We start from the raw sequence: 55,680 nt of genomic DNA, 5'->3' as shown, positions 1-55,680 counted from the left end.
CGAGGACGCCGCGGAGCGCGGCGTTGATCTCCTCGCGGGAGGTCAGGGTCCGCTCCAGGTCCATGCCGCCGATGATGTTGCGCAGGGTGGTGACGGTGAGCTGCTCGATCGCCTGGATGTAACTGGCGACCTCGTAGGTCGCGGCCCTCGCGTCGGTCACCTGGTAGTAGATGACCGTGTCGATGTTGACGACGAGGTTGTCCTGGGTGATCACCGGCTGCGGCGGGAACGGGACGACCTGTTCGCGGAGGTCGATCCGGTTGCGGATCGAGTCGATGAACGGGACGACGATGTTCAGCCCGGCGTTGAGCGTGCGGGTGTAGCGGCCGAAGCGCTCCACGATCGCCGCGCTCGCCTGCGGAATGACCTGGATCGTCTTGATCAGGGCGATGAAGACGAGCACCACCAGAATGATCAGGACGATGATGACTGCTGACATCGTGTTCCCCGTGCCCTTCGCTGCCGGTTGACTGCCGGGTGGCTTTCGATGATCGAGTCTCGCAGATGACGGAATGTCATGGGCGACGTTCGGTCACATGACGACGGCGGTGGCTCCGTCGATGTCCACGACGTCGACCTGCTCACCCGGTTCGAAGGTCTGATCGGAGTCGAGCGTCCGGGCGGACCAGATCTCGCCCGCGAGTTTGATGCGGCCTCCGCCGCCGGCGTCGACCCGTTCCAGGACCACCGCCTGACGCCCCCTCAGGGCGTCGATGCCGGAGGCGTGTTGGGGCCTGCCGTCGCGATGGCGGGCGGCGATCGGGCGTACCACCGCGATCAGCGCGACCGAGACGACGACGAAGACGAGCACCTGGGGAACGATCCCGAAGCCGAGGGCCGCGGTCACCGCCCCCGCCACCGCTCCGACGGAGAACATGCCGAATTCGGGCATCGCGGTCAGGACCAGCGGAATGCCGAGCCCCACCGCGCCGATCAGCCACCAGACCCATGCGTCGATGTCCACGTGGTCATGGTAGGGCGGGTGGGGTCCTCCGGGACAGGGCGCGGGCGGCTGTGCGGAACGCCGGCGCTTCGTCCGCTACTTCAGGGGCAGACCGTGGGCGGTCCAGCGGTCGCCGACGCGCTCGACGACGAGCGGCAGGCCGAAGCAGTGCGAGAGGTTGCGGGAGGTCAGTTCCATCTCCACGGGACCGGCCGCGAGCACCTTGCCCTGACGGATCATCAGGACGTGGGTGAAGCCGGGCGCGATCTCCTCGACGTGGTGGGTGACCATGATCATGGAGGGGGCGTACGGGTCGCGGGCGAGGCGTCCGAGACGGCGGACGAGGTCCTCGCGGCCGCCGAGGTCGAGGCCGGCGGCGGGCTCGTCGAGGAGAAGGAGCTCGGGGTCGGTCATCATCGCGCGGGCGATCAGGGTGCGCTTGCGCTCGCCCTCGGAGAGGGTGCCGAACTTCCGGTCCAGGTACTCGTTCATGCCGAGGCGGTCGAGGAAGGCCTTGGCGCGCTGCTCGTCGACCGGGTCGTAGTCCTCGTGCCAGGTGGCGGTCATGCCGTACGCCGCGGTGAGGACGGTTTCCAGAACGGTCTGGCGCTTGGGGAGCTTCTCCGCCATGGCGATGCCGGCCATGCCGATGCGGGGACGGAGCTCGAACACGTCGGTGCCGACGCCGCCGAGCTGCTCGCCCAGGATGTGGGCGGTGCCCTTGGTGGGGAAGAGGTAGCTGGAGGCGATGTTCAGAAGGGTGGTCTTGCCGGCGCCGTTGGGTCCGAGGATCACCCAGCGCTCGCCCTCCTTGACCGACCAGGAGACCTCGTCCACCAGAGCCCGTCCGTCGCGGACCACGGATACGTCCACCAGCTCCAGTACATCGCTCATGAGCGCGTTGTCTCCCCTTGCGGTCGAGTCGTGTCGTCGCCTTGCGCCGGTGGGCGCGGCGTCCAGGGGAAAACCTACGTTATCGAGGGAGCGGGCCGGTCCCTAGGGCTTCCTTTGCGTCCCCCGGTGCGCCCAGGACTCCCCCTAGTCTTGGGGGATGCTTTCGGAACCACGCTCAGGACGCCTGGCCGCTTGGGGCAATGCCCTGCTGGCCGGGGCGGTGTCGCCGGACGAGGCGGCGCTGGCCATTGTCGGGGAGGACGCGGTGCACCGCGTGGAGGGGCTGCCGGGTGAGGCGCGGCCGGTGGGGCTCACGCTGGCGCTCGGCCGGCTGCGGCGGCTCGGGGTGACCGGGTGGCGGGTGGCGCTGCCGGCGCCGGGGCATCCGCTGGGGCTGAGCGGGCCGCCGGACTTCAACGCGCGCGCGTTGGAGGCGGAGGAGGCGGTGGTGGGCCACGGCGCACCGTACGGCCTCGTGCCGGAGGTCTCGGAGGCGGGGCCGGTGGGTGACGTCCATGTGGAGGTGGTCTGGCGCTGCCTCGCGGTGCGGGAGGCACCGCCGGCGGACGTGCCGTCGCTCGGCGAGGCCGAGCGGGAACTGGCGGAGGCCCTGCGGGACGCGACGGCGGTGCTGACCCGGCTGGACGTGGCGGCCTCGGGCCCGGCGGCGGACGCGGCGCGCGAGGCGTACCGGGCGCGGGCCGAGGTGGGCCGTGAGGTCCTCGCCCCGGGCTACCCGCCGCGGGCGGTGCGGGTCCTGGAGCTGGCGCAGCGGGTGGGCCTGCTGGTGGACCTGGCGTACGACCACGGGCACGGGGGTGCGGTGAGCGCCTCGGAGATGGCGGCGCGGGGGGACGCGCTGCGGCCGGTGGAGCGGGTGGCCCGACGGGCACAGGTCGCCGCCTACAACGCCTACGTGGAAGAGCGGGAACGGGACCAGGGCTTCTGACCCCGGGCCCGCCACCCCGGCCGGCGGACGGAGTCCGCCCCGGCGGACCGAAGCCCGCGAGGCATCCCCCGCGCCGAGCGGCGCGAGGAGCGCAGAGAAGGAGGGGAACCCGGAACCGGCCCTCGGGGGGATCGTCCCGGGGGCCGGTCGGTCTGTGCGGGCGTCAGCCGTTGAGGGCGTGGTTGCCGAAGGCCGGGTTGAGCAGGCCGATCACGTTGACCGTGTTGCCGGAGACGTTCACGGGGACGTGGACCGGGACCTGCACCAGGTTGCCGGAGGCGACGCCCGGCGAGTTGAGGGCCTGGCCCGTGGCCTCGGCGCCGTGGGCGGAGGCGACACCGGCACCGGCGGCGACGATGCCACCGGCGACCATGGTGAGGGCGGCGGCCTTCTTGAGGTTCTTCACTTGGTACATCCTCCTGGTCATCGCTGCGGCCGGTCAGCCGCAGCACGCCATGGAGAACGCGGCGCCCCCCGCCAGGTTGCGCCGAACGGGGGACATACACACGACGGTATGAAGGACAGAACGGTCGTGCGCCCGGCGCGCGCGGGGGGCGCGTCAGTTGGTGAGGCCGTGGCGGACCGCCCAGAGCGCCGCCTGGGTGCGGTCCGCGAGGTCGAGCTTCATGAGGATGTTCGAGACGTGCGTCTTGACCGTCTTCTCGGAGAGGACGAGCGCGCGGGCGATCTCGCGGTTGGACCGGCCGTCCGCGATCAGGCCGAGGACCTCGCGCTCCCGCTCCGTGAGGGTCGAGCCGCGTCCCGTACCCCCTGGGGAGTCGTCCTGGCTGAGGAGCGCGCCCGCGACCTCGGGCTGGAGCAGGATGTGCCCAGCGTGGACGGAGCGGATCGCGCCGGCCAGCGCGTCGGGGTCGATGTCCTTGTAGACGTATCCGGAGGCACCGGCGCGGAGCGCGGGGACCACCGTCCGCTGTTCGGTGAAGCTGGTGACGACGAGGACCTTCGCGGGGTTGTCGAGCTCGCGGAGCCGCTTCAGCGCCTCGATGCCGTCCGTCCCCGGCATCTTCACGTCCATGAGGACCACGTCGGGGCGGAGCTCCTCGGCCCTGGCGACGCCCTCGTCGCCGTCGGAGGCCTCCCCCACCACCTCTATGTCGTCCTGCACCTCCAGAAAGGTGCGCAGGCCTCTGCGGACGACCTGGTGGTCGTCGACCAGCAGGACACGGATCTGCTTGTCAGCCACCGGGAACCTCCATCTCGATCGTGGTGCCCTCGCCCGGGGCCGAGGTCACGGTGAGTGATCCGCCGACGCCGCCCGCCCGGTCCCGCATGGAGACCAGGCCGAGGTGGCGGCCCGCGCTGCGGACCGTACGCGGGTCGAAGCCCCTGCCGTCGTCGGTGACGGTGAGCCGCGCGCCCTGGCCCGCGCGGGTGAGGGAGACGGTGACGAGTCCCGCGTCCGAGTGCCGCAGAGCGTTGTGCAGGGCCTCCTGGGCGACCCGGAGCACCGCTTCCTCCTGTGCGGCGGGCAGCGCGCGCGTCCCGGGGCTCTCGAAGGTGACCCGGGCGGTGTGGGCGCGGTCCAGGACCTGGATGTGGGTACGGAGGGTGTGGACGAGGCCGTCCTCGTCGAGGGCCGCGGGGCGGAGCTCGACGACGGCGGCGCGCAGCTCGTCGGCGGCCTCGGCGGCGAGCACGGCCACCTGCTGGAGCTCTCCCTTGGCGCGGGCGGGGTCGCGGTCGACGAGCGCGGCGGCGGCCTGGGCGGTGAGCCGGAGCGAGAAGAGCTTCTGGCTGACGGCGTCGTGCAGCTCGTGGGCGAGGCGGGAGCGCTCCTCGGCGATGGTGAGCTCGCGGCTGCGCTCGTACAGACGGGCGTTGGTGAGGGCGATGGCCGCGTGCTGGGCCAGGATCGACAGGAGTTCCTCGTCCTCGGCGGTGAAGCCGCAGCCGCCGTTCTCCTTGGGGCAGCGCTTGTTGGCGAGGAAGAGGGCGCCGAGGATCTCGTCGCCGTCCCTGACGGGGAGGCCGAGGAAGTCGGACATCTCGGGGTGGGCGGCGGGCCAGCCCTCGAAGCGGGGGTCCTCGCGGACGTCGGCGAGCCGCTCGGGCTCGGCCTTGTGGAGCATCGCGGCGAGGATGCCGTGCTGCCGGGGCAGCGGACCGATCGCCTTCCACTGTTCGTCGCTGACGCCGTCGACCACGAACTGGGCGAAGCCCCCGTGGTCGTCGGGGACGCCCAGGGCCGCGTATTCGGCGTCGAGCAGCTCGCGGGCGGAGGCGACGATCGTCTTGAGGACGTCGCGGACCTCCAGATGGCGGCTCATGGCCAGGAGGGCGGTGCTCACGGCGGCCAGGCCGGAGCTCGGTCGGTGGCTCATGTGTTCACCGTACCGGCGGGCCGTGACGGTCCGTATCCGTCCGCAGACCGCGCAGGAGGGGGACCCGGGACCTAGGTCGTAGTGCCCGGATGCCGCTGTCCCCCTTCAGGAGGAGGGGACTTACCGTGCGCATTGCTCGGGCAACGGCTGGTGAGTTCGTTACGTGCCCGATGTGAGCCCGCGCATAGGACCCAGGTCACTTACGAAGTCCCCTAGTGGACCCTCGGAGGGCGGGTCAGGGTGGGGTGAGCCCGACATAAGGGCGCTTCTGTGGCGGGTGCACGAGCCCCTGATCCACTACCCGGGATCGTACGTCACACCTTTGCCAGGGCATTTTGCGGCCGCTAAGAATTGCCCCCGTCGCCGCCGAGCTGGCGAGACACCGCCCCGGTGGAGCGACCCCCAGCGATTCGAAGAGGTAGTCCGTTATGTCTGCGAACACCCCTGGCCACACCCGTGGTCTGAAGAAGACCCACAAGGCCACGATCGCCGGCGTCGCCGCCCTGGGCGCCGCGGCGCTCACCCTCTCCCTCGTCCCCGGCAACGGCTCCACCGAGACCGAGCCCCAGGCTCTCTCCGGTACGCAGCAGGTGGCCTGGTCGTACAACGCGAACAGCCCGCAGGCGAAGGCCCTGGCCGCCAGCGTGACCGAGCAGCACGCCACCGTCGGCCTCAAGGCCAAGCAGGAGGCCGCGGCGAAGGCCAAGGCCGACGCCACGGCGAAGGCCGCCGCCGCCGCGAAGGCGAAGGCGGACGCGCAGGCCAAGGCAGCGGCGAAGGCGAAGGCGGACGCCAAGGCGAAGGCCGCGGCGAAGGCGAAGGCCGACGCGAAGAAGCGTGCCGCGGCGAAGGCGGCCGCGAGCCGTTCCGTCGCCCGCACCCCGGTCTTCGCGAACAACCTCGACGGCTGGATCCGCGAGGCCCTGTTCATCATGGACAAGCACAACATTCCGGGCACGTACAACGGCCTGCACAAGAACATCATGCGTGAGTCCAGCGGCAACCCGCGGGCCATCAACAACTGGGACATCAACGCCATCAACGGCGTCCCGTCGAAGGGCCTGCTGCAGGTCATCTACCCGACCTTCAAGGCGTACCACATCCCGGGCACCAAGTTCGACCAGTACGACCCGGTCGCCAACCTCGTCGCCGCCGCCAACTACGCGGCCGACCGCTACGGCTCCATCGACAACGTCAACAGCGCGTACTGATCGCACTCGGTCACCCGCTGTCGTACGCCGAAGGGCGGCACCCCCCGCACTGGGGGTGCCGCCCTTCGGCGTACCGGTCGTTCAGTCGATCACTTGCGCATGACCTCGGGCTCGTGGCGGCGCAGCAGACGCGCCACGGCGACGCAGCAGACGGCGGCCATGAACAGCTGGATGCCGAGGTCGAGGCTCCACTGGGCGACCGTGTGCTCCCACAGCGGGTCGGTGTTCGCGGGGTTCTTCTGGTCCCACGGCGGCATCAGGTGTGCCAGGTCCAGGGTGGCGCCGGCGCCGGCGATCCCCCAGCGGGACGGCATGAGCCAGGCGAACTGCTCCAGGCCGGGCGAGTCGTACACCTGGAAGAGGATGCCGGTGAACACGACCTGGATGATCGCGAACATGACGAGCAGCGGCATGGTCTTCTCGGCGGTCTTCACCAGCGCGGAGATGACCAGGCCGACCATCATCGAGGTGAGGCCGAGCCCGATGACCTGGATGCACAGCTCGACGGCCGGGGGCATCAGCAGGCCCTCCGCGGGCAGCGCGCGCGTCGAGAAGCCGATGGCGCAGATGATCACGCCCTGGAGGGCCGTGATCACGCCGAGGACGATGACCTTGGACATCAGGTACGCGGAGCGGGACAGGCCGACGGCACGCTCCCGCTCGTAGATGACCCGCTCCTTGATCAGCTCACGGACCGAGTTGGCCGCGCCGCTGAAGCACATGCCGACCGCCAGGATCAGCATGATCGTGCCGGCGTCGCCGTTGAACCGGGACGGGGGCGTGGGCCTGCCGAGGCCGAAGTCGGCGGGGATGACCACGGACACCGCGCCGAGGACGGCCGGCAGGATCACCATCAGAGCCATGAAGCCCACGTCGGAGGCGATCACGGAGACGTAGCGCCGGATCAGGGTCCACAGCTGGGAGCCCCAGCCCTGCGGCTTCGGCGGCCTCGACATCGCCTGCTGCGGCATCTGGACGGGCTGCGCGGCGACGGCGTCGATGTCCGCGGCGTACAGCTGGTAGTGCTGCGAGCCCTTCCAGCGGCCCGCCCAGTCGTAGTCGCGGTAGTTCTCGAAGGCGGAGAAGACATCGGCCCAGGTGGAGTAGCCGAAGAAGTTCAGCGCCTCGTCCGGCGGGCCGAAGTACGCCACCGAGCCGCCGGGGGCCATGACGAGCAGCTTGTCGCAGAGGCCCAGCTCGGCCACCGAGTGGGTGACGACGAGGACCGTGCGGCCGTCGTCGGCGAGGCCGCGGAGCAGCTGCATGACGTCGCGGTCCATGCCCGGGTCGAGGCCGGAGGTCGGCTCGTCCAGGAAGATCAGCGACGGCTTGGTGAGGAGCTCCAGGGCGACCGACACGCGCTTGCGCTGACCACCGGAGAGGGAGGTGACCTTCTTCTCCTTGTGGATGTCGAGCTTGAGCTCGCGCAGCACCTCGCCGATGCGGGCCTCGCGCTCGGACTCGGCGGTGTCGCCGGGGAAGCGGAGCTTGGCGGCGTAGCGCAGAGCCTTCTGGACGGTCAGCTCCTTGTGCAGGATGTCGTCCTGCGGGACCAGACCGATGCGCTGGCGCAGCTCGGCGAACTGCTTGTAGAGGCTTCGGTTGTCGTAGAGGACGTCGCCCTCGTTGGCCGGGCGGTAGCCGGTCAGCGCCTTGAGCAGCGTGGACTTTCCGGAGCCGGACGGGCCGATGACACCGATCAGCGACTTCTCCGGGACGCCGAAGGAGACGTCCTTGAGGATCTGCTTGCCGCCGTCGACCGTGACCGTGAGGTGGCGGGCCGAGAAGGAGACGGAACCGGTGTCGACGAACTCCTCGAGCTGGCCGCCGACGAGCCGGAACGTCGAGTGACCGACGCCGACGATGTCCTGGGGGCCGAGGAGGGCGGAGCCGCCCTTGGTGATCGGCTGACCGTTGACGTACGTGCCGTTGTGCGAGCCGAGGTCGCGGATCTCGAAGCGTCCGTCGGGCGTCGCGTGGAACTCGGCGTGGTGCCGCGAGACCTGGAGGTCGGAGACGACCAGTTCGTTCTCGAGGGCACGGCCGATGCGCATGACGTGGCCGAGGGCCAGCTGGTGGAACGTGGTGGGGCTGCGGTCGGCGTAGGCCGCCGACGCCCCGGCGCCGGGCCCGCCGTGTCCCTGCTGGTGCGGGACCTGCTGCCGAGCGGCCTGCGGGTGCACGGGCGGCGGGCCCTGCTGCTGCCAGTTCTGCTGCGGGACCTGCTGCTGCCCCTGCTGCGGCGGGGCCTGGTGCGTGATCCACTCGGCCTGGGCGGCCTGCTCCGCGGCCTGGTGGGCGGGGGCCTGATGGGCCGGTGTCTGTGCTGCGGCCGGCTGCTGCCGGGCCTGCGCGGCCTGCTGATGGGCCGGGGCGCCGGCGGCGGCCAGATTCAGCCGCGGTCCGTCGGTGGCGTTGCCGAGGTGGACGGCAGAGCCGGGGCCGATCTCCACCTGGTGGATCCGCTGCCCCTGCAGGAACGTGCCGTTGGTCGAGCCGTGGTCCTCGATGACCCAACTCCGGCCGCCCCAGCTGATGGTGGCGTGGCGCCACGAGACCCTGGCGTCGTCGATGACCAGGTCACCCTGCGGGTCGCGGCCCAGGGTGTACGACCTGGACGGATCGAGCGTCCAGGTCCTTCCGTTCAATTCCAGTACGAGTTCTGGCACTCCATGCCCCACTACTTGTCCCCCGATGTACCCCCGTCGCGGGGAGTCCAGGGATGCGAATCATCCTGGGGAACTATTTCAGGCCCGGTCCCCTCTCCGAAAGTCGGGCCGCGTGAAGACCCGGCGCAGGCTGTCCGAGGACGCTCCCGGGATCAAGGGCGCGCCCACTCGGGTGTCCGCTGGGCGGGACGGGGGGTCGGGTGGCACGCGGTGCCCGATACGGTGGAAGCACCATGAGCGCATCGCAGACCTCAGACGTTCCCACCCTTCTCGTCAAGATCTTCGGGAAGGACCGTCCCGGGATCACCGCGGGACTCTTCGACACCCTCGCCGCCTACTCCGTCGACGTCGTGGACATCGAGCAGGTCGTCTCCCGCGGCCGCCTCGTCCTGTGCGCGCTCGTCACCGAGCCGACCGTCGCCTCGCAGGGCGAGCTCCGCGCGACCGTGCACAGCTGGGCCGAGTCGCTGAAACTCCAGGCCGAGATCATCTCGGGTACGGGCGACAACCGTCCCCGGGGTGAGGGTCGCTCGCACGTCACCGTGCTGGGCAACCCGCTGACGGCGGAGCAGACGGCGGCCATAGCGGCCAGGATCGCGGAGGCCGGCGGCAATATCGACCGTATCTTCCGGCTGGCGAAGTACCCGGTCACGGCCGTCGAGTTCGCCGTCTCGGGCTGTGAGACCGAGCCGCTGCGGACCTCCCTCGCCACCCAGGCCCACACCATCGGGGTCGATGTGGCCGTGGTCTCCGCCGGGCTGCACCGGCGGGCCCAGCGGCTCGTCGTCATGGACGTCGACTCGACGCTGATCCAGGACGAGGTGATCGAGCTCTTCGCGGCGCACGCCGGGTGCGAGGACAAGGTCGCCGAGGTGACGGCGGCGGCGATGCGCGGAGAGCTGGACTTCGAGCAGTCGCTGCACGCGCGCGTGGAGCTGCTCGCCGGGCTCGACGCCTCGGTGGTCGACAAGGTCCGCGCCGAGGTGCGGATGACACCCGGTGCCCGGACCCTGATCCGTACGCTCAAGCGCCTCGGCTACCAGGTGGGTGTCGTCTCGGGCGGGTTCACCCAGGTCACGGACGATCTGAAGGAGCGGCTCGGGCTCGACTTCGCCTCGGCCAACACCCTGGAGATCGTGGACGGCAAACTGACCGGACGGGTGACCGGCGAGATCGTGGACCGGGCGGGCAAGGCGCGGCTGCTGCGCCGGTTCGCGGCGGAGGCGGGTGTGCCGCTGGCGCAGACCGTGGCGATCGGCGACGGGGCGAACGACCTGGACATGCTGAACGCGGCCGGTCTCGGCGTGGCGTTCAACGCGAAGCCGGTGGTGCGCGAGGCCGCGCACACGGCGGTGAACGTGCCGTTCCTGGACACCGTGCTGTACCTGCTGGGGATCACGCGCGAAGAGGTCGAGGCCGCGGACGGCGGCGAGGAAGACCTGCTGCACTGACCCGCAGGTGAACCCGAACGTGGGAGGGCCCGGCCGTAGAGTGACGGCCGGGCCCTTTCCCGTACGGCTTCGGCTTGGGCCGGGGCATGCGGCTGAGGCGTACGCATTCCGCTGAGGCGTACGGGTGGGGCGTGCCGGTCAGGCGTGCGGAGTCCAGAAGTCGACGAGGCGTCCGGCGCCGTGTTCCAGGGACTTCCACGAGCCGTTGAAGGTGAGAACGGCGAAGGCGGAGGTCGGGAAGCCGCTGCGGTTCATCCGGGGCAGTGCGTCGCCCTCGGACTCGCCCGCGAGGGCGTCGGCGAGGGCGTGCATCCCGGGGTTGTGGCCGATGACCAGGAGGTCGGACACATCCTCCGAGGTCTCGTTGAGCAGGGCGATGAGCTCGCCGAGCGAGGCCTCGTAGAGCCGGTCCTCGTACACGGTCTTCGGGCGCTCGGGGAGGGCATGCACGGCCAGCTTCCAGGTCTCGCGGGTCCTGGTGGCGGTGGAGCAGAGGGCGAGGTCGAAGGCGATGCCGGTCTCGGCGAGCCGGCGGCCTGCGACGGGGGCGTCCGCGCGGCCTCGCTCGGCGAGGGGGCGCTCGTGGTCGGACTCCTGGTTCCAGTCCGCCTTCGCGTGTCGGAGCAGCACGATCCTGCGGGGTGTGTCGACGCTCATGGTCCTCAGCTTCGCACGAATCGGCTCGCGCCGACTCAGAGAGAGAGCGTTTGCTGGATCCGCTCCAGGAACCCTCCGGCCCCCGGGCCGCCGACCGCCGCAGGGGCCTCACCGGGCCCGGTCATCAGCATCAGAAGGGCGACGAACGCGACCGCCGGGAGGGCGAGGGCCCACCAGGGCAGCCGGGTGTCGACACCGGTCGCCTCGGGCCGGACGCGGGTGGACGTGTGGGCCGACATGACCGCCTCCGTGGGTGCGAGCTCCGATTTCCCTGGTGTCTCCAACCTAGGGATCGCGGGCCCTTCGGCCCATCCGGTGATCCACCCACTTCACCCTGAGTCCCGCCCCCTAGGGGATGCGGGGGTTACCCCCACCACGGGGTGTGGTGGGCGGGCGTCACGGGGAGGCGAACGAGGCGATGAAGCCGATGACGACCGTGATGCCGATCATCGCGCCGAACACGAGGAGCAGCTTCTTCTGGCCGTTCGGGGGATTGGGTTCGAGAACTGGCATGGCGACAGTCTCGCATCTCAGGATTCGTCCTCGACCGTCCGGTCCCTGCCCGCCAGGGTTCCGACGATCATCTGCGGCACCATGAGCCCGCCCATCAGGGCGATCGGCAGTCCCCAGCCGCCGCTGTGCTGGTAGAGCACGCCGACGAGGAGGGGGCCGGGGATGGAGATGAGGTAGCCGACGCTCTGGGCGAAGGCGGAGAGCCGGACGACTCCGGCGCCGGTGCGCGAGCGCATGCCGATCATCGTGAGGGCGAGCGGGAAGGAGCAGTTGGAGACGCCGAGGAGCAGCGCCCAGATCCAGGCTCCGGCGGCGGGGGCGAGGAAGAGGCCGGTGTAGCCGGCGAGGCCGCAGAGGCCGAGGGCGACGACGATCGGGCCCTGGTTCTTCATCCGGGTGGCGAGCCGGGGGATCACGAAGGCGAGCGGGACGCCCATGACCATGGTGACGGCGAGGAGCACGCCCGCGGTGGAGGCGGGGACGCCGGCGTCGCGGAAGATCTGCGGCATCCAGCCCATGGTGATGTAGGCGCCGGTGGCCTGGAGTCCGAAGTAGCAGCCGAGGGCCCAGGCGGTGCGGCTGCGGGTGATGCGCGGGGCGACGGTCTCCGTCGCGGTGGCGGTGGTCCTGGTCTTCGGGGCTGCGCGGTCCCGGTCGCGGACGAGCGGGATCCAGGGCAGCACGGCGAGTGCGGCGATGGCCGCCCAGACGCCGATGCCGAGGCGCCAGTCGCCGCCGAGGGCGGCGGTCATGGGGACGGTCGCGGCCGCGGCGACGGAGGTGCCCAGGGCGAGGGCCATGGAGTAGAGGCCGGTCATGCTGCCGATGCGGTCGGGGAAGTACCGCTTGACGATGACCGGCATCAGGACGTTGCTGACGGCGATGCCCATGAGGGCGAGGGCGCTGGCGGCGAGGAAGCCGACGGTGCCGCCGGCGAAGGGGCGCAGGATCAGGCCGGTGAAGATGGCGGCCATGCCCGCGCAGACGACGGCGGCGGGGCCGAAGCGGCGGGCGAGGCGCGGGGCCGTGATGCCGAAGACGGCGAAGCAGAGTGGGGGGACGGAGGTGAGGACGCCGGCGACGGTGCCGCTCATGTGGAGGTCCGCGCTGACCTCTTCGAGGAGTGCGCCGAGGCTGGTGATGGCAGGGCGCAGGTTCAGCGCGGCCAGGACGAGTCCGACGGTGACGAGGCCGAGGGTCCAGCGCTGCGCGCGCACCTTTGCGGGAGAATCGCCGGCGACGGCGGCTCCGGGCGGGGCCGTGGCGGCCGCCGGAGCGGTGATCGTGGCCGGTCGTGCGGCGGGGTCGAGGGTCTTCGGCTCGTCAGGCATGAGGCCATCATAGAATCATGGGATGATTGGTTGTCCAATCTCGAACGACTTGGGCGACTCGAACGAATGGGAAGGTGCTCCATGGCCCTCGGCCACCCCCGGCGCGCAGGCCTCTCCGATCAGGTGATCGCCGAGCTGCGGAACCAGATCACCTCCGGCGAGTGGCCGGTGGGTTCACGCATCCCGACCGAACCCGAGCTGGTCGAGCAGCTGGGAGTGGCCCGCAACACCGTGCGCGAGGCGGTACGGGCGCTCGCGCACAACGGGCTCCTCGACATCCGCCAGGGCTCCGGGACGTACGTCATCGCCACCAGCGAGCTGGCGGGCGTCATGCACCGCCGCTTCGCCGGCTCCGACCCCCGGCACGTCGCCGAGCTGCGCTCGACCCTGGAGTCCGCCGCGGCGCGGCTCGCGGCCGCCCGGCGCGGCGAGCGGGACCTGAAGCAGCTCGACGCCCTGCTCGTACGACGGGAGGAGGCATGGCAGTCCGGTGACGCGGAGCGGTTCGTGACCGCCGACGCGACCTTCCACCACGCGGTCGTCGCCGCCTCGGGCAACGAGGTGCTCACCGAGCTCTACGCGGACCTGGGCGACCTGCTGCGGGAGTGGCTGCGCGACGACGTCGGGCAGGTGCTGCGGCCGGAGAACTGGATGGACCACGCGCGCCTGGTGGACGCGATCCGGGACGGCGACGCCGAGCGGGCCGGCGCGGAAGCCGCCGGATACCCCTACATGTGCCTCAGGAGCCCCGCACCGGAGTCGGATCGGGAGCCTGGTCGGCCGGCTGGTGAGTGATCCAGGCGGACCGGACCTCCTTCCAGCAGCGGCCGGTGATCGTGCCGTAATCGGCGGGCCCGACCTCCACGGGGGCACTGTCGGAGTCGACGTCCCACCAGCGCTCGCACTCGACATGGAGCCGGATCCGGTCGGTGCGGGGGTACGGGTTCTGGCAGTGGGCGGTGACGGTCGAGCCCTGGACGACGGTGCGGCAGGAGGCGCCGAAGTTCTCCGGTTCCTCCGCCGCCGGGGCGGTGACGGGGAGTTCCTCGGCCGGGGCGGGCGCGGCCCGTACCTCGGCGGCGACGGCGATCCCGGTGAGCAGTACGGCGACGGAGACGAACGCGCCGAGCCCGTGACGTATCGCGCGCATGCCCGCACCTCCTCCCCGTCAGCAGCAGAAGCATCACGCTCTGCCCCAGTCTGGGGTGATTCGCGCGACTTTTCGAGTCGGGCAGGAGTTGCGGAACGGCAAGGGCCGTGTGCCCGCCCCCTCCGGGGCGGGCACACGGCCCTGACGCTCTGACGAGCGGCGGTTATGCGCCGATGGCGTGCAGGCCGCCGTCCACGTGGATGATCTCGCCCGTGGTCTTCGGGAACCAGTCCGAGAGCAGCGCGACGATGCCGCGGCCGGCCGGCTCCGGGTCCGAGAGCTCCCACTCCAGCGGAGAACGGCTGTCCCACACGGACGCCAGCTCGCCGAAGCCCGGGATCGACTTCGCGGCCATCGAACCGAGCGGGCCCGCCGAGATCAGGTTGCAGCGGATGTTCTGCTTGCCCAGGTCACGCGCCATGTAGCGGCTGGTGGCCTCCAGGGCGGCCTTGGCCGGGCCCATCCAGTCGTACTGCGGCCAGGCGAACTTCGCGTCGAAGGTGAGGCCGACGACCGAACCGCCCTCGCTCATCAGCGGCAGCAGCGCCATCGTCAGCGACTTCAGGGAGAAGGCGGAGACGTGCATGGCGGTGGCCACGGACTCGAACGGGGTGTTGAGGAAGTTGCCGCCGAGCGCGTCCTGCGGCGCGAAGCCGATGGAGTGGACGATGCCGTCGAGACGGTCGCCCAGGTGCTCACGGACCTGGCCCTCCAGGCGGGCGAGGTGCTCGTCGTTCGAGACGTCGAGCTCCAGGACCTTGACCTTGTCGGGGTGGGGCAGCTTCTTGGCGATGCGCTCGGTCAGCGTCGGACGCGGCCAGGCGGTGAGGATGATCTCCGCACCCTGCTCCTGGGCCAGCTTCGCGGCGTGGAAGGCGATGGAGGACTCCATCAGCACACCGGTGATGAGGATGCGCTTGCCCTCGAGAATTCCGCTCATGGTCAGTGACCCATGCCCAATCCGCCGTCAACCGGGATGACGGCTCCAGTGATGTACGAGGCGTCGTCGGAGGCGAGGAACTTCACCGCGGCGGCGATCTCCTCCGGCTGGGCGTAGCGGCCCAGCGGCACCTGGGACACGATGCCCGCGCGCTGCTCGTCGGTGAGCACCGCGGTCATGTCGGTGTCGACGAAACCAGGGGCGACGACATTGAAGGTGATGTTGCGGGAGCCCAGCTCGCGCGCGAGAGAACGGGCGAAGCCCACCAGGCCGGCCTTGGAGGCGGCGTAGTTGGCCTGGCCCGCGGAGCCCAGCAGGCCGACGACCGAGGAGATCAGGACGACGCGGCCCTTCTTGGCGCGCAGCATTCCGCGGTTGGAGCGCTTGACGACCCGGAAGGTGCCGGTGAGGTTGGTGTCGACGACGGAGGTGAAGTCCTCCTCGGACATGCGCATGAGGAGCTGGTCCTTCGTCACGCCGGCGTTGGCCACGAGGACCTCCACCGGACCGTGCTTCTCCTCGATCTCCTTGTACGCCTGCTCCACCTGCTCGCCGTCGGTGATGTCGCACTTGACGGCCAGGCAGCCGAGTTCGGTGAGGGCCGCCGGCGGCTCGCCGGAGCGGTACGTGATCGCGACCTTGTCGCCGGACTCGGCGAACGCGCGGGCGATGGCGAGGCCGATGCCCCGGTTTCCTCCGGTGACGAGAACCGAGCGGCTCAACGGATCACCCTTTCGATAGCGGTCTGGTAGCCGAAAACCTATCGGTATCGCCCCCGACATGAGGAATCGACCTCCGACAGTGGCGCTCGGGTGTCACTGTCGGGTCCCTACAGCTCGGAAGCGTGCGGAGCCGGCCCGGAGCGGTACCGGACCGGGCCGCGGGCCCGTCCCCGACGGGGCTCTCCGTGGGGCTAGGAGGCCCGGAGATCCGCCTGGGAGAGTTCGACGCACAGCTCGTCGAGTGTCCGGTCGTACAGCACGGACCGGTGCGAGAGCACGTTCCGGGTGGTGACCAGGAGCCGCAGCAGACCGGCGTCGCGCGGCGGCAGCGCGAGCGCCCCGCTGACATGGGCGCGGAGCAGCTCACCCACCTGGAGCTCCAGGAACGCGCGTTCCGGATCCCCCGCCAGATAGGCGGGAGGACGGTCCGCGTAGTCGGCGACGAGGGTGGCCGCCGGGCGGTTGAGATGCCCGAGCGCCCGGACGGCGAGGCGTTGCCGGGCCTCCTCTATCCACGGCGCCAGGACCCGCTGCTGCGCCTGGGAGACGAGCGCGGTCAGCCGGGCCCGTACGTCACCGTCGGGCGACGGCACCGGTCCGTCCGCCGGGGCCGCCGGGTGCCAGACACCGACGTGGGCGCGGAGCCTGCCTTCCCAGGAGACGACGGCGCCGACCGCCCACGCCTGGCGGAGCTCGGCGCCCGGCCTCAGCAGGGCGCCGATCCGCCGCAGTGGCGGGCAGTCGGACGGGGCGGGGCCGGGCGTCGTCGCGAGACAACGGCCGAGAGCGGTGCCGAGGGTGTGCTGCGCGCCGTCCCACTCCAGGGCGAGCAGCCGCGCGAGCTCCAGGTCGGGGCCGCAGATCTCGACCACGGTCTCGGACCGCACCGCGCGGCGGATCCGCTCGGCGAGCGGATCGCGGTCGCGGCCGGAGGTGTCCGGGCCGTGGTCGAGGATCGGCGCGACGGCGGTGGCGGTGTCGAGCCTGCCGAGGGCGCCCCACCACCAGTGCACGGCGGTGTCGCCGAGGCCGCGGCGGAGCTCGTCCGGGAGCGGTTCCGGCAGGTCGCGGAGGCGGGCGACGACCAGGAGGCGAGGGCGCTCGCCCGGCGGGAGTCCGGCGTCCTTGACCGCGGCGGCGAGCAGGCGGAACAGCCGCTCGACGGCTCCGCCACGCGCGCGCGTGCCCGCTCCGGCTCCTCCCCCTGCGCCCTGCCCCGTACCGCTGTCGTGGTCGTCCGGTTCGGTCCAGCCCCGGACGCCGACGACCGGGCGGCGGTCTCGGCCCGGGGCGACCAGGGTCGCGACGGCCGAGTCGGCGTCGACGCCGAGTTCACCGGCGAGGCGGGCGAGGAGGCCGTACGGGTCGCGCCGGGGGCCCGCGGGTTCCGTGCGGGGTGCCGGTACGAGGGGCGGGCGGCCCTCCAGCGACCAGCCGAGGTCGAGGTCGAAGCCGTCGTCGGGCAGGTCGAGGTACGGCAGCTCGTCGCCGTCCGTCCACCGGTCGTCGCCCTTCTCCGCCTCGCGCTCCGGTTCCGGCTCGCGCGCGCGGGGGAACGCCGGGGCCGGTACGTCGACGCGTACCGGACTGCCGAACAGCGCACCCCGGTACAGCTCGTCCGCCAGCCCCGACTCCACCATGGCGTCGGTGACCAGCCAGAGGCAGTTGCGCCCGGCGGCGAGGTCGGAGGCGACCCCGCGCAGCTGGGCCCGTACGCCCGGCAGGTCGCCGGGAGGCACCGGCCGGACGCCCGTGCGCGGCTCCGTACGCGTCACCTCACTTCTCCCCTGCGGCCGCCCGGGACCGCACCGCGCGGTACGTGACCGGTTCGACCGCGAAGCCCTCGGGCGTCTCGTCGAGGACGCCGAGCCGGCCCAGGTGCTGCAGCCAGGCGTCGGTGTCCGCGTCGGAGAGCTCGACGGCCGCCCCGACGTCGTCGCGCGGCACGCCCTGGCCCTCCCCCACGTAGCCCGTCCAGGCCGCGAGGAGGTCCAGGTCGCGTGCGTCGAGTCCGGAGAGGCGCAGGTGCTCCTCGATGTTGCGGGGGCCGGCGATGAGGGCGCGGATCCGCTCGACGGCGTTGTCCAGGGTCGCGCCGTGCACGGAGACGTCCGTGACGGCGGCCTCCATCCAGCGGGGCCAGCCGCCGGTCGCGGCGACCAGCCGGTCGCGGTCCTCGCGGGAGACGAAGGGGCATTCCGACCAGGCGCGCAGGGCGTCCGCGGTCCACCGCTCGGGCCGCAGCCATCGCACGGACAGCTCCTCGTGCCCGTCGTCGGCGGCGAGTTCGGCGAGCGCGGCCGGGCCGGCGACGACCACGACGGAGCGGTTCTCGTTGCCGCCGCTGCGCCGCTCGGTCTGCCGGACGAGGCGGTCGGCGGCGGGTCCGGCGTGGACGAGGAGGGAGCGTACGGTCTCGCGGAGTTCGTCGACGGCGGCGCCGCGCAGGTCGGCGATGATCACATGGGCCTTGCGGCGACGGCTCTTGAGGAGGGCCGCGAGATCGTCCCCGTGGGCGTACGGGACGACGTCGACGCCGCGGTTCTCGGCGAACGCGGTGACCGCGCGCCGGACCAGTTCGGGCCGGTGGAGCGCCGTGGCGCCGATGAGGCTGACGCCGGACTGGGCGGTCTCGTGGAGCTGCTCCTCGGTCAGCGGGCTGTAGGTCTGGACGTGGCGGGCGTCGCGGCCGAGGATGCGCCGGGCGGCGTGCGGGTTGTAGTCGTACGGCAGGCCGAACTCGGTCTCGCGGAGTTCGAGTTCGAGCTCCTCGCGGGTGCCGAGCATGTTGACGACGTTGGGGCTGCGGACGGCGAAGCGGGAGCGGTCGCCGAGCTGGATGAGCAGGCCGAGGCCGACCATCTCGGTGAGGAAGATCTGCGCCTGCTTGGCGCTGAGCATCTCGAATCCCTCGGGCCAGGCCTCCCGGGCCTCCTGGAGCAGCTCGCTCGCGGAGTAGTCGCCGCGGTAGTTGTCCTTGAGGCTGCACAGGGCGATGACGAGGGCGAGGACCCGGTAGCGGTCCTCCAGGTTGATGGTGAAGCGGAGCCGTTCGGCGATCTGGCGGCGCACGGTCTCCGAGGCGGCGACCTTCTGGACGTCGTCCTCGGTGATCCGGACCGGGTTCCCCGACCAGGAGTAGGGGCGGTCGTGGAGGACGCGGACGAGTTCGCGGCAGAAGATCTGCACCAGGTTGGCCTGGTAGTTGGTGATGGCGAGGATCCGCCAGACCAGCTCGGGGCGTTCGAAGAAGTAGCCGAGCGCGGCCATGGGTTCGGTGACGAGCCGGACGGCCGCCTGGGTGCCGAGCGGGCCGACCAGGACGTCGGGACCACCGTGCACGGTGGAGACGTTGGAGAGGTGTCCGAAGCGCTGGACCTGGTGCAGACCCGCGAAGACGATCTTGAAGCGGCGTTCGGTCTGCTCCATCAGCCGCTGGAAGTGCATGACGTTGGGGAACGTCGACTCGCTGCCGACGCGGTAGGCGCGCCGCGAGTCGGTGTTGAGGAAGGCGTCGGCCTCGTCGGCGAGGACCAGGATCCGGCGGGTGTCGTCCTCGTCGAGCCAGGACTGGATGTTGCGGACGACGACGTCGGGATTGGCCTGCTCCGACATCTTGTTGCCGAAGACGCCCTTGCGCTTGAGGTCCTCGACCAGCCTGCTCCAGATCCGGTCGGGGGCCTCGGCGTGGCCGATCTCCGCCTTCAGGAGGTCGAGGTAGACGGCGACATGGGCGTCGGCGCGGCTCGGGAAGATCTCCGCGACCCGGCGCAGCAGCGCGGACTTGCCGAGCTGGCGGCCTCCGTAGAGGAACATGCCGCCCTCGCGGCCCATCACCTCGCGCATCTCCTCGTCACGGCCGTAGAACACCTCGGGCGGGACGAGGCCGGCGACGAAGGGCGTGTACGGGTTGTACGCGGCCCACGGCAGGGTCACGCGCTGGAGCGAGCGGAAGGAGCCGGGGGCGCGTGCCGCCATCCAGCCCATCACCGCGGAGTCGACGACCAGTGCCTGCTGGGCGAAGGAGCGGGCGGACTCGGCGAGTCCGCGCCGTCCCTCCATGCCGAGCGGATGCAGGTAGAGCACGATGTTGGCGCCGACGTCGGCGTCCTCCAGGTGGGCCAGCGGGCCGTCGGCCGGCTGCTCCTCCCAGATGAGCAGGACGGTGTACGAGGAGGCCCGGGAGCCGAGCGCGGCGACGTAGCCGGCGCGTTCGGCGACGCGGGCGCGCACCTTGAAGCGGCGCATGCCCTGGCCGAGGGCGACCCGCTCGGCGGTGACCTGGTGGGTGGAGAGTTCGAGGCCGAGCAGCCGCAGCACCCGGGGGATGTGCTGCTGCCATTCACCGCGCCTGCCCTGCGAGGTGCAGAGGGCCGCCCAGGACTCCAGGCCGTTGCCGGCCGCCGGGGTGAGCGAGGCGTCCGGGTCCCCGTAGTGCTTCGCCCACCAGTCGGCGTCGATGCCCTCGCCGCCGCCCTTCGGCGCGTCGGGCGCGGTGACACCGGTGAGGAAGGCGGCGAGCTCCGAGCCGTCGTCGGCGGGGCGCTCCGGCAGTGGTTTGTGACTCGTCGCGAGGGCCAGGAACTCCTGGGCCGTCACCGTGTCCCCCTCGTCGATGAGGCGGGCGATGCGGTCGTGGTCGGCGGCGGAGAGCGGCCGGTCGGGGCGGGAGCGCAGCTGGGCGAGGTTCTCGCGGAGCTGCCGGGTGTAGGTCTCGACGAGGGTGACGAGCTCCGCCTCCAGGGTGCGGAGCGCGTCGACGGCGAAGCGGTAGCGGCCCGCCTCCTCGCCGTCGGCGAACTCCTGGAGCCGGCCCACGAACTCCCGCTCCTCGTCGGCGGCGAGCTGGTTGAGGGTCCGCATCTGGGCGAGCAGTCCGGCCGCCGCGCGGTGGTGCTCGGCGACCGCGCGCCGCCAGTCCTCGTGGCCCTGGGCGAGCCGCCGGGCCGCCGTCTCACCCCACTCGGGGTCGGTGCACCCGTACTCCTCCGGCTCGTTCTCGACCGCGGCGATCAGCGCCTTGGCGAGGTGCAGATCACCGTCGTCGAGGTAGCGGGCGAGCGCGTACTCGGCGTCGGCGGGGGTCAGAAGGGCGGCGATCCGGCGGGCCGCCCTGGGGTCGGCGAGGTCCGGGTCGCCCAGCGCGTCCCTGGGCAGGTCGGGCAGGCGGAGGAGGGCGCCGGCGGGCGGGACGGGTCCGCCGTTCTCGCGGAGCCGGTCGGCGGCCGCGTCGGCGGAGCGCACCTGCTCGCCGGTCAGCCAGGCGCGCAGCAGCCCGAGGGCCGCGCCTCCGGTACCGGACGGGGCGGGTTCCTCGGCCAGGTGCCGCAGGACGGAGGCCAGCTCGGGGATGCCGCGCTCGCTCACCCCCTGGTGCGGCCGGGCGGCGGCGTGGGCGGCCTCGGCGCGCATGAGGAGCTCGCCGACGGACCGGCAGGCGGTGTGCAGCTGCCGGAGCGCCCCGGCGGTGATCGGTTCCTTGGCCTGCTTCGACGTACGGAACAGGGCGTCCGTGTCCTCGATGAGCCGGTCGATGTCCTCCGCCCGCCACAACTCCTCGCCCAGGGCGCGGAAGCCGGGCGTGCCGGTGTACTGCGCGGGGCTCTGGGCGGACCACTCGACGACCTCGTTCAGAGCCTGCCGCACCGGGCCCGAGGGGCCGACGAGGTACTGGAGCACCTGCGACGCCCGCTGGTACTTCATCTTGCGGCGCGGCAGGTCGTCGAGCAGCTGCCGGGCGGTCAGACCGATCTCCTCGCGGGTGGCGGCCTCCAGGCCTTCGGCGCTGCCCTGGAGCATGCCGGGCTCGAAGGCACGGCCGTCCCGGACGGCGGCGACGAGCACGGTGAGCAGCTGCTGCCAGGGGCCGGTGAGCCCGGACGGCATCACGAAACCGCTGATCAGGCCGTGCGGCCAGCGAGCGGTGAGCCCGGTGCGCAGGGCTGCCGCGAGGGCCACGAGATGCGCCTCACGGTCCTGCGCGGCGAGCGCGGGGTCGAGCTCGTGGGCCATCTGCACGGGGGTGGCCTCGCTGTCCGAGACGCAGCCGAACGCGGCGGCGGCGAAGGCGAGCGTCCGCGCCCGGACGTCGCTCTCCCGGGAGGCCACGGTCATCCAGTACGCCTCGGCGAGCCGCCCGTCCCGCAGCAGCCGTCCGACGGGCGGCTCGCTGCCGGTGTCCCAGGGCGCGTACGGGTCCCAGTCGGGCGCGGCCACCCCCGGGGGCCAGGGCTCGTCCTCGACGGGGGCCTGCGGCTGGGACGGTCGGGCCTGCGCGGGGGCCTGAGGCGAGGACGAGGCCGGTACGGGGGTGGGCTCGGCGACAGGAACGGGGGCGGGCTCGGCGGGCGTGGGAACGGCGACGGGCGTGGGAACCGTGTCCCGCTCGGTGGCGGGCGCGGGCTCCTGGATCGGGGCGGGCGCCGTCTGCTGGGCGGGCACGGCGGCCGGGGCGGGCGCCGTCTGCTCGGCGGGCACGGAGGCCTGCGCCGGGGAGGAGGCCCGCGCGGGCGCGGGCGGCTGGGTGGGCGGGGCGGCCTGGACCGGTGCCGTCGGGTGCGCGGTCGACGGGGCCGGGGTGAGCAGCGGAGTCGGCGGCGGGGGCTCGACCGCCCGGCGCACCGCCTCGATCGCGGAGGCGCCCGCCCGGACCCGGCCACCGCCGGTCATCGCGGTCGCGTCCCCGGTGCCGTGCTCGGTCCGTCCGACCGGGGCCTCCTCCACCGGGCCGGTGCCCTGGCCGCCGGGCGCGGCGGGCTCCTCGGGGCCGGCGGCGGGCTCCTCCCCCGCCGGGGCGCCGAGGTCGCGCAGCTGCGCCTCGATGCGTTCCAGGTGACGGCGGAGGTCGGCGGCCTCCTCCTCGTCGTCGGCCCACTCCAGGAGTTCGGTGTAGCGGACCGCCTTGCGGCGCAGAGCGTCGGCCTGTTCGGCGCGGGCCTCCCGCAGACGGGTCAACCCGGCCCCGGCGTCGGAGTATCCGAGGTCCGGCCCCCAGTCGACTCCCTCGGCGGCGAGCGCTTCGGCGAGCCGCTCGCGGTCCCCGGTCCAGGCGGCGATCGCGTCGCCGGGTGCGTCCGCGGGCAGCGGCCCTGCCTCGACGGCGTCCGCGGCGGCGCGCAGGACGGCGGCCAGCCGTTCGCCGTCCTGCCTCAGCCGGGCGAGCGACGCGGAAAGGTCGACCAGGGGTTCGGGGCCGGGAACGGGCACGGAAGCGGCATCCTCACGGTCGGGTGTCGTCGTCGGAAGGACGGAGTCGGACAGGGCGCCACTCCGGGGGAGGTCATCAGGGGCCCACGGGCCGTCCGGGGCCTCCGCGGGGGCCTCCGTGACCGCGGAACCGGCCTCGGGGTCCTCCGGTGCGGCCGCCGCCTCCAGGGCCTCGAAGCGCGCGCCGATCTCGTGCGCGCCGGGCGGCGGGCTGCTGTCCGCGGCGGCCTGTAACGCCGCCCCGTGCTCCCGGGCCAGAGGTCCCACCGGCAGCCGGCTCGTGCCGGGCAGGAGCATCCCGTAGAGGGCGCAGCGGGCGAGCGGCGGGTCGAGCACCCTGAGCATGGCGAGGAGTTCGTCGAGGGTGGGTTCCGCGAGGGCGCGGTGCGAGAACCCGTACTCCGTGTGGAGCGCCTTCACCGCCCAGACGAGCCCGCAGGAGGCGATGCTCGTCAGCTGGCCCTGCTGGGCCTTGGCGAGGCGCACCCGTACCGCGTGCAGTTCCCGCCGTGAGGGGGGTGCGGGCCGCGGCGGCCGGTCCGACGTGTGGGCGTGTCGGTCGCCCCGTAAGCACCGATGCCAGGTCAGCAGGGATCTGAGTGCCTCCTCGTCCAGCGACGACAGCCAGGACCGGACTCCGTTCACCCACCCGTGCATGGCGTCGATCATCTCATCCCATCAACACGGGAGCTATGCCAATGCCCTATTCCGATTCCCCAATACGGGGTGAACGACGGCCTGTTGGGGCAGGCGCGGCGACGGTCGCACCACAATGCGCCGACTCGGCGGGCCGTCCCGTGATTGACTTCCGTGGCAGATCAACGACAGCTCCACCACTGCTCCACCACAGCCTTCCGATCACCGAGAGCGAGGCCGCTCGTGGTCCACCAGATCGACCCTTCGTTCGTCGCGCTGCCCCTGCGGGCGCTCGCCGACGCGGCGCTCGCCCGAGCGCGCGCGCTCGGTGCCGAGCACGCGGACTTCCGCCTGGAGCGGGTGCGCAGCGCCTCGTGGCGGCTGCGCGACGCCAAACCGTCCGGTTCCTCGGACACCACGGACCTCGGCTACGCGGTGCGGGTGGTGCACGGCGGGGCCTGGGGCTTCGCGTCCGGGGTCGACCTGACCATGGACGGGGCCGCGAAGGTCGCCTCGCAGGCGGTCGCCATGGCGAAGCTGTCCGCCAAGGTGATCGCGGCGGCCGGCTCCGACGAGCGGGTCGAGCTCGCGGCGGAGCCGGTCCACGAGGAGCGCACCTGGGTCTCCTCGTACGAGATCGACCCGTTCTCCATCCCCGGCGAGGAGAAGAGCGCACTGCTCGCCGACTGGAGTTCCCGGCTGCTGGGGGCGGAGGGCGTGGCGCACGTGGACGCCTCGCTGCTCACCGTCCACGAGAACAAGTTCTACGCGGACACCGCCGGCACCGTGACCACCCAGCAGCGGGTCCGCCTGCACCCGCAGCTCACGGCGGTCGCCGTCGACGGGACGACCGGCGAGTTCGACTCGATGCGGACGATCGCGCCGCCGGTCGGACGGGGCTGGGAGTACCTGACGGGCACCGGCTGGGACTGGGACAAGGAGCTGGACGAGATTCCGGCCCTGCTCGCCGAGAAGATGCGGGCGCCGAGCGTCGAGGCGGGCCGGTACGACCTGGTCGTCGACCCGTCGAACCTCTGGCTGACGATCCACGAGTCGATCGGGCACGCCACCGAGCTGGACCGGGCGCTGGGCTACGAGGCGGCGTACGCGGGCACCTCGTTCGCGACCTTCGACCAGCTGGGCAAGCTGGCGTACGGCTCCTCGATCATGAACGTGACGGGAGACCGGACCGCCGAGCACGGTCTCGCGACCGTGGGCTTCGACGACGAGGGCGTCGAGGCGCAGAGCTGGGACCTGGTCAAGGACGGCACCCTCGTCGGCTACCAGCTGGACCGGCGGATCGCGAAGCTGACCGGCCTCGGCCGGTCGAACGGCTGCGCCTTCGCCGACTCCCCCGCGCACGTGCCGGTGCAGCGGATGGCGAACGTCTCGCTCCAGCCGGACCCGGGCGGTCTGTCGACCGAGGACCTGATCGGGGGTGTGGAGCGCGGCATCTACGTGGTCGGCGACCGGTCCTGGTCGATCGACATGCAGCGCTACAACTTCCAGTTCACCGGGCAGCGCTTCTTCCGCATCGAGAACGGGCGGCTCGCCGGTCAGCTGCGGGACGTGGCCTACCAGGCGACGACCACCGACTTCTGGGGCTCGATGGAGCAGGTCGGAGGCCCGCAGACGTACGTGCTCGGTGGCGCCTTCAACTGCGGCAAGGCCCAGCCGGGCCAGGTCGCCGCGGTCTCCCACGGCTGCCCCTCCGCCCTCTTCCGGGGCGTCAACATTCTGAACACGACGCAGGAGGCCGGGCGATGAGCCGCGTCAGCAAGCCGTACGAGATCGTCGAGCGGGCCCTGGAGCTGTCCCGTGCCGACGGATGTGTCGTCATCGCCGACGAGGAGTCCTCGGCCAATCTGCGCTGGGCAGGCAACGCGCTCACCACCAACGGTGTCACCCGCGGCCGAACGCTCACCGTGATCGCGACCGTGGACGGCGCGCAGGGCACCGCGTCCGGTGTCGTGTCCCGGTCCGCCGTGACCGTCGACGACCTGGAGCCCCTGGTGCGGGCCGCCGAGGCCGCCGCGCGTGCCGCCGGGCCCGCCGAGGACGCCCAGCCGCTGGTGACGGACGTCTCCGCGTCGCCCGACTTCACGGACGCGCCCGCGGAGACCTCCTCCGCCGTGTTCGCCGACTTCGCGCCGGCGCTCGGGGAGGCCTTCGCCCGCGCCCGGGCCGGCGGCCGCGAGCTCTACGGCTTCGCCAACCACGAGCTGACCTCCACCTATCTGGGGACGTCCACGGGCCTGCGGCTCCGCCACGACCAGCCCAACGGCACCCTGGAGCTGAACGCCAAGTCCCCCGACCGCTCACGCTCCGCCTGGGCCGGCCGCTCGACGCGGGACTTCAAGGACGTCGACCCGGCCGCGCTCGACGCCGAGCTCGCGACCCGCCTCGGCTGGGCGGAGCGCCGGATCGAGCTGCCCGCCGGGCGGTACGAGACGCTGCTGCCGCCGACGGCCGTGGCCGACCTGCTGATCTACCAGCTGTGGTCCTCCACTGCCCGGGACGCGGTCGAGGGCCGTACGGTCTTCTCCAAGCCCGGTGGCGGCACCCGGCTCGGCGAGACCCTGTCCCCGCTGCCGCTGACGCTGCGCAGCGACCCGAACGAACCGGGTCTGGAGTCCGCGCCGTTCGTCATCGCGCACTCCTCGGGCGACGACTCCTCCGTCTTCGACAACGGCCTGCCGATCGCCCCGACGGACTGGGTGCGCGACGGGAAGCTGGAGCGTCTGATCACCACCCGGCACACGGCGGAACTCACTCGCCTGCCGGTGGCTCCCGGAGCGGGGAACCTGATCCTGGACGGCGGCGGCGAGCGCTCCCTGGAGGAGATGGTCGCCTCGACGGAGCGCGGTCTGCTCCTCACCTGCCTCTGGTACATCCGCGAGGTCGACCCGGCGACGCTGCTGCTCACCGGACTGACCCGGGACGGCGTCTACCTCGTCGAGAACGGCGAGGTGGTCGGCGAGGTGAACAACTTCCGGTTCAACGAGTCGCCGGTGGACCTGCTGTCGCGGGCCTCCGAGGCGGGCCGGACGGAGAAGACGCTGCCGCGCGAGTGGAGCGACTGGTTCACCCGGGCCGCGATGCCCGCCCTGCGGATCCCCGACTTCAACATGAGCTCGGTCAGCAAGGGGGTCTGACCCACCTAGACTGAGACGACCATTCCCACCGGCATCACAAGGAGACGGACGACGTGACCGACATCGTCGACGAGCTGAAGTGGCGTGGGCTCTTCGCCCAGTCCACCGATGAGGACGCACTGCGCAAGGCTCTCGCGGACGGTCCCGTCACCTTCTATTGCGGTTTCGACCCGACCGCGGCCAGTCTCCACGTCGGCCACCTGGTCCAGGTCCTCACCGTCCGCCGGCTCCAGCAGGCCGGGCACCGGCCGCTGGCGCTGGTCGGCGGGGCCACCGGGCAGATCGGTGACCCGCGGCCGACGGCCGAGCGCACTCTGAACGACCCCGAGACGGTCGCGAACTGGGTGAACCGGCTGCGGACGCAGATCGAGCCGTTCCTCTCCTTCGAGGGGGAGAACGCCGCGGTCATGGTGAACAACCTGGACTGGACCGCCGGCATGTCGGCGATCGAGTTCCTGCGGGACATCGGCAAGCACTTCCGGGTCAACAAGATGCTGACCAAGGACTCCGTCGCCCGGCGCCTGGAGTCCGAGCAGGGCATCAGCTACACCGAGTTCAGCTACCAGCTGCTGCAGGCCATGGACTTCCTGGAGCTGTACCGCCGCTACGGCTGCACGCTCCAGCAGGGCGGATCCGACCAGTGGGGCAACCTGGTGGCCGGCCTCGACCTGATCCACCGCCTGGAGCCGGGTGTCGAGGCGCACGCGCTCGCGACCCCGCTGATGGTCAAGGCGGACGGCACCAAGTTCGGCAAGACCGAGAGCGGCGCCGTCTGGCTCGACCCGGAGATGACCACGCCGTACGCGTTCTACCAGTTCTGGCTGAACGTGGACGACCGGGACATCTCGACGTACATGCGGATCCTGTCCTTCAGGTCCCGCGCGGAGCTGGAGGAGCTGGAGCAGCAGACCGCCGAGCGTCCGCAGGCCCGCGCCGCGCAGCGCGCGCTGGCCGAGGAGCTGACCGCTCTGGTGCACGGCGCGGACCAGTGCGCGGCCGTCATCAACGCCTCCAAGGCGCTGTTCGGCCAGGGCGACCTGGCGGAGCTGGACGAGGCGACGCTGGCCGCCGCCCTGTCCGAGCTGCCGCACGCGCGGGTGACGGAGCTGGGTCAGGTCGTCGACCTGTTCACCGAGGTCGGTCTCGCCCCGAGCAAGTCGGGGGCGCGCCGCACGGTGAAGGAGGGCGGGGCGTACGTGAACAACGTGAAGGTCACCGCCGAGGACGCCGAGGTGTCCGCGGACGAGCTGCTGCACGGCCGCTGGCTGGTGCTGCGGCGCGGGAAGAAGAACCTGGCGGCGATCGAGTTCGCCGGCGCGTGATCCCGTAGCATCGCGCGGACATGCCGGGAGGCCCGGTGCGGCACTTCAGGTGCCGTACCGGGCCTCCCGGTTCTCGTCGCGGCGTCAGGGAGTGTCCTGCCGATCCGGCCTGATCGGCCAGACGCCCCCCTAGGCCCGCTGTCGGTTGCCCTTGATCGAGGCCCAGAGCATGTCGCCCACCCCGACCACGGCGATGGCGCCGAGCAGCTGGAGCAGGTGGCGGGTCCAGTCGATGCCCTTGGTGTCGTTGACACCGATCCAGGTTGCGACGGCGTTGCCGAGGACGCTGCCGAGAATGCCGAACACGGTGGTCAGCCAGAGCGGGATCTGCTGCTTCCCGGGGAGGATCGCCTTCGCGATCAGGCCCAGGACGAATCCCACGATGATCGCCCACAACCAACTCATCGTCGCCTCCTTGTACGCATGTGCGCCCAGTCTCGGCTCATCCGCCATACGGCGCATGTCGGACAGCGCCATACGTGCCCCGGTCTCGTCGGCACCGAAGGGCGGGCGTACCGTGGAAGGAGGTCCGGACCGGGGAGAGTCCGGCGCGACCGGAGGTGGTGGACGGCGATGCCGAAGCGTGACGGGGGCGAGGTCTTCCGGATCACGGGGGCCCGACAGGGGCTCGCGGACGACGTCCGGGGGCGGCAGCGGCGCTACGTCATCTCGATGACGGTCAGGACCCTGTCGGTGATCGCGGCCGCGGTGCTGTGGAACGTCGAGCGGCACGTGGCGATCGTGGCGCTGGCCCTGGGCATCCTGCTCCCCTATATCGCGGTGGTCATCGCGAACGCGGGTCGCGAGACGGCTCCGTCCCTTCCCTCCACCTTCGTCCCGGCTCCGACGCGGCCCGCGCTCGGTGTCGCGGAGTCCTCCGCGAACGGGGACACGGAGCGACCGTAAGGCCGGAATCGATCACGGACAGTGGCCGGAAAGCTCAAGAAAAGCTCAGATCGATCGTGAAGTTCCGGTGCACCACACCCTGGGTGCCGTGACATACTGCCTACGCGCTCCGCATCCCCCGTCGGAGCGACGGACCGATGCCGGGCAGCTCCCCCCGTGGCTGCTCGGCATCGCCCTTGCTGGACAATGATCAGGTGAGCGAAGAGAAGCCGATCTGTTCCGCCAAGGGCTGCCGCGCCGACGCCGTCTGGGTGCTCGCGTGGAACAACCCCAAGCTGCACACCCCCGAGCGTCGCAAGACCTGGCTCGCGTGCGAGGAGCACCGGGAGCATTTGTCCCAGTTCCTGGGTGTACGGGGCTTCCTCAAGGACGTCATGCCACTGGCCGACTGGGAGTCGCCCGAGGCCTGACCCGACAGACGGCCCCCGGCCCGAAGGCCTTGCCCGCTCAGCCGCCGATCGCCGACATCGGACGGTCGGGCTGGAGGAACTCCGGGTCGTCGAGGCCGGAGCCGGCCTTCTTCCCCCACATCGCCTTCCGCCAGAGGTCCGCGACCTTCGCGTCGGAGGCGTCCGAGCGGAGCGTGGCCCGCAGGTCGGTCTCCTCGGTGGCGAACAGACAGGTCCGCACCTGGCCGTCGGCGGTGAGCCGGGTGCGGTCGCAAGCCCGGCAGAACGGCCGGGTGACGGAGGCGATGACGCCGACCGTGTGCGGTCCGCCGTCCACGACCCAGCGTTCGGCGGGTGCCGAGCCCCGCTCGTCCGCGCCCTCCGGCGTCAGGGTGAAGCGGGTGCGCAGGGACTCCAGGATGTCCCCTGCGGTGATCATGCCGTCGCGCTTCCAGCCGTGCTGGGCGTCCAGCGGCATCTGCTCGATGAAGCGGAGCTCGTACCCCTCCTCGACCGCCCAGGCGAGCAGGTCGGGGGCCTCGTCGGCGTTGAGCCCGGGCATGAGGACCGCGTTGACCTTGACCGGGGTGAGTCCGGCGTCGCGGGCGGCGGCCATGCCGTCGAGGACGTCCTGGTGACGGTCGCGCCGGGTGAGGGTCTTGAAGACCTCGGGGCGCAGGGTGTCCAGGGAGACGTTGACCCGGTCGAGACCGGCGGCCTTCAGGGCGGCGGCGGTGCGCTTCAGCCCGATGCCGTTGGTGGTGAGGGACATCCGCGGGCGCGGCTCCAGGGCCGCGCAGCGCTCGACGATGCCGACGAGACCGGGGCGGAGCAGGGGCTCGCCGCCCGTGAAGCGGACCTCGGTGACGGCGAGGTCGGTGACGGCGATGCGGATCAGCCGGACGATCTCGTCGTCGGTGAGCAGATCCGGCTTCGCGAGCCACTGGAGGCCCTCTTCCGGCATGCAGTACGTGCAGCGGAGATTGCAGCGGTCGGTGAGCGAAACGCGCAGGTCGGTGGCCACCCGGCCATAGGTGTCGATGAGCACTGTGGGCCCCCTCCCCGTCGTTGTGGTTGCGTGTGATTCGAGCCTACGTGAGCGCACGGCCCACGAGCAGGGCAGATTGTCACGAGGACCGAAGCGGCCGCGTCGTAGAACTCTACGACGCGGCCGTCCGGGGATCGCGGACCGTATACGGTCGACTGCGCTCCGGTCAGTGCTTGACCGCGGCGGCGACGCCGACACCGGTGAGGGACTTGACCTCCAGCTCCGCGTACTTGCCGGCGTCCGGCTCCTCCTTGGAGAGGAGGGAGCCGAGCCAGCCGAGGAGGAAGCCCAGCGGGATCGAGACGAGGCCGGGGTTCTCCAGCGGGAACCAGTGGAAGTCCACGCCCTTGAACATCGAGGCCGGGCCGCCGGAGACGACCGGGGAGAAGAGGACGAGGACGACGGAGGAGATCAGTCCGCCGTAGATCGACCAGAGCGCGCCCCGGGTGGTGAACCTCTTCCAGAACAGCGAGTAGAGGATCGTCGGCAGGTTGGCCGAGGCGGCGACGGCGAAGGCGAGGGCGACCAGGCCTGCGACGTTGAGGTCGCGGGCGAGTGCGCCGAGCGCGATCGAGACGATGCCGATGAGGACGGTGGACCAGCGGGCGGCCCGCATCTCCTCCTTCTCGGTTGCCTTCCCTCGCTTGATCACGTTGGCGTAGATGTCGTGCGCGAAGGACGAGGACGAGGCCAGGGTCAGACCGGCGACCACGGCGAGGATGGTGGCGAAGGCGACGGCGGAGATGACGGCGAGGAGGATCGCGCCGCCGGTGGAGTCGGCGCCGCCGCCGACCTCCAGGGCGGTGAGCGGGGCCGCCGTGTTGCCGGCCTTGTTGGACGCCTTGATGGTGTCGCCGCTGAGCAGGGCCGCGGCGCCGAAGCCGAGGACGATCGTCATCAGGTAGAACCCGCCGATGATGCCGATGGCCCAGTTGACCGACTTACGGGCGGCCTTGGCGGTCGGCACCGTGTAGAAGCGGATCAGGATGTGCGGCAGACCGGCGGTGCCGAGGACGAGGGCGATGCCGAGGGAGAGGAAGTCCAGCTTCGAGAGGGTGCTGACGCCGTACTTGAGGCCGGGCTCCAGGAAGGCGTCGCCCTTGCCGCTGTTGGTGGCGGCGGCGCCGAGCAGCTGGGAGAGGTTGAAGTCGAACTTCAGCAGGATGAGGAAGGTGATGAGGAGGGTGCCCGCGATGAGCAGGACGGCCTTCACCATCTGCACCCAGGTGGTGCCCTTCATGCCGCCGATCGTCACGTAGACGATCATCAGGACGCCGACGAGGGCGACGATCGCGATCTTGCCCCCGTCGCTGGTGATGCCGAGCAGCAGCGAGACGAGCACGCCCGCGCCCGCCATCTGCGCGAGCAGGTAGAAGATCGAGACGACGATGGTGGAGGTGCCCGCGGCGGTACGGACGGGCCGCTGGCGCATCCGGTAGGCGAGGACGTCGCCCATCGTGAACCGGCCGGAGTTGCGCAGCGGTTCGGCGACCAGGAGCAGCGCGACGAGCCAGGCGACCAGGAAGCCGATCGAGTACAGGAAGCCGTCGTAGCCGTAGAGGGCGATGGCGCCGCTGATGCCGAGGAAGGACGCGGCGGACATGTAGTCGCCGGAGATCGCGAGGCCGTTCTGGAAGCCGGTGAACTGGCCGCCGCCGGCGTAGAAGTCGGCCGCGCTGCGGGTCTGACGGCCGGCCCAGACGGTGATGATCAGGGTCGCGATGACGAACGCGCCGAAGAGGGCGATGATCAGCGGTCGGTGCTCGCTGGTGGCGTTGCCCGCCGCGAGCAGGACGGGGGTGCTCATGCGTCGCCCTCCATGCGCTTTCTGATGGCGTCGGACTGGGGGTCGAGCCGGTTCGCCGCGTGCCGCGAGTAGAGCCAGGCGATGAGGAAGGTGGTGGCGAACTGACCGAGGCCGAGGACGAGGGCCACGTTGATGTTGCCGAAGACCTTGGTCCCCATGAAGCCGCCCGCGTAGTTGGAGAGCAGCACGTACAGCAGGTACCAGGCGATGAAGGCCAGGGTGAGCGGGAAGGCGAAGGAGCGGTACGTACGGCGCAGTTCGCCGAACTCCGCGCCCTCCTGCACCTCGACGAACTGTTCCGTCGTGGGCGTTACGGGAGCGGATGCGGCCTCCGTCCCGTTTCTGGGCGGCGGCGGTGCTTCGGTAGCCACGGAATCTCCTCGTGACGCGGGGACGGACGGCATGGTCAAGGGGGCCTCACCAGGGGTGCGGGATCCGGGGCTCCGGGTGGAGCACCTCCCCTGACCAACGGCACGGAGCGGACCGGGAAGTGGTTCACACGAGGGATTTCTTCGGTCAGATCTTCATGAAGTCTTCTCAACTCATTGAAGGGCATGGAAGATCAGCGATAGCTTCACTCGTCATGCACCTGCCTGCGCGTAAACCCGCGCGCGGGCAGTACATACGGATGATGTGGAGAACCCATGGCTCATCTGGGATCGAGGCGCGGCCGAGCTCTCGCTCTGCCTGTTGGTCTCGCGCTCACGGCCTCGCTCGGCTTCCTTCCCTCCGGCGCTGCCTCCGCCGCGGAACTGAGCGACGCACCGGCGACTGCCACCGTGGCGACGAACGGGCCGAAGCTGTCGTACGTCGTGAACGTCGCGGGGGGCCGCTGGACCGCCGCCTCGGTGAAGAAGGCGATCGCCGCCGCCGGCGGCGAGGTGGTCGTCGCGTACGACCAGATAGGCGTCATAGTCGTCCACTCGCAGAACCCCGAGTTCGCGAAGACGATCCGCAAGGCCCGCGGTGTGGTGTCGGCCGGTTCGACCCGTACCGCCCCGCTCTCCGTGCAGACCGACAACTCCGTCGGTGGCGGCACGCAGGCGCTGTCCGAGGCCGAGGCCAAGGCCGCCGCCGCCCGTGCGACGGACGAGCAGGACGCCCTTGAGCCCCTGCAGTGGGACCTCCCGGCGATCAAGGCCGACAAGGCCCACCGGAAGACGCTCGGCAGCAAGCGGGTGACCGTCGGTGTCATCGACACCGGTGTCGACGACACCCACCCGGACCTGGCGCCGAACTTCGACGCCAAGGCCTCCGCGAACTGTGTCTCCGGCAAGCCGGACACCACCGCCGGTTCGTGGCGTCCGAACCCGGGCGAGAGCGACCACGGCACCCACGTCGCCGGTACGATCGCCGCCGCCAAGAACGGCATCGGCATCACCGGTGTCGCCCCGGGCGTGAAGGTCTCCGGCATCAAGGTGTCCACCCCGGACGGCTTCTTCTACACGGAGGCCGTGGTCTGCGGCTTCGTGTGGGCGGCCGAGCACGGCGTCGACATCACGAACAACAGCTACTACACCGACCCGTGGATGTTCGCCTGCAAGAACGACGAGGACCAGAAGGCCCTCATCGAGGCGGTCACCCGCGCGACCCGCTACGCGGAGCGCAAGGGAACGGTCAACGTCGCGGCGGCCGGCAACTCCAAGTTCGACCTGGCGGCCGACTCGATCGTCGACAACAGCAGCCCGAACGACACCACCCCCGGCGACCGGGTCATCGACCCGAAGGAGTGCCTCGACTACCCGGCCATGCTGCCGGGTGTCGTCACGGTCTCCGCGACCGGCGCCAAGGGCCTGAAGGCGTCGTACTCCAACTACGGTCTCGGTGTCATCGACATCGCCGCCCCCGGCGGCGACCGCACCCAGTACCAGACGCCCGACGCCCCCGCGGTGAACGGTCTCATCCTGTCGACCACGGTCAACGGGGGCTACAACTACAAGGGCGGCACGTCGATGGCGTCGCCGCACGCGGCGGGTGTCCTGGCGCTCCTCAAGTCGACGCACCCCCACGCGAGCCCGGCGGCGCTGAAGGCCCTGCTGTACGCGCAGGCCGACGAGCACGCCTGCACCAACCCGTACGACATCGAGGGCGACGGCACGATCGACGCCGTCTGCGAGGGTGGCAAGAACAAGAACGGCTTCTACGGGGCCGGGATCGTCGACGCGCTGGACGCTGTCCGCCGCTAGTCGATGCGTGACTGAGTGAGTGAGCGAGGGCCCTGGTGTGGTGCGCCACACCAGGGCCCTCTGCATGTCCCATGGCACTGAGTGCCATAGTGCGGTCCATGGACAACACAGTGCGCACCGGTACGGAGTTGTTGTGGTCGGCCCTCGGCGGTGATCCCGCCCTGGTGGACCGGGTGGAGTACGGCGGACCCGCGGGGATGCTGGCCGCGCGGCTGCCCGTGATGGAGCTGGCCCGGGCGGCGGTCGCCGTCGCCGGGCTCGCCGCCGTCGAACGGGCCGGGCTCCCGGGCCCGGTCCGCGTGGACGACGGGGCCGTCGCCACGGCTTTCGTGAGCGAGCGCCATCTGCGGGTCGACGGGCGGGCGCCGGTGAGCTTCGCGCCGCTCTCCCGGTTCTGGCGGGCGGCCGACGGCTGGGTCCGTACGCACGCCAACTATCCGCACCACCGCGCGGCGTTGCTGACCGCGCTCGATGTGCGGGAGGAGTCCGTGGAGGCCGTGGCGGCGGCGATCGGCGAGCGCCGGGCGAGCGAGGTCGAGGCGGCGGTGTACGCGGCCGGGGGCCTGGCCGTCGCCCTGCGGACGCCCGCGCAGTGGGCGGCGCACGGCCAGGGCCGGGAGGTGGCGGCGCGGCCGCTGCTGACCCGGGAGCGGCTCGACGAGGCCCCGCCCCGGCGACGCCATGGCGGCCCGCCGAGGGTTCTGGACCTGACCCGGGTGATCGCCGGGCCGGTCGCGACCCGGACGCTCGCGCTGCTCGGCGCGGACGTGCTGCGGATCGACCCGCCGGGCAATCCCGAACTGCCGGACCAGCACGCGGACACGGACGTCGGCAAGCGGACCGCCGCGCTCGATCTGGACCGCCCGTCGGACCGGCGCACCTTCGGGGAGCTCCTGGACGCGGCCGATGTGCTGGTCACCGGTTACCGGCCGGGCGCGCTCGACCGCTTCGACCTGCACCGCCCGGGTCTTGTCACCGCGCGGCTCTCCGCCTGGGGCGACTACGGGCCCTGGGCCGGGCGGCGCGGCTTCGACAGCCTGGTCCAGGTGGCGACCGGGATCGCGGTCACCGAGGGTTCGGTGGAGCAGCCGGGTGCGCTGCCGGCGCAGGCCCTGGACCACGGGAGCGGCTATCTGCTGGCGGCGGCGGTCCTGCGGTCGCTGACCGAGCAGGACCGCGACGGCGGCACGAGGCTCGTCCGGCTCGCCCTCGCCCAGACGGGGCACTGGCTGACGCACGCGCTGCCGCGGTACGAGCCCGAGCGGTACCTCACCGAGTCGAAGGGCCCGCTCGGGCATCTGCGGCACGCGCTGTCGCCGGTCGCGTACGAGGGCGGCCCGACGGGCTGGTCACGCCCGCCGGGTCTCCAGGGCGGGGACGACGCCGTCTGGACTACGGCTTGACGAGGACCTTGAGCGCGGTGCGCTCGTCCATCGCCCTGTAACCGCCGGGGACGCCGTCGAGGCCGACGGTCAGGTCGAAGACCGGCGACGGGTCGATGGTGCCGTCGAGGACGTCCGGGAGCAGCTCCGGGATGTACGCGCGCACGGGGGCGACACCGCCGCGCAGCGCGATGTTCCGGTCGAACATGACGGACAGGTCGAGCCCGGTGCCGCTGCCGTGCGGGACGCCGACGTAGCCGATCGAGCCGCCGTCGCGGGCGATGGCGACGGCGGTCCGCATGGACTGCTCGGTGCCGACGGCCTCGATGACGGCGTGGGCGCCCTGGCCGCCGGTGAGCTCGCGGACGGCGGCCTCGGCGGCCTCTCCGCGCTCGGCGACGACGTCGGTGGCGCCGAAGAGGCGGGCGATGTCGGTACGGGTGGTGTGGCGGCCGAGCGCGATGATCCGCTCGGCGCCGAGGCGCTTGGCGGCGAGGACACCGCAGAGGCCGACGGCGCCGTCGCCCACCACGGCGACCGTGGAGCCCTTGCGGACCCCGGCGCCCAAGGCGGCGTGGTGGCCGGTGCCCATGACGTCGGAGAGCGCGAGGAGCGCGGTCAGCAGGTGGTCGTCCGAGGCGGCGTCGGCGGGGAGCTTGACGAGGGTGCCGTCGGCGAAGGGGACGCGGACGGCCTCGCCCTGACCGCCGTCGGAGCCGACCGAGCCCCAGAAACCGCCGCTCGGGCAGGAGGTCTGGAGGCCCTCGGCGCAGTAGTCGCAGGTGCCGTCGGACCAGACGAAGGGGGCGAGGACGAGGTCTCCGGCGGTGAAGCCGGTGACGTCGGAGCCCGCCGCCTCGACGATGCCGAGGAACTCGTGGCCGATGCGCTGGCCGGGCTGCCGGGCGGACTCGCCGCGGTAGGCCCACAGGTCGCTGCCGCAGATGCAGGCGCGCAGGACCCGCAGGACGACGTCCGTGGGGTCCTGGATCACCGGGTCGGGCACGTCCTCCACGCGCATGTCGAACGGGGCGTGGATGGTGGTGGCGCGCATGTGGGGCGGTCCTTGCTGTCAGACGGTTGTACGACGTTCACCGTACATCGCGCGGAGCGCTCCCGCCGTCAGCAGGTACTGCGCCGCGATGTAGGTCAGCATGACCCAGAAGTCGGGCGCGGGCAGCTGGGGCCACTCGGCGACCCCGGTGGCGATCAGGGTGTCGGACAGCAGGAAGAGAGCGCCGCCCAGTCCCGCGAGGAGACCGAGGGAGCTCGCGCGGTACGCCATGGCGGTCAGGAGCAGCGAGTAGCCGGCGACCGGGACGCGGAGGCCGGCGGGGAGGTCGGGCCAGAGGAGCACGACGGTGCCGAGGAGGGCGGCCGCGTACAGGGCGCCGAGCGCCGGGGACGTACGCCGTCGTCCGAAGAGGACCAGGTAGCAGACGTGGCCGGCGGCGAAGGAGCCCATCCCGACGAGGAAGGCCCCGTCGGCGTCGGAGAGCAGGAACACGTCGCCGCCCCAGCCGAGGAGCAGCGCGGCGGTCAGCGGCCTGGGGGCGCCCCGGGTCGCGGCGTACGCGGCGAGCAGGGGCATCAGGAGCGGCTTGGCGAGCTGGTGGCCGAGCTCGGCGCCGGCGAGCAGGGAGACCAGGTCGACGGCGGCCGCGAGCCCGAAGGCGGCGAGCAGCGCGCCGGAGAGGCTGGGGGCGAGCGGGCGGGCGGGAGCGCCGGAGAGCCCGTGGGGGGAGTTCTTCACGCGGCGGTCTCCGGGGCGACGGTCTCGGGGGCGGCGATGCCGGGGATCCTGGTGTCGGCGGGCCCGGGCTGCCAGCCCGGGCCGCGGAGGACCCGGCCGGCCCGCTCGCGCCAGTCCTTCGCGGCCTTGAGGTCGCGGGCGATGGCCGCGTACTCGTGGGTGGCGACGCGCAGCGGGTTGTAGGTCTCGATGTTCTTGGTGAGGCCGTAGACGGGTCGTTCGGTCTCACCGACCCAGGAGCCGAACATCCGGTCCCAGACGATGAGGATCCCGCCGAAGTTCCGGTCCAGGTAGCCGCCCTGGGAGGCGTGGTGGACGCGGTGGTGCGAGGGGGTGTTGAGGACGTACTCGAAGGGCCGGGGCAGCTTGTCGACGCGCTCGGTGTGGATCCAGAACTGGTAGACGAGACTGACCGAGGAGCAGAAGGCGACGGCGGCGGGGTGGACGCCGAGCGCGATCATCGGCAGATAGAACGGCCACGAGGTGAAGCCGGTCCAGGGCTGGCGCAGCGCGGTGGAGAGGTTGAACCTGCGGCTGCTGTGGTGCACGACGTGGGACGCCCACAGGATCCGGACGACGTGGTGGCCGCGGTGCTGCCAGTAGTAGAAGAAGTCCTGGGCGAGCAGCATGAGCGGGATCGTCCACCACAGGAGGGGGACCCGGAGCGGGGTGAGCTCGTGGACCGCCGTGTAGATCGCGACGATCGGGATCTTCCACACGAGGTCGACGAAGAGGCTCCCGAGGCCCATGCCCATGCTCGTGGCCGTGTCCTTGGCCTCGTATCCGGCGGCGTCCTCGTCGGGACGGAGGCGGTAGCCGACCATCTCCAGGACGGTGAGCAGGACGAACGCCGGTATGGACCAGAGCACGACATCGGGCAGGTTGGGCATGCCGTCGACGGTAGGGGCGGGGGCCGGGGTGCGGATAGACGTCGTTACCAACAAGTATGCGAGACGACTTGTCAGCAAGCCTTGGCACCTTCTGACAAGGAGCCTCCGAGCGGCCTAGACTCCCGTCGCTCCCAGCAACGAGCCCGCGCCGTAGGTGACCGCCATCGCCAGGGCGCCGCCCGCCACGTTGCGGAGGATCGCGCGGCCCGCGGGTGCCTCGCCCAGGCGGGCGCTCCACCAGCCGGTGAAGGTCAGGGCCGCGAGGACGGAGACGACCGTGACCCAGAGGCGGGCCGAGGCCGGGGGGAGGACGATCGCGAGGAGCGGGAGCAGGGCGCCGACGGTGAAGGCGAGGAAGCTCGCGGCGGCGGCGTGCCAGGGGATCGTGAGTCGGTCCGGGTCGATGCCCAGCTCCACGCGCGCGTGGGCGCGCAGTGCGTCGCGGGCGGTGAGCTGTTCGGCGGCCTCGCGGGCCACGTCGGCGGAGAGGCCGCGGGCCGCCAGGAGGCCGGTCAGTTCGGCGAGCTCCGCCTCCGGATCCTCGCGCAGTTCGCGTTTCTCCTGGGCGAGGGCCGCGTTCTCGGAGTCGCGCTGGGTGGAGACCGAGACGTACTCCCCCGCCGCCATCGACATCGATCCGGCCAGGAGTCCCGCGAGGCCCGCGGTGAGCAGGGCGGCCTGGGACTCGGTGGCGCCGGCGACGCCGACGACGAGGCCCGCGGTGGAGACGACTCCGTCGTTGGCTCCGAGCACGGCCGCCCGGAGCCAGTTGAGACGGGAGCCGAGGGCTCCGCCGTGGGCCTCGTGTGCGGGGGCGTCGGTCGCCTCGGGTGCGTCGGTCACGTCAGGAGCGTCGCACCCGGCGGGTCACCAGACGCGGACCGACCCGCCCGGGGCGAAGGCCGGACTGGTGGCGCCTGCGGGGACCTCCTTCAGGGGCTCGGCGATCTCCTCGACGGTCGGACCGTGGACCGCGGCCAGGGTGTCCAGATACGGCAGGTCGAAGCCGTAGACGCGGGCCGCGTTGCCGCCGGCCATCGCCGCGACCTCCTCCCTCGGCAGCCCGGCGTAGGCGATCCGGAGGCCTTCGCGGGAGTACGGGGTGGTGCCCTCGTCGTGCGGGTAGTCGCTGCCCCACATGATCTTGTCGAGGCCGATCCGGTCGCGCAGCGGCACCTCGTGGGGGCGCATGAAGCTCGCGCCGACGAAGCAGTGGTCGCGCCAGACCGTGCTGGGTCCCTTGCCCATGGCCTCGGCGAGGCCCGCGCCGAACTTCGACTCCGCGGTGGAGGCCTTCGTCGCGGCCGACACCAGGCGGCCGTGGTAGTAGTCCAGCATGTCGAGCACGCCCGGGATCCATCCCGAGCCCTGTTCGGTCAGGACCAGCTTGAGTCCCGGGTGGCGCCGGAAGGCGCCACCGAAGACCAGGTGCCACAGCGCCCGGTGGGAGAACCAGGTGGTCTCCACCATGAAGACCGCGCGGGCGGCGGGTTCGTCGCCCAGCGGCGGCGACGCCGAGCCGCCGTGGTGGTTGACGGGGACGTCGAGCTCGGCGCAGACCGCCCAGATCGGGTCGTACGCCTCCGAGTACAGCTCGGGGACCGGTGAGCCGGGCGGCACCCCGGGCAGCAGGACGCCCCCGGTGAGTCCCGCCTCGCGGGCGCGGCGGATCTCGGCGACCGCCGCGTCGACGTCGTTGAGGAGGATCTGCGCCACGCCGGCCCTGCGTCCCGGGGCGGCCGCGCAGAAGTCGGCGAGCCAGCGGTTGTGCGCCTGGAGTCCGGCCCAGCGCTGCTCGTACTCGGCCGCGCCGGGCGGCTGGGCCATCAGGGAGGCCTTGGGGAAGAACGGCGGGACGGTGTTGGGGAAGACGACCTCGGCGACGATGCCGTCCGCCTCCAGCTCGCGCAGCCGGCGCTCGGAGTTCCAGTTGCGGTCGGCGGTGTCGGCGAGCAGGTCCTCGTACGGGTTGACGTAGGAGGCCGCCCAGGCGTCGAAGGCCTCGTGGTGCTTCTTCTCCAGGTACGGGCGGTAGTCGAGGAGGTCGGCGCCGGCGTGGCAGTCCGCCGAGATGACGGTGTAGCGGTCCATCAGCTCACCCCCAGGGTGGGGAAGTCGTGGTCCGTCAGCCAGTGCCTGCCGACCTCGCGCGAGCGGGCCCAGGAGGCCTCCACGGCGCCCTGGTCGGCGGGCTGGCCGAGGTCCGCGGGGGTGGGGCCGATGCGGCGGGCGATCGGATCCAGCTTCCGGAGGTCGAATCCGAAGACCTCGGCCGCCGCGAGGCCCAGCATCCGGCGGGTCTCCGTCACCGGGATGTCGTGGAAGGTCTTCCGGAGCCACGCGCGCGTGTCGGGCCAGGTCCCCTCCGGGTGCGGGAAGTCCGAGCCCCACAGGATGTTGTCGACGCCGATCTCGTACCGCTGGGCGAGTTCACGCCGCTTGGTGTTGGTGGCGCAGATGAAGACCTGCCGGTCCAGGTACTCGCTCGGCGGCCGCCGCAGCTCCGCGAACGGGGACAGCTTCTTGCCGCCGTGCGCGCCGAGGTAGAGCCGGTCCATGAACCAGAGGAGGTTCGGCAGCCACCAGCAGCCCGACTCGGCGACGCCGAACCGGAGCCCGGGGTGCCGCTCGAAGACGCCCGACCAGAGCAGGAACCACAGCGGCCTGGCCGGCCACCAGGTGACCTCGGAGACGTAGATGCCGAGGTGGTCGCCGTACTCCTCGCGCGGCGCCGCTCCCGAGTGGGTGACCAGCGGCATCCCGGTCTCGGCGGCGGCCGCCCAGACGGGGTCGTAGCGCCGGTCGTGGTACGGCTCCTTGTCCACCCACATGGAGGGGATCATCAGCGCCCCGAGCCCGGACTCCTTGGCCCGGTGGATCTCGGCGACGACCTCGGCCGGCTCGGCCGTGATGGGCAGCAGCGCCACCCCGCAGTGCCGCTCGGGATTCTGTCCCACGAGCTCGGCGAGCCACCGGTTGTGCGCCTGCGCGCCCGCCATGCCCAGCTCGGGGTCCTGGTCGCCGGAGAGACCGAGGCCGACGCCGAAGGGCGCGGCGGTCTGGCTGTCGACGGCGTCCGCGTCGGGGAAGACGACCTCGGCCGCCACCCCGTCGCCGTCGAGCTCCTTGAGCCGCTGCCCGGCGTCCCAGCCGCCGCGCAGCCCTTCCGCGTTGTCGCTGAACCACTTGTTCGCGAAGGCCTCGTTGCGGACCCCGAGCCGGGTCATGGCCTCCCGGCGCGCCTCGCGTCCGGCGAGGAACTCGTCGAACGCGCGGTGGAAGCGGGAGGCGAGGTAGGGCCGGTACTCCTCGGTGGGCAGCCCGGCGTGACAGTCGGAGGAGATGATCAGATACGGGTCGTTCGGATCGGCCATCGGGGCCCCCTCAGTCGAGGATGAAGTTCTCCAGGTACGACGGGTTCGAGCGGTCGAGCATCGACCGCGAGCGTGCCGTGATCTGCCGGTCGCTGTGCTCGCTCTCCGGCAGCATCCAGAAGCGGTCGGCGCGGATGCCGTCGACGACGTGCTCGGCGACCTCCTCCACCGGGGTGAAGGCGACCTCGTGGCCGGCCTCCTTCATCGCGGCCTCCCACTGGTCGAGGCTGCGGTACGGGGTCCGGCGCGGGCGCTCCTTGGCGTACCGCTCGGGCCGGTTGCGGTGCGACTCCCACAGGCCGGTGCGGAGCATGTGCGGTCCGGGGAAGAGCACGGAGGCGCTCACGCGCGCGTGCTCGGCCCTCAGGTGGGCGTAGAGCGACTCGGTCATGGTGACGACGGCCGCCTTGGTGACCGCGTACACGGAGGCGGTGGGCAGCGGGGCGATGCCGCCGTCGCCGGAGGAGGTGTTGACGACATGGCCGGGTTCGCCGCCGGCGAGCATCCGGGGGACGAAGGCCTGGATGCCGTGGAAGACGCCCCAGACGTTGACGGAGAAGGCCCACTTCCAGTCGTTGGGCTCGTGCTCCCACATCCGGCCCTCGGCGCCGGATCCCACGCCGGCGTTGTTGCAGAGGACGTGGACGGCGCCGAAGGTGTCGTACGTGGCCTCCGCCAACGCCCGTACGTCGTCGGGGTCCGAGACGTCGACCGTCCGGGCCAGGACCTGTGCCCCGGCTGCCATCAGCTCGTCGGCGGCCTCGGCGAGCGCGCCCTCCTCGACGTCGCCGAGGACGACGGCCAGGCCCTCGGCGGCGAAGCGGCGGGCCATCGCGAGCCCGATGCCGCTCGCCGCGCCGGTGACGACGGCGACCTGTCCCTCGCGCAGTTCCATCAGACGCTCCCCTCGGGCGGGCCGTCGAGGATCTGCTGCGGGTCGTCGTACCGCTGGTGGATGTACGGCAGGAGCGCCTGGGCACAGACGCGCTCGGCGACCGTGCCCTTCTGGTCGGTGGTCTTCTCGCCGATGGTGATCTCGACGAGCCGGCGGACGGGGAGGTCGGCCACGGGGTCGTACATCGACTCGCGCAGCACCACGTCGCCGGTGACGCGCTCCAGCTTCCGCACCTTCTCGTTGCGGACGCAGTGGACGAGGACGGGTTCGGCGTCGAAGCCCGAACCCTCCACACCCGGAAGGAACTTGAAGTAGAAGTCGGTCTTCTCGACCGGCTCCGGCAGGGGCAGCGGTCCGGAGACCGCGCCGCGCACCTCGACGAAGTCGATGCCGTGCCGCCCGAGCGAGGCGCGGACGACGAGCCCGTCGCGCTCGACGACGACCTCGCCGAGCTTCTTCGGTTCGCCGAAGACCTCGCGGCCGCCGACGAGGGCGCGCTCGTGGGTCATCGGCATCACCAGCGGGTACCAGCCCTCGCGGTCGCCGTGGGCGGCGGCGACCGCCACCGAGCCGGCGCCGAGGGGATAGCCGGGCAGGTCGACCTGGGAGATGTTGGCCCGCACGAGGGGCCGCTCGGTGGGTTTCAGCGGGGGCGGCAGGACGGCCGCCACCACTTCCGGATCGGTCTCCCAGACGGCGACCACTCCGGTGGACCAGATGTCGGGGAGCTTCGCGCTCCTGGTGCGGGCCGCCGTGATCTCGGCGTCCGTGCGCGCCCCGTACCGTACTCGTGCCATGACGTACCACCCTTCTGGGGGTCGGGTCTGTAACAGAGTTACATCGGCGGCGATGAAGGGTAAAGACCCGTGCACGCGACAGAGTTGGGGGAACGGATGGCGCGCGCCGCACTCACCCGCGAGGAAGTCCTGGAAGCCGCCGCCGCCCTGGTGCGACAGCACGGCCCGGACGCCCTCACCATGCGCAAGCTCGCGGCGGAGCTCGGCACCGCGGTCACCTCGATCTACTGGCACGTCGGCAACCGCGAGTCCCTGCTCGACGCGCTGGTCGAGCGGACGGTCGCCGATCTCGACACGATCCGCCCGCGCGGCGCGACCCCCGCCGAGCGCCTGGTCTCGGTGGCCCGCGCACTGCGCCGCGCCCTGCGCGAGCGCCCCCACCTGGTCGCGATGGTCCACGAACGGGGCCTGACGGAACGCATGTTCCTGCCGGCCCAGCGCGCCCTGGTCCACGAGGCGCACGCCGCGGGACTGCGCGGGGCGCGCGCGGCGCGGGCCGTCCGCGCGGTGCAGTTCCAGGTCGTCGGCTACGTCCTGGTGGAGCGCAACCGGGAGCGCGCCCCGGCGCAGTCGCCCGCCGAGGAGGAGCTGTGGAGCGGCGAGGACGCCGAGTCCGACGACCCCCTCGCCCGCGCGCTCGCCGCACCGATCGACACCGAGCGCCTGTTCGTCGACTCGGTGCGGGCCCTGGTGGACGGGCTCCTCGCGGGGGCTCCCGGGGACACCGGGGACGGAGGTGTCGGTCGCGGGCCGTATTCTCAGTGACCGTGCTTGACGACCGTACGACAGCAGCGACGTGGCCGGCCGCCTACCCACAGGGGTACGCGGTCGTCGACGTGGAGACCACCGGACTCGCCCGCGACGACCGGATAGTGTCGGCTGCCGTCTACCGGCTGGACGCCCAGGGGAACGTCGAGGATCACTGGTACACGCTCGTCAACCCCGAGCGTGATCCGGGACCCGTCTGGATCCACGGGCTCACCACCGACGTCCTGGAGGGCGCTCCGCTCTTCCCGGAGATCGCGGCGGAGTTCGCGGCCCGGCTGGACGGGCGGGTGCTCGTCGCGCACAACGCGATGTTCGACTGGCAGATGATCGCCCGGGAGTACGCGCGCGCGGAGTCGGCCGCCCCGGTGCGGCAGCGGCTGTGCACGATCGCGCTCGCCAAGGAGCTGTCGCTGCCGCTGCCGAACCACAAGCTGGAGTCGCTCGCCGCGCACTTCGGTGTGGTCCAGCAGCGCGCGCACAACGCGCTGGACGACGCGCGCGTGCTCGCCGAGGCGTTCCGGCCGAGCCTGCACGCGGCGGCCGAGCGCAACGTACGGCTGCCGCTGCTCGAATGCCGGCCGCTGACCGAGTGGGCCGCGTCGCCCGCGCAGCCGCGGATCGGCCATCAGGCCGGGTACGCCTCCTCGTACCGGGCGGGCAGCTGGCGTCCCTCGCGGAAGCGGCCGCCGTGCCCGTACCCCAACCCGGGCCGTTACGAGACGGACAAACCGCTCAAGCAGGGCATGCGGGTGGCGTTCTCCGGGGACACCTCCGTCGACCGCGAGCTCCTCGAGGACCGTACGGTCGAGGCCGGGCTCCATGTGGCGGGGAGCGTCTCCCGGCTGACCAGCCTCCTCGTCACCAACGACCCGGACTCCGCCACCTCCAAGACCGTCAAGGCCAAGTCGTTCGGCACGCCGATCGTCGACGAGGCGGCGTACACCCAGTTGTTGCGGGACGTGGCCCCGGCAGACGGGTGACACCCCCGGCCCTGCGGGCGTGCCGAGCTGCGCACGCCCGCCGGGAGCCCCACCCTGTGGCGCATGGCACGTTGTGAGGTCTGCGGAAACGATTACGGCATGTCCTTCGAGGTACATGCGCAAGGCGCGATCCATGTCTTCGACTGCTTCGCCTGCGCCATCCACCGCATGGCGCCCATCTGCGAGCACTGCCGGGTGCAGATCATCGGGCAGGGCGTCGAGGTCGACGGCAGCTGGTACTGCGGCGGCCACTGCGCCCGCGCGGAGGGAAAGGTGGGCATCGTCGACAGGGTCTGAGGGAATCGGGGCCGCTCACGACAGGGTCGGAGGAAACGATCCTGGGCTCGTCTCCCGCGAGCCGCCCCCCGTGCGTGCACCCCATGGACCGAGTTGTACGGTCATGGGGTGTACCGCTTCTTGTTGTCCCGGCAGTGGGTGATCCTCACCCTCATCGCCCTCGTCCTCGTCCCGACGATGATCGAGCTGGGCTTCTGGCAGTTCCACCGGCACGAGCGCCGGGTCGCCCAGAACGCCCTGATCGCGGACAGCATCGCGGCGAAGCCGCTCCCGGTCGAAGAGCTCACCTCCCCCGGCCACACGGTCCCGCGCTCCGACTACTGGCGGCCCGTCACCGCCACCGGCACCTTCGACACCGCCCACGAGGTGGTCGTCCGCCGCCGCACGTCCGCCGACGAGCGCGTCGGCGTGCACATCCTGAGCCCGCTGGTCCTCCGGGACGGCCGCATCGTCCTGGTCAACCGCGGCTGGATCCCGGCCGCCGCCGACCAGCACTCCTACCCCCCGGTGCCGCCCGCCCCCAAGGGCGAGGTCACCATCAGCGGCCGGCTCAAGGCCGACGAGACGACCGGCGCCAGCGGCATCAAGGACCTGAAGGGCCTGCCGGACCGCCAGGTCATGCTCATCAACAGCACGCAGCAGGCGGCGCTCATCGGCCGCGAGGTGCTCGGCGGCTACCTGGAGCAGACCGGGCCCGAGCCGGCCGGGGACACCCCCGAGCTGATCCCCGAGCCCGACCACGCATCGATCGGCGCCCACATGGCGTACGCCGTGCAGTGGTGGCTCTTCGCGGCCGGCGTACCCGTCGGCTGGGTGATCCTGGTCCGCCGCGAGAAGCACGACCGGCAGACCGCCGCCTCCTCCGGCACCAAGGGAAACGACACCCCCGGAACCCCGGAGACGGACCCTGAGGCGATCCAGGCCACTCCGTCCCTCTGATTGACCACCGCCGCTTCCGGGAACAGCCCAAAGCGTGACGCAACGTATCGACGACTACGCCCTCATCGGCGATCTCCAGACCGCCGCGCTCGTCGGCCGCGACGGATCGGTCGACTGGCTGTGTCTGCCCCGCTTCGACTCCGCCGCCTGCTTCGCCGCGATCCTCGGCGACGAGAACAACGGCCACTGGCGGATCGCCCCCAAGGGCGCAACGACCTGTGCCTCCCGCCGGTACGCCGAGGACTCCCTCGTCCTGGAGACCTACTGGGAGACCCGCACGGGCACGGTCAAGGTCGTCGACTTCATGCCCCAGCGGGACAGGGCCCCCGATCTGATGCGGATCGTCGAGGGCGTCAGCGGCACCGGCGAGATGAGCGCCGTCCTGCGGCTCCGCTTCGACTACGGCTCGATCGTGCCCTGGATGCGCCGCGCCGACGGCCACCGGGTCGCGATCGCCGGGCCGGACGCGGTCTGGCTGCGCAGCGAGCCGCCCGTGAAGACCTGGGGCCAGCAGTTCTCCACCTGCTCCTCCTTCACCGTCACCGCGGGCGAGAAGGTCGCGTTCGTGCTGACCTGGCACCCCTCGCACGAGCCGCGTCCCGACCTCGTCGATCCCTACGAGGCGCTGGAGCAGTCCCTCGCGGACTGGCGGGAGTGGTCGGGCCGCTGCACCTACCGGGGCCCGTACCGGCAGACCGTGCTGCGCTCCCTCATCACCCTCAAGGCCCTCACGTACGCCCCGACCGGCGGGATCATGGCCGCGCCCACCACCTCCCTGCCGGAGGAGGTCGGCGGCGTACGGAACTGGGACTACCGCGCCTGCTGGCTGCGCGACTCCTCCCTCACCCTCGGCGCGCTGCTCGCCGCCGGATACGTCGACGAGGCACGCGCCTGGCGGGACTGGCTGCTCCGCTCGGTCGCCGGCGATCCGGCCGACCTGCAGATCATGTACGGGCCCGCAGGCGAACGGCGGCTCCCCGAGACCACCCTGCCGTGGCTGCGCGGCTACGCCGACTCGGCGCCGGTACGGACCGGGAACGCGGCCGTGGACCAGTTCCAGCTCGATGTGTACGGCGAGGTCATGGACTCCCTCCACCGCGCGCGCGAGGCCGGGATTCCGGCGGAACGCCACGCCTGGAACCTCCAGCTGAGCCTGCTCGGCTTCCTGGAGTCGACCTGGCGCGAGCCCGACGAGGGGCTGTGGGAGGTGCGCGGGCCGCGCCGGCACTTCACCCACTCGAAGGTGATGGCCTGGGTGGCCGCCGACCGGGCGGTGCGCACTCTGGAGGAGGACCCCTCGCTGCCGGGGGACGCCGCACGGTGGCGGACGATGCGGGACGAGATCCACGCCCAGGTGTGCGCCCGGTCCTACGACCCGGTCCGGAACACCTTCACCCAGTCGTACGGCTCCCAGGAGCTGGACGCCGCGACCCTGCTCATCCCCCAGGTCGGGTTCCTGCCGCCGGACGACCCCCGGGTGGTGGGCACGGTGGACGCGGTACAGGCGGAACTGATGCACGGCGGCTATCTGCGCCGCTACAGCACCGACTCGGGGACGGTGGACGGCCTCCCGGGGCAGGAGGGCACCTTCCTGGTCTGCTCCTTCTGGCTCGCGGACGCGCTCCGGCTGTGCGGCCGGCCCGAGGAGGCCCGCGCGCTCTTCGAACGGCTGGTGGCCCTGTGCAACGACGTGGGCCTCCTGGCCGAGGAGTACGACCCGGTGACCGACCGCCAGCTGGGCAACTTCCCCCAGGCCTTCAGTCACATCGGCCTGGTGGGCACCGCCCTCGCACTGGCAGCCGAGGATCAGGACCCGGCAGGATAGGTCCATGGATCTTGGGATGAAGGACCGTGTGTACGTGGTGACCGGGGCCACGCGGGGGCTCGGGCGGGCCTCCGCCGAGGCGCTGCTCGCCGAGGGGGCCAAGGTGCTCGTCACCGGCCGCGAGGAGAAGACCGTCGCCGAGGCCGTGGCCGAACTGGGGCCGGGCGCGGCGGGCATCGCCGCCGACAACACCGACCCGGAGACCCCGGCGCGGCTCATCGCCGAGGCCAGGGCGCGGTTCGGCGGCTTCGACGGCATCCTCATCAGCGTCGGCGGGCCGGCGCCCGGCTTCGCGGCCGACAACACCGACGAGGAGTGGGCCGCCGCCTTCGACACCGTCTTCCTCGGGGCCGTACGACTGGCCCGCGCGGCCGCCGAGACGCTCGGCGAGGGCGGCGTCATCGGCTTCGTCCTGTCCGGCTCGGTCCACGAGCCGATCCCCGGCCTGACCATCTCCAACGGCCTGCGCCCCGGCCTCGCGGGCTTCGCGAAGTCCCTCGCCAACGACCTGGGCCCGCGCGGGGTGCGCGTCATCGGGCTGCTGCCCAGCCGGATCGACACGGACCGGGTGCGGTTCCTGGACTCCCTCTCCGGCGACGCGGACGCTGCCCGCACGGCCAACGAGGCCACCATCCCGCTGCGCCGCTACGGCACCCCGGAGGAGTTCGGGCGGACGGCGGCGTTCCTGCTGTCGCCGGCCGCCTCGTACCTCACGGGTCTGATGCTCCCGGTGGACGGCGGGGCGCGCGCCGAGTTCTGATCCTCAGGCGACCCTTCGGGCCCGGTGCTTGACGGCCCGCAGGCGCGCCTCGGTGGGCAGGGCGGGCAGGCCCGTGGACGTCCGCGCGTGGGCCAGGGCCTGGGTGCTGAGGGTGTTCAGGGCGGCCCCCGGGGAAGCGTACGGCTCCAGGTGGAGCGCGACGCGGGTGCGGGGGGTGGCCCGCCGGCCCGTGAGGGCGACCCGGGCCTTGGCCACGCCTTCCTGGGCCGTGGCGTCCGCCGCCAGGACGCCCTCCAGGGCCCGGCCGCGCAGTACGGCCACCTCGCCGTCGCCGGTGTCGACGACGACCTCGGCGAGCCGGGCCCGCCGGAACTGGACGAGCAGCCACCACAGGGCGAGCAGGACGACGAGCCCGAGGACCGCGATGACCACCGGCCACCACCAGCCCTCCTCGCGCCAGCGCTGCCGGTCGGCGGTGGACAGCAGCACGTCCGAGGGGCCCGACCAGGGCCACCAGGACGGTACGGACAGATCGAGGGCGGCGGCGAGGACTCCCCCGCCGCCGAGGACGAGCAGCAGCCCGGCGAGGCCGAGCAGGACGCGGTTGACGCGCCGGAGGACGACCGTCACCGGAGCACCTCCTCGTGACTCATGGCTCACGCCTTCCTGGGCGGCCGGGCCACCCTTACCGTCAGCGCGAGCGGGTGGGCGAGGGCCAGTTCGTCGACGCCGGCGGCGAGCGCCGTCTCCACGTCGGCGCGGACCTCGTCGAGCGCCCTGAAGTGCGAGACCGCCTTGACCGCCACCTTGGCGCGGCCCACCCGGACCCGCACCGACTGAACGCCGGAGACCTCCATGGCGCGGTCCCGCAGGGCCAGGGCCGCGGCCTCCCGGTCGAGTCCGGCCCGTACGTCGGCGTGTTCGCGGCGCATCGGGAGGACGGCGCGCAGGCCGGGGGTCGAGGCGAGGATCAGGAGCCAGAGGCCGAGGACGACCGCGACGGCCGCGCCGACGACGACCCAGGTGTCGTCGAGCGGCCGGGTCGCGAGGCCGTCGGCGAGCTCGCGGCGCCAGGCCATCGCTCTGCGGTCGGCCCGTACGGCCGCGACGTCGTAGAGCAGGAGCCCGGCTCCGCCGAGGACGAGCGCCGCGAGCACGGCGGCGGGGATGCGACGGACCGACCAGAAGCGGCGGACGCGGGGCGCGGGGGCGGCATCGTCGAGGAGGGGGAGGTCGTCGGATGGGGAGCCGGAAGGAAAGTCGGGGTCGCCGCCGCGGGTCCGGGTCGGCTCGTGGGCGGGGAGCGGTTCGGGGGGCGTCGTCATGTCAGGCGGCCCCTCGATGCTCCCTGCCGGGTGAGTGCGGAGTGGAGGTGTTCGACATGCACCGTGACCTCGTGGACCTCCATGCCCGCCAGCTCCTCCACGCGTGTGCGGACCCGGCCGCGTACGGCCCCGCACCGGCGTGCGATGTCCGAGGGATAGTCGAGGTCGAGGCTCACCGCGACCCGGGCGATGTCCCGGTGGACGACGACCTGGGCGTGCGGCCTCGATCCGCCCTTCGGATCGGGGCCCGCCGCTTCCCTCGCCGCCTGCGCGGCGATCTTCGCGACGACCCGGTCGGCGATCCTGGTCGCCCCTCGGTCGCGCGCCGAGCCCCGGGCGGCCGGACGGGATGCCACCCCGTCACCTCCGCCGGTCGCCGCGGTCGCGGCCCCGGAACAGGTCCCCGGGTTCGAGGTCGCCGTCGAGGAAACGGCCTGCCACGAAGCCGATCGCACCCAAGGCCGCGACCAGCACAAACGCTCCGAAGCCGCCGAAGTATCCGGCGAAGCCGAGAGCCATACCGGCCACCAGGCCGATCACCGCCATGCTCATTCCTGACCCCTTTCTGAGTCTTCCTGAGCCCCCTGTGCCAAGCCGTCAGCGGCTACTGGAGCCGCGATTCCGGCTCGTCCTCCTCCTCATCGGGCAGCTTGACGTCGCTGACCGCGATGTTGACCTCGACGACCTCGAGGCCCGTCATGCGCTCCACGGCGGCGATGACGTTCTCGCGGACATCGCCGGCGACGTCCGCGATGGAGACGCCGTAGTCGACGACGATCTCCAGGTCGAGCGCGGTCTGCACCTCGCCGACCTCGGCCTTCACCCCTCGGGTGACGTTCGACTTGCTGCTGCCCCCGCCGGGCACCCGGTCGCGTACGGCGCCGAAGGTGCGGGAGAGGCCGCTGCCCATGGCGTGGACGCCTTCGACGTCACGGGCGGCGAGTCCGGCGATCTTCTCGACGACTCCGTCGGCGATGGTGGTCCGGCCCCTGGAGGCGGGAGCACCGCCGCCCCGCTTGGTCACCGAGGTCCGGCGCGGTTCGTCGCCGGTGGACTCGCTTGAATGCGTGGTGTCCGTCATCAGATTTCGCCCCTTCCGGGATATTTCGGGGTTCTTCGCCCACATTAAGGGCGCTTACCCCGTTGCGCCCCGGGAATACGGCAGGCTGGGGCAATGACGACGGGTGACGGTTGGACAGCGGCGGTACGGGACCGTCTGGCTCCGGGCAGGCTGCTGCCGCTGGGAGCGGCGGCGGAGGGGGCGTGGATCACCGAGCGTGCGGTGCGCGGAGTGCTCGGGCGCACGGCGGCCGCGGTACGCGGGGTGGTGCCGGGCGAACTCCGGATCGGCCCGGCGGACCGGGACGGCACGGAACCGGACGCGGATTCGGGGGCCGTTCTCGTCTCGGCCTCGTTCGGCGCGGTGGCCGGGTGCCCGCTGCCGGAGCTCATCGCGGAACTACGGGCGGCGCTGATCACGGCGGCCGAGGGCGGAATCGGCCTCGTGGTCGCGGCCGTGGACCTGCATGTGACGGAACTCCTCGACACGGCGCCGCCCGGACCCGAGGCGGCCGCCGCTCCCCCGCCCGGCCTGACGTCCCCGGCGACGGACGACCCCCTGGCCCTCACGGCGCTCGGGGTGGCGGGTGTCGCGGGGGTGACGGACGCGCTGGGGCCGCCGGTGCGCCGGAGCGCCGCCGGGGTGAGGGTGGAAGTGGCCGTGACGGCCGGCGCCCGCCCCCTGGACGTGGCGCGCGCGGTGCGCACGGCCGTGACCGCGGTCGCCCCGGAGGACGCCGCGGTCACGGTCGTGGTGTCGGACCTGCGCTAGGGGCGTCTTGCGATCTGGGCGGATCAGGGACGCCGCGTGCCCGGCCCGGTCGGCAGGGCACCCCCTAGGGCAGCCCTGGCGCGGGCGGGCGTCAGTCGCCGAGGCCCGCGAGGTCGCGCAGGCGGCGGGCCTGGGCGGCGCGCTCGGCGACGCGCTGCTCCTCGTACGAGCGGCCGGAGACGCCCTGGAGGAGCGCCTTGGTCTCGGTGACCGCGTCGCGCGGCGCCGCGAGCAGGGCCGCGCCGAGGTCCCGTACCGCCGCGTCGAGCTCGTCGGCGGGCACGGACAGATTGGCGAGACCGATGCGCTCGGCCTCCTCCGCGTGGACGAAGCGGCCGGTGGCGCAGATCTCCAGCGCGCGGGCGTAGCCGACGAGCGAGACGAGCGGGTGCGTCCCGGTCAGGTCCGGGACCAGGCCCAGGCTGGTCTCGCGCATGGCGAACTGCACGTCCTCGGCGACGACCCGCAGGTCGCAGGCGAGAGCGAGCTGGAAGCCCGCGCCGATGGCGTGCCCCTGGACGGCCGCGATCGACACGAGGTCGCTGCGGCGCCACCAGGTGAACGCCTCCTGGTACTCGGCGATGACCGCGTCGAGGTCCGCGTCGGAACCGCGCGCGAGATCGAGGAAGGACGGCTCTCCGTCGAAGCCCTCGGGCGTGAACGCCTGCCGGTCGAGTCCGGCGGAGAAGGACTGTCCCTCACCGCGCAGAACGACGACCCGCACGCTGCCGGGCAACGACCGGCCGGCTTCTGTCAACGCCCGCCACAGAGCGGGAGACTGAGCGTTGCGCTTCGCCGGATTGGTCAGGGTCACCGTTGCAACGGCGTCCTCGACGGTGAGCCGTACACCGTCCTTGTCGAATACGAGCTCAGAGTCGTCGAGCGTAGTCATGGGGCGCCTCCGGTTACGGTGCAGCACGTTGCATGCGACATGCTAAGTGACTGCACAGTAACCACCGGGCCGGCGCAATGACCGACCGGGTGGCCACCGGGGGTTCCGGTGGCCCGGTCGAGGCGTCCTATGTCAGGCCGAGGCGGCTTTCTTGCCCCGGGTCGCTCCGCCGCGTCCGCGCAGCGTGACTCCGGACTCACTGAGCATCCGGTGGACGAATCCGTAGGAGCGGCCCGTTTCCTCGGCCAGCGCCCGGATACTCGCACCGGAGTCGTACTTCTTCTTCAGGTCTGCCGCGAGCTTGTCGCGCGCGGCGCCGGTCACCCGGCTGCCCTTCTTCAGAGTCTCGGCCACCCGTGCCTCCTCATGGGAAGTGCGCTCTGGACTTCTCATGATCACCCCTCCCGTCCGTCCTGGCCACCCATTCGACAAGGTCCATGCCGCCGGGTTTGTGGACGAGCGCGCGTTCGTCACGACCGGAAGCTCTTATTCCGCTGGGCCGGAATCAGGGCTCCACGACGCTTGGAGCGGGAATCAGCAGGTCAGCGATACAGGGAGAACACACATACGGCGCGGGTCTGCCGGAAGGATTCGGCAGAGCACCGCGCCGGGATGTACGAGACGCCCTCACTCAGATGAAGGATCACCCGTGGGCCGAATGATCCAGCCGGGCATGATCACCCGGGCCTCTCCGGGTCAGGCGAGCGCGACCAGGTCCGCGTAGTCCGGGCCCCACAGGTCCTCGACGCCGTCGGGGAGCAGGATGATCCGCTCCGGCTCCAGCGCGTCGACCGCACCCTCGTCGTGGGTGACGAGGACGACGGCGCCCTTGTAGGTCCGCAGGGCCCCGAGGATCTCCTCGCGGCTGGCCGGGTCCAGGTTGTTGGTGGGCTCGTCGAGGAGCAGCACGTTCGCCGAGGAGACGACCAGGGTGGCCAGGGCCAGACGGGTCTTCTCGCCGCCGGAGAGCACCCCGGCCGGCTTGTCGACGTCGTCGCCGGAGAAGAGGAAGGACCCGAGCGTCTTGCGGACCTGGACGAGGTCGAGGTCGGGCGCGGCCGAGCGCATGTTCTCCAGGACGCTGCGCTCGGGGTCGAGCGTCTCGTGCTCCTGGGCGTAGTAGCCGAGCTTGAGACCGTGGCCCGGGGTCACCTCGCCGGTGTCGGGCTTCTCGGCGCCGGCGAGCAGCCGGAGCAGCGTGGTCTTGCCCGCGCCGTTGAGGCCGAGGATGACGACGCGGGAGCCCTTGTCGATCGCCAGGTCCACATCGGTGAAGATTTCGAGCGAACCGTAGGACTTGGAGAGCCCCTCGGCCGTCAGCGGGGTCTTGCCGCAGGGGGCGGGGTCCGGGAAGCGGAGCTTGGCGACCTTGTCGGAGGCGCGCACCGCCTCCAGGCCGGAGAGCAGTCGCTCGGCGCGCTTGGCCATGTTCTGGGCGGCCACGGTCTTGGTGGCCTTGGCGCGCATCTTGTCGGCCTGCGAGTTGAGGGCGGCGGCCTTCTTCTCGGCGTTCTGGCGCTCGCGCTTGCGGCGCTTCTCGTCGGCCTCACGCTGCTGCTGGTAGAGCTTCCAGCCCATGTTGTAGACGTCGATCGTGGAGCGGTTGGCGTCCAGGTAGAAGACCTTGTTGACCACGGTCTCGACGAGGTCGACGTCGTGGGAGATCACGATGAAGCCGCCGCGGTAGCTCTTCAGGTAGTCGCGCAGCCAGACGATGGAGTCGGCGTCCAGGTGGTTGGTCGGCTCGTCGAGGAGGAGCGTGTCGGCGTCCGAGAAGAGGATCCGGGCGAGCTCGACACGGCGGCGCTGACCACCGGAGAGGGTGTGGAGCGGCTGGCCGAGGACCCGGTCGGGCAGACCCAGGGCGGCGGCGATGGTGGACGCCTCGGCCTCGGCCGCGTACCCGCCCTTGGTCAGGAACTCGGTCTCCTGGCGCTCGTACTGCCGCATCGCCTTGTCGCGGGTGGCACCGGAGCCGGTGGCGATGCGCTCCTCGTTCATCCTCATCTTCTTGAGGAGGACGTCGAGGCCACGGGCGGAGAGGATGCGGTCGCGGGCCAGGACGTCGAGGTCGCCGGTACGCGGGTCCTGCGGGAGGTAGCCGACCTCGCCGGAGCGGGCGATCTGGCCGGCGGCGGGGACGCCCTCGCCCGCGAGGCACTTGGTGAGGGTGGTCTTGCCCGCTCCGTTGCGACCGACGAGGCCGATGCGGTCGCCCTTGGCGACACGGAAGGAGGCGGACTCGATGAGGACTCGGGCGCCGGCGCGCAGCTCGATGCCGGAAGCGGTGATCACGGACAGACTCCAGGGCGATGGGAAACGGCGGAAGGACTGCTGATGAAGGGCTTCGACGCCGCTAATGCACGGGGAGAATGGCCATACGGCCAGTCTAACGGGCCCCTGCAACTGCTTTTCGGCCATGCGGGGGCCCAGGGCCGCGATCGGAGCTTTCTCACATAACCGCCATTGCTGGAACAAAAGGGGCGAGTGAGGGAAGATCCGCTGATACTCGGCGCAGGGCGGCGGCCTCTGCCGCGGCAGTGACGCGGAGGGCGGTGGACCGTGCAGTTCGACGACGACGCCG

At 72.0% G+C, this 55,680-nt stretch carries 55 protein-coding genes (2 of these 55 running past the window's edge); 19 read left to right on the top strand and 36 right to left on the bottom strand.

All coding sequences use genetic code 11. The annotated features are described in order from the left end of the window. The 3 genes from IF00_RS0128045 to IF00_RS0128035 form a co-directional block, all read right to left on the bottom strand. Window positions 1-439, bottom strand: partial view of an SPFH domain-containing protein gene (locus tag IF00_RS0128045; RefSeq protein ID WP_030322760.1) — the 5' portion only. Its footprint begins 500 nt before the window's first position; only the first 439 of its 939 coding nucleotides appear in the window; its start codon is at window positions 437-439; its stop codon lies off the left edge, out of view. A 93-nt stretch (window positions 440-532) separates the two neighbouring features. Then, complete coding sequence (locus tag IF00_RS0128040) at window positions 533-964, bottom strand: NfeD family protein (RefSeq protein ID WP_030322758.1); 432 nt, start codon at window positions 962-964, stop codon at window positions 533-535. A 75-nt stretch (window positions 965-1,039) separates the two neighbouring features. Next, entirely contained in the window at window positions 1,040-1,837 is a 798-nt protein-coding gene (locus IF00_RS0128035) for an ABC transporter ATP-binding protein (RefSeq protein ID WP_030322756.1), read from the bottom strand. A 157-nt stretch (window positions 1,838-1,994) separates the two neighbouring features. Here IF00_RS0128035 and IF00_RS0128030 point away from each other — a divergent pair, with 157 nt between their 5' ends. Then, complete coding sequence (locus IF00_RS0128030) at window positions 1,995-2,786, top strand: hypothetical protein (protein ID WP_030322755.1); 792 nt, start codon at window positions 1,995-1,997, stop codon at window positions 2,784-2,786. 163 nt (window positions 2,787-2,949) lie between these two features. On the opposite strand, the gene IF00_RS0128025 is transcribed toward IF00_RS0128030, so the two are convergent. The 3 genes from IF00_RS0128025 to IF00_RS0128015 form a co-directional block, all read right to left on the bottom strand. Then, window positions 2,950-3,192, bottom strand: coding sequence for a chaplin (locus tag IF00_RS0128025; protein WP_030322753.1), 243 nt, complete (start codon window positions 3,190-3,192; stop codon window positions 2,950-2,952). Window positions 3,193-3,345: 153 nt separating this feature from the next. Beyond that, window positions 3,346-3,990 (bottom strand): response regulator, encoded by a 645-nt coding sequence (locus tag IF00_RS0128020; RefSeq protein WP_030322752.1) that lies wholly within the window; start codon window positions 3,988-3,990, stop codon window positions 3,346-3,348. Beyond that, window positions 3,983-5,128: a GAF domain-containing sensor histidine kinase gene (locus tag IF00_RS0128015; RefSeq protein ID WP_030322751.1), complete on the bottom strand. Its 1,146-nt coding sequence runs from the start codon at window positions 5,126-5,128 to the stop codon at window positions 3,983-3,985. The genes IF00_RS0128020 and IF00_RS0128015 overlap by 8 nt, the downstream gene beginning before the upstream one ends. Window positions 5,129-5,556: 428 nt before the next feature. On the opposite strand from IF00_RS0128015, the gene IF00_RS0128010 reads away from it, so the two are divergent. Beyond that, window positions 5,557-6,339: a transglycosylase SLT domain-containing protein gene (locus tag IF00_RS0128010; RefSeq protein ID WP_030322750.1), complete on the top strand. Its 783-nt coding sequence runs from the start codon at window positions 5,557-5,559 to the stop codon at window positions 6,337-6,339. 89 nt (window positions 6,340-6,428) lie between these two features. On the opposite strand, the gene IF00_RS0128005 is transcribed toward IF00_RS0128010, so the two are convergent. Further along, window positions 6,429-9,020: an ABC transporter ATP-binding protein/permease gene (locus IF00_RS0128005; protein WP_030322749.1), complete on the bottom strand. Its 2,592-nt coding sequence runs from the start codon at window positions 9,018-9,020 to the stop codon at window positions 6,429-6,431. A 221-nt stretch (window positions 9,021-9,241) separates the two neighbouring features. Here IF00_RS0128005 and serB point away from each other — a divergent pair, with 221 nt between their 5' ends. Next, the gene (gene serB, locus IF00_RS0128000; RefSeq protein WP_030322747.1) at window positions 9,242-10,459 is read left to right on the top strand and encodes a phosphoserine phosphatase SerB; all 1,218 of its coding nucleotides are present in this window, start codon (window positions 9,242-9,244) and stop codon (window positions 10,457-10,459) included. Window positions 10,460-10,597: 138 nt separating this feature from the next. On the opposite strand, the gene IF00_RS0127995 is transcribed toward serB, so the two are convergent. From IF00_RS0127995 to IF00_RS0127980, 4 genes are all read right to left on the bottom strand, one after another. Then, a complete protein-coding gene (locus IF00_RS0127995) occupies window positions 10,598-11,116 on the bottom strand; it encodes a SixA phosphatase family protein (protein WP_030322745.1) in 519 nt (172 codons plus the stop codon). Window positions 11,117-11,151: 35 nt separating this feature from the next. Then, a complete protein-coding gene (locus IF00_RS0127990) occupies window positions 11,152-11,355 on the bottom strand; it encodes a hypothetical protein (RefSeq protein ID WP_030322744.1) in 204 nt (67 codons plus the stop codon). A 157-nt stretch (window positions 11,356-11,512) separates the two neighbouring features. After that, on the bottom strand, window positions 11,513-11,629 hold the full coding sequence (locus IF00_RS47700) for an SGM_5486 family transporter-associated protein (RefSeq protein ID WP_280922628.1): 117 nt from the start codon (window positions 11,627-11,629) through the stop codon (window positions 11,513-11,515). Window positions 11,630-11,646: 17 nt separating this feature from the next. Continuing rightward, window positions 11,647-12,960, bottom strand: coding sequence for a CynX/NimT family MFS transporter (locus tag IF00_RS0127980; protein ID WP_030322743.1), 1,314 nt, complete (start codon window positions 12,958-12,960; stop codon window positions 11,647-11,649). Window positions 12,961-13,041: 81 nt separating this feature from the next. Here IF00_RS0127980 and IF00_RS0127975 point away from each other — a divergent pair, with 81 nt between their 5' ends. After that, complete coding sequence (locus tag IF00_RS0127975) at window positions 13,042-13,755, top strand: FadR/GntR family transcriptional regulator (protein WP_030322742.1); 714 nt, start codon at window positions 13,042-13,044, stop codon at window positions 13,753-13,755. Here the strand turns inward: IF00_RS0127975 and IF00_RS0127970 are convergent. The 5 genes from IF00_RS0127970 to IF00_RS47695 form a co-directional block, all read right to left on the bottom strand. After that, window positions 13,700-14,110: a hypothetical protein gene (locus IF00_RS0127970; protein ID WP_030322737.1), complete on the bottom strand. Its 411-nt coding sequence runs from the start codon at window positions 14,108-14,110 to the stop codon at window positions 13,700-13,702. The genes IF00_RS0127975 and IF00_RS0127970 overlap by 56 nt on opposite strands. A 163-nt stretch (window positions 14,111-14,273) precedes the next feature. After that, a complete protein-coding gene (gene fabI / locus IF00_RS0127965; RefSeq protein ID WP_030322735.1) occupies window positions 14,274-15,050 on the bottom strand; it encodes an enoyl-ACP reductase FabI in 777 nt (258 codons plus the stop codon). Window positions 15,051-15,052: 2 nt separating this feature from the next. Next, window positions 15,053-15,772 (bottom strand): 3-oxoacyl-[acyl-carrier-protein] reductase, encoded by a 720-nt coding sequence (gene fabG / locus IF00_RS0127960; RefSeq protein WP_030322734.1) that lies wholly within the window; start codon window positions 15,770-15,772, stop codon window positions 15,053-15,055. Between the two features lie 191 nt (window positions 15,773-15,963). After that, window positions 15,964-17,547, bottom strand: coding sequence for a hypothetical protein (locus tag IF00_RS0127955; RefSeq protein ID WP_030322732.1), 1,584 nt, complete (start codon window positions 17,545-17,547; stop codon window positions 15,964-15,966). Window position 17,548: 1 nt separating this feature from the next. Next, a complete protein-coding gene (locus IF00_RS47695) occupies window positions 17,549-23,635 on the bottom strand; it encodes a hypothetical protein (protein WP_158710527.1) in 6,087 nt (2,028 codons plus the stop codon). Between the two features lie 222 nt (window positions 23,636-23,857). Between IF00_RS47695 and IF00_RS0127940 the strand changes: the two genes are divergently transcribed. From IF00_RS0127940 to tyrS, 3 genes are read left to right on the top strand one after another with little or no spacing between them, the layout of a single operon-like run. Continuing rightward, a complete protein-coding gene (locus IF00_RS0127940) occupies window positions 23,858-25,381 on the top strand; it encodes a TldD/PmbA family protein (RefSeq protein WP_030322729.1) in 1,524 nt (507 codons plus the stop codon). Next, entirely contained in the window at window positions 25,378-26,769 is a 1,392-nt protein-coding gene (locus tag IF00_RS0127935; protein WP_030322727.1) for a metallopeptidase TldD-related protein, read from the top strand. Before IF00_RS0127940 ends, IF00_RS0127935 begins: the two co-directional genes overlap by 4 nt. A gap of 53 nt (window positions 26,770-26,822) precedes the next feature. Further along, complete coding sequence (tyrS, locus tag IF00_RS0127930) at window positions 26,823-28,091, top strand: tyrosine--tRNA ligase (protein WP_030322726.1); 1,269 nt, start codon at window positions 26,823-26,825, stop codon at window positions 28,089-28,091. Window positions 28,092-28,220: 129 nt separating this feature from the next. Here the strand turns inward: tyrS and IF00_RS0127925 are convergent, their stop codons facing one another. Then, window positions 28,221-28,496, bottom strand: a complete 276-nt coding sequence (locus tag IF00_RS0127925; RefSeq protein WP_030322724.1) for a GlsB/YeaQ/YmgE family stress response membrane protein — start codon at window positions 28,494-28,496, stop codon at window positions 28,221-28,223. A 168-nt stretch (window positions 28,497-28,664) separates the two neighbouring features. Here IF00_RS0127925 and IF00_RS0127920 point away from each other — a divergent pair, with 168 nt between their 5' ends. Together IF00_RS0127920 and IF00_RS0127915 are read left to right on the top strand one after the other, a co-directional pair. Then, window positions 28,665-28,997: a DUF3099 domain-containing protein gene (locus IF00_RS0127920; RefSeq protein WP_030322723.1), complete on the top strand. Its 333-nt coding sequence runs from the start codon at window positions 28,665-28,667 to the stop codon at window positions 28,995-28,997. Between the two features lie 194 nt (window positions 28,998-29,191). Beyond that, window positions 29,192-29,407 (top strand): hypothetical protein, encoded by a 216-nt coding sequence (locus tag IF00_RS0127915; protein ID WP_030322721.1) that lies wholly within the window; start codon window positions 29,192-29,194, stop codon window positions 29,405-29,407. 37 nt (window positions 29,408-29,444) lie between these two features. On the opposite strand, the gene moaA is transcribed toward IF00_RS0127915, so the two are convergent. The 3 genes from moaA to IF00_RS0127900 all read right to left on the bottom strand — a co-directional run bounded on the left by moaA (window position 29,445) and on the right by IF00_RS0127900 (window position 32,612). Beyond that, on the bottom strand, window positions 29,445-30,434 hold the full coding sequence (gene moaA, locus IF00_RS0127910; protein ID WP_030322720.1) for a GTP 3',8-cyclase MoaA: 990 nt from the start codon (window positions 30,432-30,434) through the stop codon (window positions 29,445-29,447). 166 nt (window positions 30,435-30,600) lie between these two features. Then, a complete protein-coding gene (locus tag IF00_RS0127905; RefSeq protein ID WP_030322718.1) occupies window positions 30,601-32,241 on the bottom strand; it encodes a solute symporter family protein in 1,641 nt (546 codons plus the stop codon). Beyond that, window positions 32,238-32,612: a DUF485 domain-containing protein gene (locus IF00_RS0127900; protein ID WP_030322716.1), complete on the bottom strand. Its 375-nt coding sequence runs from the start codon at window positions 32,610-32,612 to the stop codon at window positions 32,238-32,240. The genes IF00_RS0127905 and IF00_RS0127900 overlap by 4 nt, the downstream gene beginning before the upstream one ends. A 273-nt stretch (window positions 32,613-32,885) precedes the next feature. Here IF00_RS0127900 and IF00_RS0127895 point away from each other — a divergent pair, with 273 nt between their 5' ends. Both IF00_RS0127895 and IF00_RS0127890 read left to right on the top strand, forming a co-directional pair. Next, window positions 32,886-34,427 (top strand): S8 family peptidase, encoded by a 1,542-nt coding sequence (locus IF00_RS0127895; RefSeq protein WP_030322715.1) that lies wholly within the window; start codon window positions 32,886-32,888, stop codon window positions 34,425-34,427. A gap of 98 nt (window positions 34,428-34,525) precedes the next feature. Next, entirely contained in the window at window positions 34,526-35,830 is a 1,305-nt protein-coding gene (locus tag IF00_RS0127890) for a CoA transferase (RefSeq protein ID WP_030322713.1), read from the top strand. On the opposite strand, the gene IF00_RS0127885 is transcribed toward IF00_RS0127890, so the two are convergent. The 8 genes from IF00_RS0127885 to IF00_RS0127850 form a co-directional block, all read right to left on the bottom strand. Continuing rightward, the gene (locus IF00_RS0127885; protein ID WP_030322712.1) at window positions 35,820-36,863 is read right to left on the bottom strand and encodes a zinc-dependent alcohol dehydrogenase family protein; all 1,044 of its coding nucleotides are present in this window, start codon (window positions 36,861-36,863) and stop codon (window positions 35,820-35,822) included. The two genes, IF00_RS0127890 and IF00_RS0127885, sit on opposite strands and share 11 nt — an antisense overlap. A gap of 18 nt (window positions 36,864-36,881) precedes the next feature. Beyond that, window positions 36,882-37,562 (bottom strand): lysoplasmalogenase, encoded by a 681-nt coding sequence (locus IF00_RS0127880; RefSeq protein WP_030322710.1) that lies wholly within the window; start codon window positions 37,560-37,562, stop codon window positions 36,882-36,884. Beyond that, the gene (locus IF00_RS0127875) at window positions 37,559-38,452 is read right to left on the bottom strand and encodes a sterol desaturase family protein (RefSeq protein ID WP_030322709.1); all 894 of its coding nucleotides are present in this window, start codon (window positions 38,450-38,452) and stop codon (window positions 37,559-37,561) included. Before IF00_RS0127875 ends, IF00_RS0127880 begins: the two co-directional genes overlap by 4 nt. A 114-nt stretch (window positions 38,453-38,566) precedes the next feature. Then, the gene (locus IF00_RS0127870; protein WP_030322707.1) at window positions 38,567-39,295 is read right to left on the bottom strand and encodes a VIT1/CCC1 transporter family protein; all 729 of its coding nucleotides are present in this window, start codon (window positions 39,293-39,295) and stop codon (window positions 38,567-38,569) included. A gap of 24 nt (window positions 39,296-39,319) precedes the next feature. Then, window positions 39,320-40,543 (bottom strand): amidohydrolase family protein, encoded by a 1,224-nt coding sequence (locus IF00_RS0127865; protein WP_030322705.1) that lies wholly within the window; start codon window positions 40,541-40,543, stop codon window positions 39,320-39,322. Continuing rightward, window positions 40,543-41,826 carry an amidohydrolase family protein gene (locus IF00_RS0127860; protein ID WP_030322703.1) on the bottom strand — a complete coding sequence of 428 codons (1,284 nt, stop codon included), beginning with the start codon at window positions 41,824-41,826 and terminating at the stop codon, window positions 40,543-40,545. Before IF00_RS0127860 ends, IF00_RS0127865 begins: the two co-directional genes overlap by 1 nt. A gap of 10 nt (window positions 41,827-41,836) precedes the next feature. Beyond that, the gene (locus IF00_RS0127855; RefSeq protein WP_030322699.1) at window positions 41,837-42,721 is read right to left on the bottom strand and encodes an SDR family NAD(P)-dependent oxidoreductase; all 885 of its coding nucleotides are present in this window, start codon (window positions 42,719-42,721) and stop codon (window positions 41,837-41,839) included. Beyond that, on the bottom strand, window positions 42,721-43,518 hold the full coding sequence (locus IF00_RS0127850; protein ID WP_030322697.1) for an acetoacetate decarboxylase family protein: 798 nt from the start codon (window positions 43,516-43,518) through the stop codon (window positions 42,721-42,723). Before IF00_RS0127850 ends, IF00_RS0127855 begins: the two co-directional genes overlap by 1 nt. A 96-nt stretch (window positions 43,519-43,614) precedes the next feature. Here IF00_RS0127850 and IF00_RS0127845 point away from each other — a divergent pair, with 96 nt between their 5' ends. The 6 genes from IF00_RS0127845 (at window position 43,615) to IF00_RS0127820 (ending at window position 49,087) form a co-directional block, all read left to right on the top strand. Next, window positions 43,615-44,283 carry a TetR/AcrR family transcriptional regulator gene (locus IF00_RS0127845; protein WP_030322695.1) on the top strand — a complete coding sequence of 223 codons (669 nt, stop codon included), beginning with the start codon at window positions 43,615-43,617 and terminating at the stop codon, window positions 44,281-44,283. Then, window positions 44,280-45,266: a DEDDh family exonuclease gene (locus IF00_RS0127840; protein WP_030322692.1), complete on the top strand. Its 987-nt coding sequence runs from the start codon at window positions 44,280-44,282 to the stop codon at window positions 45,264-45,266. The genes IF00_RS0127845 and IF00_RS0127840 overlap by 4 nt, the downstream gene beginning before the upstream one ends. A gap of 63 nt (window positions 45,267-45,329) precedes the next feature. After that, the gene (locus IF00_RS0127835) at window positions 45,330-45,563 is read left to right on the top strand and encodes a hypothetical protein (RefSeq protein ID WP_015032679.1); all 234 of its coding nucleotides are present in this window, start codon (window positions 45,330-45,332) and stop codon (window positions 45,561-45,563) included. 108 nt (window positions 45,564-45,671) lie between these two features. After that, a complete protein-coding gene (locus IF00_RS0127830) occupies window positions 45,672-46,502 on the top strand; it encodes an SURF1 family cytochrome oxidase biogenesis protein (RefSeq protein WP_030322691.1) in 831 nt (276 codons plus the stop codon). 34 nt (window positions 46,503-46,536) lie between these two features. Next, window positions 46,537-48,327 (top strand): glycoside hydrolase family 15 protein, encoded by a 1,791-nt coding sequence (locus tag IF00_RS0127825; RefSeq protein WP_030322689.1) that lies wholly within the window; start codon window positions 46,537-46,539, stop codon window positions 48,325-48,327. Between the two features lie 4 nt (window positions 48,328-48,331). Beyond that, a complete protein-coding gene (locus tag IF00_RS0127820) occupies window positions 48,332-49,087 on the top strand; it encodes an SDR family oxidoreductase (RefSeq protein WP_030322688.1) in 756 nt (251 codons plus the stop codon). 3 nt (window positions 49,088-49,090) lie between these two features. On the opposite strand, the gene amaP is transcribed toward IF00_RS0127820, so the two are convergent. Genes amaP through IF00_RS0127795 form a run of 5 tightly spaced genes read right to left on the bottom strand, consistent with a single transcriptional unit; the run spans window position 49,091 to window position 51,454 of the window. Next, the gene (gene amaP / locus IF00_RS0127815) at window positions 49,091-49,678 is read right to left on the bottom strand and encodes an alkaline shock response membrane anchor protein AmaP (RefSeq protein WP_030322686.1); all 588 of its coding nucleotides are present in this window, start codon (window positions 49,676-49,678) and stop codon (window positions 49,091-49,093) included. Window positions 49,679-49,704: 26 nt separating this feature from the next. Continuing rightward, window positions 49,705-50,373 (bottom strand): DUF6286 domain-containing protein, encoded by a 669-nt coding sequence (locus IF00_RS0127810; RefSeq protein WP_030322683.1) that lies wholly within the window; start codon window positions 50,371-50,373, stop codon window positions 49,705-49,707. Further along, a complete protein-coding gene (locus IF00_RS0127805; RefSeq protein WP_030322682.1) occupies window positions 50,370-50,729 on the bottom strand; it encodes an Asp23/Gls24 family envelope stress response protein in 360 nt (119 codons plus the stop codon). The genes IF00_RS0127810 and IF00_RS0127805 overlap by 4 nt, the downstream gene beginning before the upstream one ends. A 4-nt stretch (window positions 50,730-50,733) precedes the next feature. Beyond that, window positions 50,734-50,925 (bottom strand): hypothetical protein, encoded by a 192-nt coding sequence (locus tag IF00_RS0127800; RefSeq protein WP_030322681.1) that lies wholly within the window; start codon window positions 50,923-50,925, stop codon window positions 50,734-50,736. Window positions 50,926-50,977: 52 nt separating this feature from the next. After that, window positions 50,978-51,454: an Asp23/Gls24 family envelope stress response protein gene (locus IF00_RS0127795; RefSeq protein ID WP_030322677.1), complete on the bottom strand. Its 477-nt coding sequence runs from the start codon at window positions 51,452-51,454 to the stop codon at window positions 50,978-50,980. Between the two features lie 93 nt (window positions 51,455-51,547). Here IF00_RS0127795 and IF00_RS0127790 point away from each other — a divergent pair, with 93 nt between their 5' ends. Continuing rightward, window positions 51,548-52,204: a hypothetical protein gene (locus tag IF00_RS0127790; RefSeq protein WP_030322675.1), complete on the top strand. Its 657-nt coding sequence runs from the start codon at window positions 51,548-51,550 to the stop codon at window positions 52,202-52,204. 91 nt (window positions 52,205-52,295) lie between these two features. Here the strand turns inward: IF00_RS0127790 and IF00_RS0127785 are convergent, their stop codons facing one another. The 3 genes from IF00_RS0127785 to IF00_RS0127775 all read right to left on the bottom strand — a co-directional run bounded on the left by IF00_RS0127785 (window position 52,296) and on the right by IF00_RS0127775 (window position 55,391). Further along, window positions 52,296-53,096 carry an enoyl-CoA hydratase/isomerase family protein gene (locus IF00_RS0127785; RefSeq protein WP_030322673.1) on the bottom strand — a complete coding sequence of 267 codons (801 nt, stop codon included), beginning with the start codon at window positions 53,094-53,096 and terminating at the stop codon, window positions 52,296-52,298. A 132-nt stretch (window positions 53,097-53,228) separates the two neighbouring features. After that, window positions 53,229-53,450 (bottom strand): helix-turn-helix domain-containing protein, encoded by a 222-nt coding sequence (locus tag IF00_RS0127780; RefSeq protein WP_006123601.1) that lies wholly within the window; start codon window positions 53,448-53,450, stop codon window positions 53,229-53,231. Between the two features lie 342 nt (window positions 53,451-53,792). Continuing rightward, the gene (locus IF00_RS0127775; protein WP_030322666.1) at window positions 53,793-55,391 is read right to left on the bottom strand and encodes an ABC-F family ATP-binding cassette domain-containing protein; all 1,599 of its coding nucleotides are present in this window, start codon (window positions 55,389-55,391) and stop codon (window positions 53,793-53,795) included. A gap of 267 nt (window positions 55,392-55,658) precedes the next feature. Here IF00_RS0127775 and ypfJ point away from each other — a divergent pair, with 267 nt between their 5' ends. Then, a protein-coding gene (gene ypfJ / locus IF00_RS0127770) for a KPN_02809 family neutral zinc metallopeptidase (RefSeq protein ID WP_030322664.1) crosses the window boundary here: on the top strand, window positions 55,659-55,680 show its 5' portion. 869 nt of this gene lie beyond the right edge of the window; 22 of the gene's 891 nt are visible here — the first part of the coding sequence; the start codon lies at window positions 55,659-55,661; its stop codon lies off the right edge, out of view.

The organism is Streptomyces flavochromogenes, from assembly GCF_000717595.1.
Taxonomy (GTDB): domain Bacteria; phylum Actinomycetota; class Actinomycetes; order Streptomycetales; family Streptomycetaceae; genus Streptomyces; species Streptomyces flavochromogenes.
Note: the sequence above shows the minus strand (reverse complement) of the source record. Positions and strands in the feature narration are given on the sequence as shown.

Excerpts from the sequence above, each read along its gene's own strand:
- IF00_RS0127855 (WP_030322699.1), bottom strand. The coding sequence starts at position 42,721 with ATGGAACTGCGCGAGGGACAGGTCGCCGTCGTCACCGGCGCGGCGAGC.
- IF00_RS0127810 (WP_030322683.1), bottom strand. The coding sequence starts at position 50,373 with ATGACGACGCCCCCCGAACCGCTCCCCGCCCACGAGCCGACCCGGACC.
- IF00_RS0127845 (WP_030322695.1), top strand. The coding sequence starts at position 43,615 with ATGGCGCGCGCCGCACTCACCCGCGAGGAAGTCCTGGAAGCCGCCGCC.
- IF00_RS0127975 (WP_030322742.1), top strand. The coding sequence starts at position 13,042 with ATGGCCCTCGGCCACCCCCGGCGCGCAGGCCTCTCCGATCAGGTGATC.
- IF00_RS47695 (WP_158710527.1), bottom strand. The coding sequence starts at position 23,635 with ATGCACGGGTGGGTGAACGGAGTCCGGTCCTGGCTGTCGTCGCTGGAC.
- IF00_RS0127860 (WP_030322703.1), bottom strand. The coding sequence starts at position 41,826 with ATGGCCGATCCGAACGACCCGTATCTGATCATCTCCTCCGACTGTCAC.
- IF00_RS0127990 (WP_030322744.1), bottom strand. The coding sequence starts at position 11,355 with ATGTCGGCCCACACGTCCACCCGCGTCCGGCCCGAGGCGACCGGTGTC.
- serB (WP_030322747.1), top strand. The coding sequence starts at position 9,242 with ATGAGCGCATCGCAGACCTCAGACGTTCCCACCCTTCTCGTCAAGATC.
- IF00_RS0127865 (WP_030322705.1), bottom strand. The coding sequence starts at position 40,543 with ATGGACCGCTACACCGTCATCTCGGCGGACTGCCACGCCGGCGCCGAC.
- IF00_RS0127895 (WP_030322715.1), top strand. The coding sequence starts at position 32,886 with ATGGCTCATCTGGGATCGAGGCGCGGCCGAGCTCTCGCTCTGCCTGTT.
- IF00_RS0127820 (WP_030322688.1), top strand. The coding sequence starts at position 48,332 with ATGGATCTTGGGATGAAGGACCGTGTGTACGTGGTGACCGGGGCCACG.
- IF00_RS0127785 (WP_030322673.1), bottom strand. The coding sequence starts at position 53,096 with ATGACTACGCTCGACGACTCTGAGCTCGTATTCGACAAGGACGGTGTA.
- IF00_RS0127905 (WP_030322718.1), bottom strand. The coding sequence starts at position 32,241 with ATGAGCACCCCCGTCCTGCTCGCGGCGGGCAACGCCACCAGCGAGCAC.
- IF00_RS0127850 (WP_030322697.1), bottom strand. The coding sequence starts at position 43,518 with ATGGCACGAGTACGGTACGGGGCGCGCACGGACGCCGAGATCACGGCG.
- IF00_RS0127995 (WP_030322745.1), bottom strand. The coding sequence starts at position 11,116 with ATGAGCGTCGACACACCCCGCAGGATCGTGCTGCTCCGACACGCGAAG.
- IF00_RS0127980 (WP_030322743.1), bottom strand. The coding sequence starts at position 12,960 with ATGCCTGACGAGCCGAAGACCCTCGACCCCGCCGCACGACCGGCCACG.
- fabI (WP_030322735.1), bottom strand. The coding sequence starts at position 15,050 with ATGAGCGGAATTCTCGAGGGCAAGCGCATCCTCATCACCGGTGTGCTG.
- IF00_RS0127925 (WP_030322724.1), bottom strand. The coding sequence starts at position 28,496 with ATGAGTTGGTTGTGGGCGATCATCGTGGGATTCGTCCTGGGCCTGATC.
- IF00_RS0128010 (WP_030322750.1), top strand. The coding sequence starts at position 5,557 with ATGTCTGCGAACACCCCTGGCCACACCCGTGGTCTGAAGAAGACCCAC.
- IF00_RS0128035 (WP_030322756.1), bottom strand. The coding sequence starts at position 1,837 with ATGAGCGATGTACTGGAGCTGGTGGACGTATCCGTGGTCCGCGACGGA.
- IF00_RS47700 (WP_280922628.1), bottom strand. The coding sequence starts at position 11,629 with ATGCCAGTTCTCGAACCCAATCCCCCGAACGGCCAGAAGAAGCTGCTC.
- IF00_RS0127935 (WP_030322727.1), top strand. The coding sequence starts at position 25,378 with ATGAGCCGCGTCAGCAAGCCGTACGAGATCGTCGAGCGGGCCCTGGAG.
- IF00_RS0127920 (WP_030322723.1), top strand. The coding sequence starts at position 28,665 with ATGCCGAAGCGTGACGGGGGCGAGGTCTTCCGGATCACGGGGGCCCGA.
- IF00_RS0127800 (WP_030322681.1), bottom strand. The coding sequence starts at position 50,925 with ATGAGCATGGCGGTGATCGGCCTGGTGGCCGGTATGGCTCTCGGCTTC.
- IF00_RS0128015 (WP_030322751.1), bottom strand. The coding sequence starts at position 5,128 with ATGAGCCACCGACCGAGCTCCGGCCTGGCCGCCGTGAGCACCGCCCTC.
- IF00_RS0127795 (WP_030322677.1), bottom strand. The coding sequence starts at position 51,454 with ATGACGGACACCACGCATTCAAGCGAGTCCACCGGCGACGAACCGCGC.
- IF00_RS0128030 (WP_030322755.1), top strand. The coding sequence starts at position 1,995 with ATGCTTTCGGAACCACGCTCAGGACGCCTGGCCGCTTGGGGCAATGCC.
- IF00_RS0127835 (WP_015032679.1), top strand. The coding sequence starts at position 45,330 with ATGGCACGTTGTGAGGTCTGCGGAAACGATTACGGCATGTCCTTCGAG.
- IF00_RS0127875 (WP_030322709.1), bottom strand. The coding sequence starts at position 38,452 with ATGCCCAACCTGCCCGATGTCGTGCTCTGGTCCATACCGGCGTTCGTC.
- IF00_RS0127970 (WP_030322737.1), bottom strand. The coding sequence starts at position 14,110 with ATGCGCGCGATACGTCACGGGCTCGGCGCGTTCGTCTCCGTCGCCGTA.
- IF00_RS0127790 (WP_030322675.1), top strand. The coding sequence starts at position 51,548 with ATGACGACGGGTGACGGTTGGACAGCGGCGGTACGGGACCGTCTGGCT.
- IF00_RS0127890 (WP_030322713.1), top strand. The coding sequence starts at position 34,526 with ATGGACAACACAGTGCGCACCGGTACGGAGTTGTTGTGGTCGGCCCTC.
- IF00_RS0127885 (WP_030322712.1), bottom strand. The coding sequence starts at position 36,863 with ATGCGCGCCACCACCATCCACGCCCCGTTCGACATGCGCGTGGAGGAC.